Here is a 57,339-nt window from a genome sequence, read left to right as displayed (position 1 = left end):
ATATATTTTCGCCTCTCCAAGATGCTTGCTAAGGCGCTCCGCATAATACAGCGGGGTCTCCCGTCCGGAGTATTGTTTGAGCAGATAATCTACTTCCTTCTGAAAAGCCGGATCTGCGGAAAACCTGTTGTAGGCTTCCTCCAGCTCTATCAATGCATTCATCAACGTTTCAGGAACGAAGCGGCCTCCAAAAGAACCAAAACGTCCGTTCTTGTCCGGTACTTGTATCATGATTGCTTCACCCTTTCCACAAAAGCTGTTATTTTAACGATGTCCTTCATTCCATCGGTTTCTACTCCGCTTGAAACATCTACACCATATGGAGCATATCCATCCAGCAGTTCACGCACATTATCCGGATGCAGTCCGCCGGCTACTAATAAAGGCAAACCATATTCAGAAGCAGCCTGTTGATACGCAGGAATTCTATCCCACTCAAAAGTCCGCCCCAGCCCGCCGCTGCCGGCCGGGTCATATGTATCCAGCAGCAGGGCATCTATGGCACCGGCATATTGCTGCAAAGCCTGAGGACCGTTCCCGGGAGACTGAGCTTCATTAGCGGCTACTGAAAGAGCCTTCCATACCAGCACCTGCGGAAAAGCTGCCTTGACGGCCCGGCAATAGTCCGCACTCTCCTGGCCATGCAGCTGGATAACACTCAGCGGCACAATGGAGAGTACCGCGTCAAGCTCATCCAGCGAAGGATTTACAAACACTCCCGCCGTAAGCGGAGGCTTTCCGTTCTCCCATCCCGCAAGCTCAGAAGTAAGCTCTGCCGCCTGTTCAGGACTGACCTTGCGGCGGCTCTCGGCAAACACAAATCCTATATAATCCAGAGGTAATCGCTTCATAGATTTTAGCACTTCAACGTCCTGAAGTCCACAGATTTTTACTACCGTCTCAGCCATGTGTGGCACGTTCCTTCCCTTCCGGCAACGCACCAAGCAGTTCATTTACTGCCTGTTCCACATCCGGCTGGCGCATCAGATACTCTCCTACCAGAACGCCGATTGCACCCGTAGTCTTTAGATAATCGATATCTGCAGGACCGGCTATTCCGCTCTCGCTGATTACAGGCACTGAGGCTGGAAGAAGTGCAGCAAGTTCCGCTGTAGTAGTTAGTGCCGTTTCGAAAGTACGCAGATTACGGTTGTTGATGCCGAGCAGGACCCCCGGATGTCCAATCTTCTCAGTAGCTAGAACGATCTCCAGCTCATTCCGGTCATGCACCTCGATCAGAATATCAAGTCCCAGCTCAGCAGCTGTATCGATGTAGGAGATCAGCTGTTCGGAGGTTAGAATTGCTGCTATCAGCAATACAGCATCGGCCCCAAGGAGACGCGCTTCATAGATCTGACGTTCATCGATAATGAAATCCTTGCGCAGTAGCGGAAGATTTACCGCTTCTCTAACCTGCTGCAGATAAGCATCACTGCCCTGAAAATAGTCTTTATCCGTAAGCACAGATAAACAATCCGCACCCCCTGCTTCATAGCCCTTGGCTATGGCTACCGGATCGAAATCTGCCCGGATCAGTCCTTTAGATGGCGAGGCCTTCTTTACCTCGGCAATCAGACCCATTGATCTGTTTCGTGACTTCGTAAGCGCATTGCGGAACCCTTTTGTTGGTGGCATAGCCGCAATCAATTGTTTAGCCTCATCCACAGAGAATGACTTGCTTAAAGCTTCTACTTCATTGACTTTGGTGGCAACAATCCGTTCAAGATACATAATCAAGCTCCTTCGTCATCACTTTAAGCTGCTCCAGCTTGAGGAGTGCAGCACCGGAATCCACTACACTTCTTGCTTTGTCTACACCCTCTTTTAACGTATCGGCAAGTCCTGCCACATAAATACAGGCACCGGCATTGGCAAGAACAATATCACGGTATGGATTCAGTCCGCCCTGCAGTACTCCTCTTATTATAGCAGCATTCTCAGCTGCATCACCGCCAAGCACATCCTCGAGGGGATGTGTGCTTAATCCCAGTTCCTGTGGAGTGATCTCATAAGTGGTTACTATACCATTCTTCAGTTCCGACACCTGTGTAGGCGCCGAGATACTGATCTCATCCAGACCGTCCAGACTGCTCACAATCATCGCCCGTTTGGAACCCAGCTCCTTCAGGACATTCGCCACAATCTCTGTCTTATCCCTGTCGTAGATACCCATCAGCTGACGGTCTGCACCTGCCGGATTCGTGAGCGGTCCCAGCATATTGAACACCGTGCGGAACCCGAGCTCTTTGCGGGGGGCTGCCGCATGTTTCATCGAAGGGTGATAAATTTGGGCAAACAGGAAGCAGATGCCGATACTTTCCAGACATTGCACGGCTTGCTCTGCATTTAAATGAATATTAACTCCAAGTGCCTCAAGCACATCAGCGCTGCCCGCTCTGCCCGATGCGGAACGGTTGCCGTGTTTGGCTACTCTGACGGAAGCTGCGGAAGAGATAATCGCCGAGGCCGTGGAGATATTGAACTTATGGATGCCGGAGCCTCCGGTTCCGCATGTGTCAAGCAGCTGTGAGCGTTCAGTAACCACATGTGTGCTGAATCCGCGCATCGCTTCTGCGAATCCGGTGATCTCTTCCACTGTTTCCCCTTTGATCCGCAGCGCGGTCAGCAGTGAGCCTATCTGCGCCGGTGAAGCCAATCCTTCCATAATTGTACCCATAATTTCACGAGCCTGCTGGCGGTTCAGATCCTGCCCCTCGATCAGACCGGCTATTCCTGTTTGTATCAATTGGCTTGCATCCATTACGTTCTCCTCCTAATCATTATCTAATATGGACATCCCTGATCAAGGCGTATATTCATACATGTAATCCTGATTGATTACCTGCTTTTCTTTGACCTCTACCGGGAACATGGCTTCTGCCATCCGGATAGCCTTCAGCATCGCTTTAGCTTTATTAACCGTCTCTTCATATTCCTTCTCCGGCACCGAATCCCATACAATCCCCGCTCCGGCCTGTACATAAGCACGTCCTTTACGGAAAATAATAGTGCGAATCGTGATACAAGAGTCCATATTGCCGGAAAATCCAAGATACCCTATAGCTCCGGCATATGCGCCTCGCGCTTCCTGTTCAAGCTCAGCGATAATTTCCATAGCCCGCAGCTTGGGAGCACCGGATACCGTTCCTGCCGGCAGACAAGAGAGGAAAGCATCAAAGAAATCCTTCCCTTCATCAAGGGTGCCTGAGACATTGGAGACCATGTGCATCACATGCGAGTATTTCTCAATTTCCATGAAGGAATCACATTTGACCGTGCCGAATTTTGAAACCCTGCCGAGGTCATTGCGGCCCAGATCTACCAGCATCAGATGCTCCGCCCGCTCTTTCTCATCCTCCAGCAGTTCAGCGGCGAGAGCCCGGTCCTCTGCTTCGTTCTCCCCGCGCGGTCGTGTTCCGGCAATTGGACGGGTCTCGACACGGTTTCCATCAACCTTGACCAAAGCCTCAGGCGAAGTGCCTACGATAATTTCCTCGTCCATTTTCAGATAATACATATAAGGCGAAGGGTTCAGCATACGCAGCATCCGGTAGACATGCAGCGGTGATACTTCTGTTTCAATATGCATACGTTGGGACAGCACTACCTGAAAAATATCCCCGGCCCGAATGTATTCCTTCGCCTGCTCGACATTACTGATATATTGTTCTTTGGTGAGGTTGGAATGAATTTCACCAAGCTCAATGTCCTGGGGAATGCTGCGGCGATTGACGTTCTCTTTGGGACCTTCCTTCTGCAGCTCTTCCGCCATATCCTCTAATCGGTTACTCAGCTCCTCATACCCGGCACGGATATCTGAATCGGTATCGCCGTCCTTGATATGCAGATTTCCCACCAGCAGAATCTGCTGTTTCACATGATCGAATACAATGATACGGTCACAGAACATGAACCGGATGTCATCCATATTCAAATCGTCCACTGCATGAGGGGACAGCTTTTCATAATACTGCAGCAGATCATAACCAAAGAATCCAATGGCACCGCCCGTAAAAGGAGGCATCCCTTCCAGCTTGGGACTGCGGTAGGAGCGAAGCAGGGCTTTCAGCTCCTCAATGGGCTTGCCGAGCACCCGTCTCTTTTCCCCGCCGACCTCGACGTGAATCACGCCTTTTTTCCCGGAGATCATCAGGAAGGGGTTGCTGCCGATAAAAGAATACCGCGCCCACTGGATTCCGCCCTCTACACTCTCCAGTAAAAATGCCCGGTCCTGCTGTGCAAAACGCGAGAACAACCGGATGGGCGTCTCCATATCGGCGAGCAGCCTTTTCACTACAGGAATCAGATTATACTCCCGTGACAGAGACAACACTTCTTCTACTCTTGGATTCGTCATCTGGGATACCTCCTTGGGATGTTGGATTATATTGTCCGAAATACAGAAAAACCTCTACCGAAGTAGAGGTTTGTGTAAGTAAGTATATGAATAAGCGCAAAGGACCGGCATAGAACCATCTCACTGGATGCACTTCTCCCATTAATGAATACAGCTATAGTGCAAAAATCAGCACCAGCCGGTATCCAAAAAGAAAACTGCAAACAAACGATATGCCTGTACTCAACTAAAATCCTGCACTCTGCTCAACTATACTCATCTCATCTAAACTAAACTCTGCTTCACTCGGCTATCTACACTATACATGATGACTTTGGTTCATGGCAACCCCGTACAGTGAATTAGTTAGTTCTTCTAGGAGAGATCCGGACGCAATCTCTGGGCTTCATTCAGATAGACATGGCGGATATCCCGTTGTGACTTGTCCGTGTTCACCTGCACCATCAGCCGGATGCACATGGGCAGGCCTCCTTTGACGGGTATTTCTACGGAACACATCAAAGGTACCAGGTCCCAGCCTTCAATTTCGCGAATAGCCCTTGCTGGAAAGGTCGCATCCAGATCACCGGTTACGGTAATCCATACACTGCAGATATCTTCCGCAATGACATCATTACGCGCAACAATCTCGCGCAGCAGTACAACTGTTTCACGCAAAATCTCGGTTTCTTCATTAATCGTTACGGTCGTTGCACCGCGAATCCCCCGGTTCACCATGGGCTTCCCTCCTTCTTAAGTTGTGAGATAACCTCACGCACCGCACTCTGCTGAACATCATTTACGATGCTTACAGCACCGATGGAATCCGGCACGATAAAGGTCATCTTGCCTTCTTTGAACTTCTTGTCATGCATCATCGCATCCATTAATTCGTCTTCGCTGTACTCTGCCGGCAGTCTTACCGGCAGCCCAAGCGACGACAGCATTGAGATGGTATCTTCATAAATATCCTGATCCCGGCCAAGCTTCGCAGCCAGAAGTGCAGACCCGGCCATCCCGATCGCGATTGCTTCACCGTGCAGGAATACTCCATATCCACCCACCGCCTCTATGGCGTGACCAATCGTATGTCCGAGGTTCAGAATCGCTCTTTGCCCATGCTCGCGCTCGTCATTCCCAACAACTTGAGCCTTGATCGCACACCCGCGTTCCAGAGCGTAACCCAGCGCCTCTGCATCCAAAGCGAGCAGCTCGGAAGCATGCTCACGGCACCAGTAAGCAAACTCACGGTCCAGAATCAAACCATGTTTCACCACTTCGGCTAATCCGGAAGAGACCTGGCGCGGCGGAAGCGTGCGCAGGGTATCCAAATCATACACTACCATCGTCGGCTGATAAAAGGCACCAATCATATTCTTCGCCAGGGGATGATTAACAGCTACTTTCCCCCCCACACTGCTGTCGTGGGCCAATATAGTTGTTGGAATCTGAACGAATCCTATTCCACGCATATAGGATGCGGCTACAAAGCCTGCCAGATCTCCAACCACACCACCGCCCAATGCTAGAACCGCCGAACTGCGGTCCAGACCGGCCTGAATTGCCGTAGTAATGACTTCCTCATACACAGCCAGAGATTTGGACGCTTCACCGGCTTCAATAACGTGACTGACTACAGAATACCCATGTTCTTGCAGAGCAGCTTCCACGACAGGGAGGTAGCGTGGAGCCACTTCACTGTCGCTGACAACGAGCAGCGGGCTACGGACCGGAAATCCAGCCAGTACACATTGCTGACCGATGTCATGCAAGAGTCCACTGCCAATATAGATCGGATAGGAGCGTTCGCCTAAGTCTACCTTTATGCTGCGCACCATCAGTAGCTCTCCAGTTGTGCCAGGTAATTGTTATAGTTGGCTCTGATCTCCTCAATGGAATCGCCGCCAAACTTATCCAGAAACGCCTTGGCGATTTCCCAGGCCACCACATTCTCCAGAACTACACATGCAGCCGGTACCGCACATGCGTCCGAACGTTCTACCTGGGCAGTAAATGGCTCTTTCGTATCAATATCCACACTTTGCAGCGGTTTGTACAGCGTCGGAATAGGCTTCATTACTCCGCGTACCACAACCGGCATTCCGTTAGTCATTCCGCCTTCAAAGCCGCCCAGACGATTACTCGCCCGGTAGTATCCTCTGGAAGCTTCATACATGATCTCATCATGAACCTGGGAACCCCGCAGCTTGCCCGCTTCAAAGCCGATGCCGATTTCAACACCTTTGAAGGCGTTGATGGACATCACGGCTCCCGCAATGGCACTGTCGAGTTTACGGTCATACTGCACATAGCTGCCCAGACCGATAGGCAAACCCTCGACGATACATTCTACAATACCACCAATGGAGTCGCCTTCCTCCTTGATCTTATCTATGTAGGCTTCCATCTTCTGCTCGGTCTCTTTATCCACTACTCTCACCGAAGAAGCTTCGGTCTGCTCAATCAACTCATCGATCGGAAGATTATTCGCAGGTGCCTCAATTTCGCCGATACGGATGACCTGTCCTGCGATCTTCACTCCGAACGTTGCCAGCAATTGCCGGGCTACAGCCCCGACAGCCACTCTAGCTGCCGTTTCACGGGCACTGGAGCGCTCCAGAACATTCCGCAGGTCTGTCTGATTATACTTCAATCCGCCATTCAAGTCCGCATGTCCAGGACGCGGACGGTTGACGCGGCGCTTCTCTTCATCGCTGCCAGGTATAGGCTCGATATTCATAATATTCTTCCAGTGAGTCCAATCCTTATTCTCAACCACCAGAGCCACAGGGGCGCCTGTTGTATTGCCATGGCGAACACCGCCGACAATTTCTGCAGTATCTTTCTCAATCTGCATCCGGCGTCCACGTCCATACCCTTTTTGCCGCCGCTGCATTTGAAAATTGAGCTCTTCAAAATTAAGTGTCAAATTGCTGGGCAGTCCTTCAATAATGGCTGTTAGCTGGGGGCCGTGCGTTTCCCCCGCTGTTAAATAGCGTAAACTCATGCTGCGTTCCCCCTTCACACTTTTAAACTGTAAACCGCTAAAATGTTAAATGTCTTTGCTCATTATAGTATAGGGAATCCGCTTTGACAAGAAAGGGATATACCCGGCGCAACCTCCACCAGCACGAAAAAGAACAGCGCCGCCTCCACTCTTGCGAGTAAAGACGGCGCTGCATTGTACCCGGCCACCCGGCTTCAGCTGCCGATTTTCCGGCTGGAAGGCAGGCAGGCCGACTTGCTTTCTTCGAGCAAGAGCAGACTTTGCAGCTGCCGCTCTTCGACACCAAGAATTTGTCCGCATTCACGGACGGTCAGGAAGCCGCGTCTGTAGGCGTCAATGACCTTGCTTTTATCCATTGGAATGAACGACCTTTCGCTTGGCACACGTAATCATTTCTACTACCAAGTATCACTTAAAACATGCGAAAGTATACATTCACAATGAATGCTTGTCCTAGCTGCTACAGCGGCTTTATTTCTTGCGGTAAAAGAACGTCTCTGTCGACTCGAATCCGTATTGTGCCGGTGTAAAAATCTGTTCCGTACTGCCCACAAACAAATATCCGCCGGGTCGCAGGCTTGCTGAGAACTTGTGGTATAGCTTGCTTTTGGCTTCTTCTGTAAAATAAATCATAACATTGCGGCAGATAATCAGATCAAAGCCTTCATCAAACTTGTCCAGCAGGAGATTCTGCTTGCGGAAGTCAATATTTTTCTTAAGACCTTCACTGACCTTGAACACCGGACCTTCCGGTGTAAAATAGCGGCCGGCCACATCCTTCGGCACATCCTTCAGCGAACGTTCCAGATAAATGCCCTGCTTTGCTTTGGCCAAGGCACCGTCATCAATGTCCGTCGCCAGAATGCCTGTCTGGGCCAAAATGTTTTTGTCCGAGAGAATCATGGCCAGCGTGTACGGCTCTTCACCGGTCGAACAGGCAGCACTCCATAGCTTGAGTCTGCGGCCCGATCGCTGCAGCTCAGGCAGTATGGTATCCCGTAGAACCTCCCAGCGGTTCGGATTGCGCCAGAATTCCGAGACATTGATTGTCATACGGTCCAGAAATTCATAGAATAGAGCTTTATCCTTCATCATTGCTGCAAAGAAATCATTGAAGGATGAAAATCCGTTCTTTGTCCGGAGCGTAGTCAGACGCCGTTTCATCTGCGCTTCTTTATACTGCGCGAGATCAATTCCGGTGCTCTGTTTGACATTATGAATAAATCCGGTGTAATCCCGGTCTTCCGCAGTTGATGTTTCTTCTCGTTCAGCCATTCATTTCCCCTGCCTCCCGCCTGAAACTACATCCAGGCTGCGATGTCTTTAGTGTAATCTGCCAGTTCATCCGGAGCAAAGAAGTTGGCAATTTCCCGTTTTGCGCTATCCGGTGAATCCGAACCATGGATCAGGTTAAGGGGCGTATGACTGGCAAAATCCCCACGGATTGTGCCTGGCAAAGCTTCACCAACCTTGGTTTTACCAATCATCATACGGGATAGCGCTACTACATCATCGCCTTCCCATACCATGGCGAATACCGGCCCGGAGGTGATAAAGCGGACCAATTCGGGGAAAAAGTCTTTTCCATCATGTTCCGCATAATGCCTCTTCGCCTGCTCTTCTGTAACGGTGATCAGCTTGCCAGCCAGCAGTTTAAATCCTTTATCCTCGAATCGGGTAATAATTCGCCCAATCAGCCCGCGCTGTACACCATCCGGCTTAATCATCAGATACGTTTGCTCCATAGAGTCACTCTCCATTTTCTGTTATTCCGAATGAATAGCTGTTTTTTTGATAGTATCAGAAACCGCACCATCTGTGAATGTTAAAAATTTTTATTATTAGAATTAGTATGCTCTACCTGTTACAAAAAAAGCAATATCCTTCAAGTTGCGTTTTGTCCGGTTTCTTGGCAGCTGATCCAGTGCCGCCAGGGCCTTGGAAATATAGCGGGATGCCAGTTCTTCGGCTCTGGCTATACCATCGCCCGACAGAATCAGATCAATGGCGCGTCCCACGCCGCTGTGCCCTTCGCGGATAGAGGCCAGTTCCGTAAGCAGCTCACCACGCAGCCTTTGGTCTTCCAGACTGTAGATCACTGGCAGAGTAATATTGCCCTGCCGCATATCGCTGCCAGGCGGCTTACCGATTTGCTTTTCAGTACCGGAAAGATCGAGCAGATCGTCACGGATCTGGAACGCCATACCTACGTTATAACCGTAATCATAGAGCAGTTTGGCCGTATCCGGATCTGCATCAGCAGCCAAGGCTCCTAATTGGCAGCTGATCGCAATCAGCAAAGCTGTCTTCCGGCGGATGCGCCGGAGATAATGGCGTATGCTCTGCTCGCTGTTGAAGAAGTCACGGATCTGCTCCATCTCTCCGATAGACATTTCCACCATCGCTTTGGAAAGAATCTGGTGTATTCTCGGATTGCTCAACTCCGAAGTCATAGTCAGCGCTTTCGCATAAATATAGTCCCCGGTGTACATGGCGATTTTGTTGCCCCATTTAGCTTTGACTGTCAATTCCCCGCGCCGCAGTTCTGCATCATCAATTACATCATCATGAACGAGGGAAGCACTGTGGATTAGCTCCAGAGGAATGGCAACCCGCTTCAACTTCTCAAGATCATATTGCCCGAATTTGCCGCCCATTAGAACAAAGACAGGACGCAGGCGTTTACCGCCTGCCTTCAGCAGATGCAGGGACGTCTCTGTCAGCAGATCATCATCCCCCTGCACGCTGCGGTATAGTTCTTTTTCAATCTGATCCATATCTTTGTTCAGCAGTCCAAAAATTTGCATTCGTTTCATTCTTTCACCCGTGTCAGCAGATTATGGCTCCAAATCTCCATCTTCACTTCCTGCGGCAGCAAACCCAGCTCGTAAGCATAGCGGAAATAGAGGTTCAGACCGTCCTGTTGCCTTTCCCCAAAGTCATAACTCAAATTACGGAAGTACCCGTCCCAATAGGCTGCCGTCCCCCCGATAACTGTGCGAGCCTCGCGGATAATGGGTGCCAGGTTTCTCTGGCCGAGTTTCTTGCTCTCCACAAAAGCATCTGCGATTTCAGCAATCGCATCCGGTCTGTTTCTGGCTGCCTCCCGGTTTACTGCCCATACCGCAAAGGTCATACCGAGTCCGGTCCATTCCTTCCATAGCTCGCCAAGATCCGTAACGATATATCCCTGATCCTGCCAAGAAGCTCTGATTGCATTGTCGCCAATGAGCAGACAGGCATCTGCCTGTGTCATCATCTCGTCCAGGTCGGGAGCAGTACTTATATATTCCGGATTGCCACCCATCGCTTTCTGAAGCAGAATTTTTAGCAAATTGACTGATGTAGCGGAGGTATTGGTTACAGCAATTGTCCCATTAGCAATCTGTGCAATCGGCATCCGCGAAAATAACAGAATAGATTGTACCGGCCCCTCAGAACTAACTGACAGATCCGGCAGCAGCAGCAGACGTTCGCTTGCGGCAGCATAGGCAAAAGAAGAAAGTGCTCCCACCTGAATGCTTCCGCTAGTCATACCCTGATTAAGAATAGTCGGCACCTCGCTCACCATCTCAGCGGGAAAGCTTAAGGAAGACGGATCGAAATTGTGAAATACCGGCCATGAGTTAGTATAGCTGATTTTACCGATAACGGTAGGTTCCGGATGGATCATCCTTCCTCCCCCCATCTGCGAAATAAATTGTGCTCAATGTTCAAGCTGTCGAGCACCTTGCCCACCATAAAGTTAATCAGATCATCTAAGGTGGTTGGGCCAAAATAAAATGCGGGCATAGCCGGAATCATCTTTACCCCTAAACGGGAAAGTTTCAGCATATTCTCCAGATGTATCGCATGCAGAGGGGTTTCCCGAGGTACAAGCACCAGCGGGCGTCCTTCCTTCAGCATGACATCTGCAGCCCGGGTCATCAAATTATCAGAGCTACCCTGGGCTACAGCAGACAGCGTCCCCATAGAACATGGCATGATAATCATAGCTTCGGTACGGAAGGAGCCACTGGCAATGGAAGCACCGATATCAGCAATCGGGTGATAATGCAGAGAACCGGGACAGTCTCCGAACTGTTCGTTCAGAAACCCTTCCCGGTCTGAGGCGGTATAGCCGAGCTCTTCCTTAAATACACGCCAGCCTGCGTTACTAACCACCAGATGGACCGAGTGCCCCAGCGAGAGCAGGACTTCAGTCAGCCGGACACCATAAATAGCGCCGCTTGCTCCCGTTATGCCCACGACAAAATTTTTCGCTTGAAGGTCATTCATTTGTAGAACTGCACCACCAAGTCGATCAGAGTAAAGGAGAACACCACGATGCTCAGCACACCATTCATGGTAAAGAATGCTGTCTGCAACCGGCTAAGGTCGCTTGGAGACACAATATGATGCTCATAAAAAAGAATAATATAGGCAATCAGCATCCCTGCCACATACCACCAGCTTAGGTCGGTAATAAACAAAAGCGACACGAAACCGACGCCAGTTAAAATATGGAACACCTTGGCAATGGTCAATGCCTTGGCTACGCCAAAGCGAACAGGAATGGAGTACAGTCCTTCGTTCTTATCAAACTCAACATCCTGACAGGAGTAAATGATATCAAATCCTGCTGTCCAGAATACAATCGTGAAATAGAATACCATCGAAGTCCAATCCACCGTACCCGTAACGGCAACCCAGCCGCCAAGAGGAGCCAGAGCGATCGTCAGTCCGAGTATCAAATGGCAGGCCCAGGTGAAGCGTTTCGTGAATGAGTAAAACACCAAAAGAAACACAGCGATCGGCAGCAGCTTGGCTGACAACGGGTTCAGTTTGAATGCGGCCCAGAACAGTAAAAAGAATGAGAATGCGATAAAAAGAGTCACCTCGCCAACCTTGAGCAGTCCGGCAGGAATAGCTCTTCCTGCTGTGCGGGGATTTTTGGAATCACTGATCCGGTCAATCAGCCGGTTGAGCCCCATTGCTGCGCTGCGCGCACCGAACATGGCGATGACAATCCAGCCGATTTGGCCCCATGATGGCAAAGCCCCGAACATCACTACCGAACCAAGTAAAGCGCCCATGAAGGCGAAGGGTAAAGCAAAAACGGTATGTTCAAATTTGATCATTTGTAAAAAGATGCCGATTTTCTTAAGCATTACAATTCTCCTTGAGCCCAATATGTAGTGCAGCGATGCCTCCGGTCAAGGGGAAGGATTCCACATTGTGCAGTCCGGTATCACGGAAGATCACTTCCAGTTGCTTTCTGTCCGGGAACAAGGCGAGAGATTCAGGAAGCCATTTGTATTGTTCATATCGTTTAGCGAAAAGTTTGCCTAGCAGCGGAAGGACCCGCTGGAAATAAAAATAATAAATGCCTTTGAATGGCTGTTTCATCGGTTTGGATAATTCGAGGCATACGACCATGCCTCCCGGCTTCACTACGCGTTTCATTTCGTTCAATACCTGAACCGGGTCAGGGACATTGCGGAGTCCAAAGCCAATCGTTGCGTAATCGAACGAGTTATCGCCGAAGGGAAGCTCCATGGCATTGCCCTGTACCAGAGAAATCTGGTTCTGAAGATTTCTTGCTTCTACTTTGCGACGGCCCACTTCCAGCATTCCTGCACTGAAATCCAGCCCCATAACACTACCGTTCCCGCTGGCTTCCGCAAGCGCGATACTCCAGTCACAGGTACCGCAACACAGATCAACTGCAGAGTCTCCAGGCTTCATTCCCATCTTCCGCATGGTGAACTTACGCCAAGCTTTATGTCTGCGGAAACTCAAAATGTCGTTCATCAAATCATATTTACCAGCAATGCTCTCAAAAACGGAATGTACAAACTGCTCCTTGGGTTTGGTGCCTTGATCACTGAGTGTGGTCGTTTTCTCTATTGTCATTCCCTAACCCTCCACGGCAGCTTGTCCGGAAATTTTCATATGCAGGAGAAGGCGGTCAAGCGCAGTATTCAACTCACTGAACAAGCTTTCGTCCTTTACCCCCTGCAGTAGTCCCTGAATGGACTGAATGGACCCATGTAGCTTGTCCGTCAGCAACGAGTCGCATTTGTATTTCATCTTTAGCTTTTTCCAATCTTTAAGATCAATCTCTCTCTCCAAAAGCCGGCGCCGTTCATCCTCTGCAGCGGATTCTAATATCTTCCAGTAGGAATAGCCATCCATTGCATTTCCCGCATCATTTCCACGACGCAACTCCAGAAGAAGGGTCTCATACTGGCTGACTTCGGCAAGGAGCATCTCCCATAACTCTTTAAGCGGTTCCTCAATCATGGGTGTAAAAGAAAGGAACAGCCTCATATTGAGCTGTACCGTGTGCCGCAAATATTGTTCTGCTGAAAAAATCATGGATTTCATCTTGCAGTACAGATTAGCCTTCATTACATTAACATCCGCAATGGCGGTGCTTAAAATGCCCACCATTTCAATCTGTTCATGCTTAGCCAACAGGTGATAGAACCAGCTGCTAAAATAATCCCCGGCCAATACCTTAAGCTGCCGGGACCGCATGAGATCTCTGTCAGGCTCATCCTGCGTTCGGTCGATCGATTCATGGGTATCAAGCCCAAGCTGAACCAGCCCGGTTACTAATGTGAACAGCTCTATGCCTTTCAGATCGGCAGAGGAACCGTGACTCAAAAAAATATATAACAAATGACCACGCCCGTCTGAAAACGGCGGCAAATCCGTATGCCGCTGAATCATGTCGTAGTCTGTATAAGGTTTAGCCAGTTGGGGTATGCGGTACGGTTTCATTTCAGCCTCCGGAGCCATTGACGTTATGACAATCTTTGTTCACAATCTTGTCTATTATATCACATGTTTTTTGGTCACGCACTGTGAGCTCACCTAGTTTATTTTACCCAGACTGGGGATATATGAAATGCTTCTTCCAGAGCTCGCTCTCACTGATACGCAGTCCATTCTTAAGGGATTCCGGAAGTGGACGGCTTGCGGCGCTCTGGAGAGCTTCCTGCAGTACGGGGGACCATTCACCGCGCCGGATATCACCTGCTAGCAGCAGACGGCGGCTATCCAGCCAGTTGTCCTCAGCAACAATCCGGAGCAGCAGCTGATCTACATTTACGGTCTCCTGAAAGGCAAAAGAAATAGCTAAGGCCATATTCTGATAAATCACCTGCGGCTCAGGGCCATTGCCGGTCACCTTCAGATCCAGAGAGAGAACCTTCCCTTTCAACCCCACCCGGTCAATGGAGAGGGTTAAAGGAAGCTCCTCCAGCAGATCTACAAGGTTATTGTTCCCCAGAACAACACCTTCATCGCTGAAGACCTCTACTGCTCCATACTTACGATGCAAGGAAGGCTCAAACGTAGCTAACTGCGGAAGAAGAAGCACGGTAGCCGCAGATATAAGGACTGTGACTGCTGTTCCAATTAGCCAGCTCCTGTTCATGACAAGCCCCCTTATCATTCATGGTTGCCGCCTCTTGGAACGAATATTCGGAAATTGAGACATGGCTATCTTTAGATATATTTTGAAAAAAAGCAGGCTATGCCTGCTTTTCAGCTTTCACTTTCCAATTGTCCGTGTTTGCTCCATACTTCGGCCTTGCCGCGGATTTTCATGGCTGAGGTATGATCGGTAAATTGTGCGATGAGCACTTCACCCTTGTCCAGCTTTTCCGTATGATGAAAGCGTGTGTCCAGTCCTCGGGTGAGCCCAATAACCTGTACGCCGTTCTCTTTGGCTTTGATTACAATATAGTCGCTGCCTGCCGGGGCGGGATTAACGCCATTATTCTTCTCGGTCATGTAGAACCCTCCTATAAGTAATTTGCGGGCATATCATACCCTCTCAACAACAAATGCCGCCTTGGAGGGCGGCATCGTTATTACTCAGAAAGACTATGGGATAGATATGTAGAAATCTCTATTTGATTCCGTCTTTAAGAGCTTTACCCGGTTTGAATGCCGGTACCTTGCTCGAAGGAATTTCGATTTCTTCACCAGTCTGCGGGTTACGGCCTTTACGTGCGGAACGTTCGCGCACTTCAAAGTTTCCGAATCCAACCAGCTGTACTTTATCTCCGCTTTGCAGAGCTCCAGTGATAGCTTCGAAAACGGCGTCTACCGCTTTAGTAGCATCTTTCTTGGGAAGTTCAGTTGCTTCTGTAACTACGTTGATCAAATCTGATTTGTTCATGTATTCTCACCTCCCTGGGCAAATTTCCGGTATCATACACTGTTTCCGTTTCAACGCAAATTATACGTGATAATCCCGTTATTACTAGATATCAGCACTTCTATTCCTAGAAGCGCAACAAACTTATAGTAATACAGCCCACCCAGAATTTCAAGGCGTTAGTCAAAAAAGGAGAAGAAAGTAGCATTTTTGCCCTCTAAATAATGGGTTCAAGTAATCATTTGCACAAAAAACAGAGCAGGATCGCTCCCGCTCTGTTCTCTTGCACTCTATGATTTTTTTAGAGAATGATAGCGATGAGGCCGCCTGAACCCTCATTGATGATCCGTCCCAATGTTTCCTGCAACTTATAGCGGGCGTTATCCGGCATCATAGCGATTTTCCCTTGAATACCTTCACGCACGATGGAGTGCAGCGAGCGGCCAAAAATATCGGATTCCCATATCTTAATCGGATCATTCTCAAAATCCTGCATCAGATACCGTACCAGTTCTTCACTCTGCTTCTCCGTGCCAATAATTGGGGAGAATTCAGATTCAACATCCACCCGAATCATATGAATAGACGGGGCAGTAGCTTTCAGCCTTACTCCAAAGCGCGAGCCTTGACGGATCAACTCCGGCTCATCGAGCGCCATTTCGGCGAGTGATGGGGCAGCTATCCCGTAACCCGTCGTCTTCACCATTTCCAGTGCCTCTGAGAAGCGGTCATATTCCCGTTTGGCATGCGAGAAATCCTGCATCAGCTGCAGCAGATGGTCCTTACCGCGGATTTCTACACCCACTATCTCCATCAGAACCTGATCATAGAGCTCCTCAGGCGCGTATAAGTCGATCTCTGCCACACCTTGACCCATATTCATACCGCTGAGTCCGGCCCGGTCAATGAAGTCATATTCCGTGAATTGTGATACGAGCCGGTCGACATCACGCAACCGACGGATATCCTTCACCGTGTCACGGACGGAATTCTCGTAACTGCTGCGCAGCCAGTGATTCTCGCCAAGTACCATCACCCAGCTCGGAAGATTCACATTCACCTCGTGAACCGGGAATTCATAAAGAACTTCACGGAGGACGCCAGTTACGTCGTCTTCGGTCATATTCGCTGCACTGAGTGTCATGACCGGGATATCATATTTGGCAGCCAGCTCACTGCGGAGCTGCTGAGCCTCTTCACTGCGCGGTCGGGTCGAGTTGATCACAAGTACAAACGGTTTGCCGACCTCCTTCAGCTCAGCGATTACACGCTCTTCAGAATCCACATAGGAGTGGCGCGGAATTTCAGCTATAGTACCATCTGTAGTCACTACTACACCCAGCGTGGAATGCTCCTGAATGACTTTGCGTGTACCTATTTCCGCTGCTTCCTGAAAAGGAATCGGCTCCTCAAACCAAGGTGTGGATATCATTCGGGGACCGTTTTCATCCTCATATCCTTTGGCTCCTTCAACAGCATACCCTACACAATCTACCAGCCGGACATTGACCTCCAGCCCTTCCGCCACCTTAATCTGCACCGCATTGTTAGGCACAAATTTAGGCTCTGTTGTCATGATTGTTTTACCTGCCGCGCTTTGCGGAAGCTCATCCACCGCTCTAACCCGATCCGCCTCATTCGTAATGTTCGGCAAGACGATCGTTTCCATAAAACGTTTGATGAATGTTGATTTCCCCGTGCGAACCGCGCCGACGACGCCAAGATAAATGTCTCCGCCGGTACGCTCGGCAATGTCCTTGAAAATATCCACTTTTTCCAAAAGAGATCCCCTCCTCATATTACTCCGAAGAAAAAATGCCTGAAGAGCATCGACTTCGCGTTCCGCCGGCAATCTGACCTTTGCAGGACACCTACCGGACTGACATTGTCCGCCAGGGAGCCTAGCTGCTGACTAAAGGGCGGAACCTGCATTGCCCCACGCTTAACTCCGAATGCTCGGACATGCATTTGGACTAGTATCATCATATGTATCCAGAACGGATTTATGACCCGCTACCCGCGCAATTTTTATCGGAATTTCGTAAAATCAGCCACTGCGCCTGCAGAACGTCATGACGCCCGGAAGCCTTCTCAGCTAGCCTATGAGGTGAATCTGGGAGATAGAACCTTTCTTTTGTGAAGAAGCCTTGTTTGTAGCATTAAAGTAGAGGGGGCTGGGGAACAGGCTGGCCATTCACCCAGAAATAAGGCAGGGATTTGACAGGCACATAATAAGAGGCCTGCTCCAATTGGAGACGCAGATCTGTATTTTTTATAGGAGTGGTAGAATTTTTCTGTATCGCCGTCTGAATATCGATGCTGTAATCCACATAAACAGTGCCGCTTTTATCCATGATGAATGGCAACAGCCGGCCTGAATAAATGCTATTCAGTGTGATCGAATCCGTACCCGCTTTCCGGGCAGCAATCGTGAACAAACCCGGATATATCTCCTGATCTGCCGGGAGATTGCCGCTATGCGCAGACTTATACCGGTTTATCTGGCGCTGTACATCATTCACCTTTTGTACCGTTATCAGGTCCATCAGTTTTACCGCTGGATCGTGCTCTTCATCCAAAATAAGAAAATAAGAGCTGCCCCCTTTTTCAAAGGCTGCTGCTGGAATTTCATCCAGATATCCCGTTTGTTGCAGCTTGTCCAGATCAACTAAGAATTTCTCATATCTGGGTGTAGCCTCATCAGCATTTAGAATAGGCAGCAATCCTTCTTGCTGCTGGTAATCATCCACTGCTGCCTGTACCCGCTGTACGCTCTCACGGTAGCTTCCTCCCGCCTTTTCCTTCTCAGGATACATACAGCCGGCAATCGGGCCTGCCAAAAGGATGAATACCACCAATAGAACGCTTCTACTGTGTAATTTTTGCTTGTTGTTCCGCTTCATATAGCGCATCATACCCGCACCCCGCCTTTCTTAAAGTCGTCGCTAACAGGACTACCAGAGCTCATCCTCTTCCCCGCGGCGGGCTGCTTCGAGCTTACGCCTCACGGCAGCTTTGAGCGGGTCCTCAGGAGTAAGCACAGTAACATCACCCCATACGGCCGCCTGACAGGCCAGTCGGACCCCTTCATCCAGCAGACCGCCCAGTTTTCGCCGTTCGGCATCACCAGCTGGTCTCAACCCTGCGATATATTCTTCAGTTACCTTCACTTTGCACATCAGACAGCCGGCTTTTCCGCCGCAACGGGTAGTGATAGAAACTCCTGCTTTGCGTGATGCCTCCAGCAGAGAGGTTCCTTGCGTGACAACGGCTTTTCGCCCCTCCGGCTGAAACGTGACGGTCCATCCCTTTTGGCGTTTCATGCTGCAGCTTCCTTCCTTAACTTTATGGAATAGATTTGATTTCATTGGAACAGACAAGCAGCCCTGAAGCTTCAATTAAATGTAAATGCTTACATAATCGAAGCGGCTCCACCCAGCAAGCCAATAATCATAATGACGAAGGCAACTACAGACAAAACACCCCTTAACAGCCCTTTGGTCTTGCTGCGGGCAAAAGTAATCAAAAACACGGATAATCCCATAATTAGAACTGCGGCAAGTGACAACCACATCTTTGTCATCGGGTCCATATCAATTGCTACCCCCATTCTGCTAATTTGGATTGCGAATATTATAGCATGAAACACTGTCCATTTCTGAATGATATCCTCCTGATTTCATACAAAAAAAAGAGCAGAGATCCACAGAATCTGAGGGATTCCGGATCTTCTGCTCTTTTACATGAAGCCCAAGCTATTTTTTTAGCATCATTTTCATTAAAGACTCCATTGTGCCTGAATTCGCGCCGCCTTTTTTGACAGCATTGATAATCTCCTGCACAGTAGCTTCACTAACTGGCACCTTGGCCATTGATGACACCTGCTTGATCAACTGGCGGAGCTGGGCTTCATTCTGCGTAGTTCCCGGCTTGACCGTACTGGCCAGCTTCTTCACGGCGCCTTCCGTGATGTTCTTTCCCGCCTTTTTGTTAATGGCGTTCAAAGCATCCTTGGAAAAATCTCTGCTCATTCTTCATCCCTCCTCCGTCAATCCCCATTACAACATATGAGTATTTCCGGCAAAAGGTGAACGTCGAACATCTTCAGGAATGCCACTGTTCCCATGTTTCCTGTGAGATGGCTTCCATTTCCGTCTTGCGGTCCCTTCCCATCAAGGCTTCTACCGCGCTGCGTGGAGACTTCCCTTGGAACAATACGTGGTATATCTGATCCGTAATTGGCATTTGCACTTTTAGCTTAAGCGAAATCGCATAGGCTGCTTCCGTTGTGCGTATACCTTCGACCACCATACCCATGGATTCAAGCACTTCAGCCAAAGGTTTGCCCTGGCCGAGCATGGATCCCGCCCGCCAGTTGCGGCTATGCTTGCTGGTTGCTGTTACCACCAGATCACCGAGCCCTGCCAGGCCGGAGAAAGTCAGGGGATTAGCTCCAAGTTCTACGCCAACACGCGAGATTTCTGCCAGCCCACGGGTAAGCAGCGCGGCCTTGGCATTGTCTCCGAAGCCCAGACCGTCTGATAAACCAGCGCCGAGTGCGATAATATTCTTCAACGCTCCAGCCAATTCTACGCCAACCTGGTCCCTGTTCGTATACACCCTGAAATCATTATTGATGAAAAGCTCCTGCGCAGCAGCTGCGCGGTTCTCATCCGGCGAAGCCACAACTACTGTAGTCGGACACAGACGAACAACCTCTTCGGCGTGACTAGGTCCTGAGAGAACTACGATCTCCCCTTCATTACAGCTAAGCTCCTCAGAGATTACCGTGGACATCCGCTTCATAGTTTCCGTCTCGAAGCCCTTGGTAGCATGAATGCAGAGCATGTCTTCCTTCCAGAAAGGTCTCAGCGCACGGGCAACCTGTCGCATCCCCGAGGAAGGCGCAACAATAACAACCGCCTTGGAACCCTTAACGGCAGTTTCCATATCTGTAGTAGCAATAATGTTCGTAGGCAGTGAAATGTCGGGAAGATAATGCTGGTTCGTATGCGAATGATTGATCTCGTCAGCTTGTTCAGGTCTCCGTGTCCACAGATAAACTTCCGAGTGGTTAGCCGCCAGCACAGATGCCAGCGCAGTTCCCCAACTGCCCGCGACCAGCACGGTTACTTTATCAGACAACCCGGTTCCCCTCCTTGACCTTCGAGCCAATTTTATTCTCCCGCCCCTGGCTAATCTTCACGATATTACTCCGGTGCCGCCAGAAAGCAAAGAGGGCAATAATAAGACTACCCCACAACTCAGGTGTTGTAAAATCACTAAAAAGAAGGATCACCGGGGTCAGCGCTACGAATAGAAGCGAGCCAAGAGATACGTATTTGGTGATCACAATCGCTACAATGGCAACTATCCCGGCGATCACTGCTGGCCAAAAACAAAGCGTAGCCATAACGCCAATAGTAGTTGCAATGCCTTTGCCTCCGCGAAAATGAAAATAGAGGGGCCAGTTGTGACCGATTATGGCTGCGATCCCACAAGCCACAGCAACCCACGTCCCCCAGCCGCCAGCCCAGGTTCCGAGCCAGACAGCAGCAATTCCTTTCATTACATCCAGTACCAGCACAAGAATTGCCGGCCCTTTCCCCATCACACGCAGTGTATTGGTCGCACCTGCATTTCCGCTGCCGTATTGCCGGATATCCACACCTTTGAGCAGGCGGACCAATAACACACTGAAGCTGACGGAACCAAGCAAATAGCTTACTACGATAACCAGAAGTTCAAACGCCACTGTCTTCTCCCCTAACCTTCGTTCTCGGATTTGCGCCGTGTAAAGAGACGGATCGGTGTGCCCTCAAAATTGAATGCTGCGCGGATTTTATTCTCCAGATAACGTTCATAGGAGAAGTGCATCAGCGAAGGATCATTCACAAACACCACTATCGTTGGCGGCTTCACAGCCACCTGGGTCACATAGTTGATGCGCAGGCGGCGGCCTTTATCCGTTGGCGGAGGATTGATGGCGACTGCATCGGACACCACATCATTGACAAGATGTGTCGTAATCCGCAGCGCATGCTGCTGGGCTACGTGCTGAACCACCGGAAGCAGCTTCTGGAGGCGCTGTTTGGTAAGCGCAGACAAAAAGACAACAGGCGCATAGCTCATAAACAGGAAGTGATCCCGAATATTCGTCTCAAAGTTCTGCATCGTCTTATCGTCCTTCTCGACAGCATCCCACTTGTTGACTACAAAAATCGAAGCCTTGCCTGCATCATGAGCATAACCTGCAATATGCTTGTCCTGGTCGATAATACCTTCTTCACCGTTGATAACCACAAGCACAACGTCAGCGCGCTCAATAGCCTTCATGGCCCGCATAACACTGTATTTCTCCGTGTTTTCATAGACCTTGCCGCGTTTGCGCATGCCTGCAGTATCGATCAGCACATAACGCTGGCCGTCCCGCTCAAAAGGTGTATCAATGGCGTCGCGCGTGGTACCGGCAACATCACTGACAATTACCCGTTCTTCTCCTAAAATAGCGTTGACCAAGGAGGATTTGCCAACATTCGGACGCCCAATTAGTGCAACACGGATGACATCATCATCATATTCCTCATCGGTTTTCTCTGGCAGACGTTCAACAACCACATCGAGCAGATCGCCGATACCTGTACCATGGCTACCTGATATCCCGATGGGATCACCAATTCCAAGGCTGTAGAATTCATAAATATCCTCTGTACGTTTCATGTTGTCAACTTTATTAATGGCCAGGACAATCGGCTTACCGGATCGGAAAAGAATTTGCGCAACCTCTTCATCCGAATTGGTTAATCCGGTTTTTGCCTCGCACATAAAGACGATGACATCTGCTTCTTCGATCGCCAGCTCCGCCTGAACGCGGATGGACTTCAGAATGGCATCCTCACCGTCAATTTCAATACCTCCAGTATCAATTACGCTGAAGGATTTGCCGTTCCAATCAGAAACGCCATAGATCCGGTCACGTGTGATTCCCGGTTTATCTTCTACAATGGCCAGTCTATCACCAATTAGCCTGTTAAATATCGTCGATTTACCGACGTTAGGCCTCCCAACAATGGCCACAACGGGTCTTGCCATATTCATTCCTCCTGTCATCCTTACGCTACTCATCATAGCAAAAAACGCTCTAATTGGCTAACATAGTTACCACTAATCTTTCCATTTGAGCGGTCTGTAAAACATAATCGGCGAACCCCCGTATCGAGGGTTCGCCGATTACTTTACCCATATATGTGTAAATACGAAGGGATTAGTTATTGCCCTTGAATTTATCCAGCTTGTCACCGAAACGTTCAGCCAATGTGAAGCTGAGGCCTTCATTGCTGAGCGACACGTTAGGGTTGTTCAGCACTTCTTTAGGCGCTCTGTCTCTGTTGTTGCTGCGTTCTGGTCTAGCCACCTGTGCTGGGGCTTCTTCGGTTTCCTTGATGCTGAGGCTTACACGCTTCTCAGAAGGGTTGAAGTCCAGAACTTTAACCTGTACTTCCTGTCCTTCTTTTAGCACTTCATGCGGAGTACCGATGTGCTTGTGGGAAATCTGAGAGATGTGTACAAGACCTTCTACACCTGGAAGAAGTTCAACAAATGCACCGAAGTTCACAAGGCGCTTAACTTCACCTGTTACTACGTCGCCAATGTTGATTTTGCCTGCTGCAGAATCCCAAGGACCTGGAGCAGCTGCTTTGATGCTGAGGCTAATTTTTCCTTTTTCAGGATCAACCTTAAGTACTTTAACTTTAACTTTTTCGCCTTCGGATACAACATCAGAAGGTTTCTCAACGTGGTTCCAAGCAATCTCGGATACGTGAACCAGACCATCAACGCCGCCCACATCAACAAACGCGCCGAATTGAGTCAGACGTTGCACGGTACCTTCGATAATTTGTCCTTCAGACAGCTCGGACATAATCTTCTGTTTGTTGGCTTCGAATTCTTCTTCAAGAACTTCTTTGGCAGAAAGAATAACTTTGCTGTTCTCACGGTCCAGTTCTTTCACTTTCACACGCAGTGTGCGGCCTTTGTAGTCACTGAAATCTTCTACAAAGTGACGTTCAACCATGGAAGCTGGAATAAATCCGCGTGCGCCAACATCAGCCACGAGACCACCCTTTACAACGTCAGCAACAGTTACTTCGAACGATTCTTGGGAAGCAAAATACTTTTCGAGATCTTCCCATGATTTTTCGCTGTCTACTGCACGTTTGGAAAGCACCAGGCTCTCCTTGTTGTCGTTGATGCTGACTACCTTGCATTCCACTTCTTGTCCAACTTCAACCGCTGCTGCAGCGTTGTCCAGTTGTACGGAAGACAATTCGCGAATAGGAATAACGCCGTCGTATTTATATCCAATGCTTACATAAGCTTGGTTATCTTCGATTTTGACGATTGTTCCTTTCACGGTATCGCCTTTTTTCAAAGAAATGATCTCCAAACCTTCTTGGCTAGTCACTTCTTCTTCATTGCTGGCAACTTCTTCTGTAGCACCGTTGTTCTCTGCTGCTGCGGTTTCCACAGTTTCAGTTGCTTCTACGGCTCCATTGTTTTCTACATTAGCCGCAGTTTCCTGATTTTTAGTTTCTTCAGACATGTGATTACCCTCCTCGATTCAAAACCCCATTTATTTAAACCCGCGTATAGCAGAGTTCAAAACAAGCATTGCATGATATCACTTACACTTTCACGTTAGTATGTTCCAAAAATTAGCGGTTATGCCGATATTATAATCAGTGGAACATCCATACGCCTGCCATACATTAATTCACAGTAGGCTGGCCGGTCTTTGACATCTCATGTATCCGTCCCATAATGACATCAGTGACTTCTTCAAGAGATTCACTGCCTGCTCCGGCGAATGAACTGAGATCTATGGGAGCCCCATAAATGACAGTGATCCGGCGAAAAGGCTTGTAAGAACCGACAATAGCGGCAGGAACAACTGCTGCACCGCTGCGAAGCGCAAAACTCGCTGCGCCTTTTTTGGCCACACCGGAGTCAGAGTTTCGTGTCCCTTCCGGAAAGATACCCATAACATTACCGCTGCGAAGCGTATTAAGGGCCGTTTTGATGGATTCTTTGCTCACGCCGCCACGTTTGACAGGAAAAGCGCCCAATTTATTGATGAGCCAGCCTAATACAGGAACCTTAAATAGCTCCGCTTTGGCCATATACTTAACCTGACGATTCAGCTTGATCCCAATAGTCATCGGATCCAGTAAGCTGATATGATTGGCGCACAGCAGAACTCCGCCTTCCTCCGGCACATTCTCTTTTCCTATTATCCTAAGCGGAAAGAAAACGGCATAAATCAAGCGAAGCAATCCACGGCAAATGACATAAATCATAAATGATTTCTCTCCCCGTCCACATATGATCTGCAGTGGGATACAATGGCTTCCACAACTTGTTGGATATCCATATGCGTCGTATCCAGAAGAATTGCATCCTCTGCACGGCGCAGCGGTGAAATCTCCCGTCCTTCATCCAGACGGTCCCGCGCGGCAATATCGTGTTCAAGCTGCTGGAGCGTCACTGTTTCCGCATCTTTCAGTTCCTTGTAGCGGCGGAGAGCCCGCTCTTCCACACTTGCCGTCATGAAAATCTTCACTTCGGCATCCGGTAGTACAGTCGTACCGATATCTCGGCCGTCCATCACAACTCCCTTGCGGAGCGCCATCTGGCGCTGCAAATGGCTCAGTCTGGATCTTACACCCTCGATTTTCGAATACTGCGATACTTGGCCGCTAACCTGAAGACTGCGAATATGCGGAGTCACGTTTTCCCCATTAATCAGCACCTTCTGCACGTCCTGTTCCGGGATCAATTCGATCACCATATCGCGGACCTTTTGGTCCACTAGATGATCATCTTCAGCCGGAATGCCTTCACGGATCATATACCAGGTAATCGCACGGTACATTGCTCCAGTATCGACATAAATGTAAGACAGCTTCTGGGCTACCAAACGGGCAACAGTGCTCTTGCCTGCCCCGGCAGGTCCGTCGATGGCGACGTTAATTCTGTCGTAAGTATGTGTACCCTGCCTATCCAACGGGGCATTCCTCCTCAAACACTCTTTCAGTCAAGAAAATACAAGCTTGCTGATTTTATCAAGAAAAAAGCAGGCATTGCCTGCGACTTATAAAATTATACCACAGGTTAACCCTCAGTGCAAAATGACACAGAGGTATTTGTATAGAAAAAAGCGTTATTTTATGCCTTTTTTTGCTCTGCTCACCGGTTGCGGAAATCAAACTGGCGTTCAAAACAGAAACGTATAATTTTTTGCCGTTCCGAATCGGTAATCGCTGCGAACTTCACCATCACGAGCTTTCGCCCCGTATCCAAAGTCTTAACCCGGACAATCTCACCTTCAAAGTTCACATGCTCTGTGCTGCCGTTCCGGTATGGAACCAATAGCCAGCAGAATAGCTTGCCCCCCACTTCAGGCTGCACCTTGGAATCGCTAAGAAAGGACGTTCCTCCCCCGCCGATATCTTCAGTACGCACCAGGTAACGGCTGCCCAGTGAGTCTTTCACCGCAAGCTCAAGCTCTGCGTTCACGCGGAAGAAGCTTCGGCGCTGGACCTTGAAGATAGAGTCTTTATCCGGCTTCTGTATTCGTACCATGCGGATCACATCTTCCTTGAAGCCTACCACATGGGTATTAAAGTAATTTTTGATACCGCCTTCCGTCAGAAAATGCACGGACAGCTCATCCCCTATAAACAGTTTTTTCAACTTACCGTTACTTTCCTGCATCGGGATTTCGATCAAAAAAGCCTCATCTTCAAGCTCTGCAATTCTCGATCTATATTCCACTTCTGCTTCTGCAGCATCACTTGAAGCAACCTGTATGTATAGATATTCGTTAATTTTGGGATACAAACCTGTCACCGCCACATGATTAGTATTTATTCTAAAATAGATTATAGCATGGAGATTTAATGCTCGGTGAGAAATATTATTCTGATTTTGAAATAACAAAAAGGTGCGTTCCACACGGGAACTGCACCTTTCAGTTTGGTTATTGCTTTTAAGCGTAAATATGTTATTTATCCTGTGCGCCTGAAGATGTCCTGGCCTCTTCGACTGCCTCCTCGTGACCGTCTTCAGCGTTTAAGTAAATCCGGTACTGTGAGCCGTTGATTCTGCCTCCAAACTCATAGGTGAGCACCTCTTCGGCATCCTCATTCTCTATCCAGGCTAACCTGCTATATAGAACCTTATATTCCGGATTCAGCATTTTTTGGGCAGCAGCCAAAGTCAGAGTCGGTTTGGGTATCACTCTCTTCTTCTGACGCTCACGGACGTAATCACTCGCCTGAAATCCTGTGGGTTCTCCAGTATCTAATCCAACGCGAAGCGTCATCTTTTCAGGATAGAGCAGAACGCCGTTACGGCTGGTGACGAAGGTCAAATTACCCAGATTATCGTATCGGTCCGCGCTAACAGCGGTCATATCCGGATATCCTTTTTTCTTCAGGAATTCTCCCGCTTTGGCAACAGACTGATTCATCGAAACCTTAGCCGGACCTACGTTCCGATTGTCATTGTAGGAGATGAGCAACCCGCCATTTACGGTAAAATCCATACTGATCGGCTCTTTATGATCTTTGCTGGTTACTACTGCGGTATACGACGCCCATTCGGTTCCTTTGCCGTTTTCCTTGATCTCAACACTCGGATTCCCGGTGATATCCGCAAATTTGATCGCTTTGCGCTTCACATCTTCTACGGTAACCGGCTTACCGCTTAGCTTCTTCACAGAGCGTTTATTATAAATACTGGCCACAGAAGGACCGTAATCCAGCTCAGGATAAGCGGCTACCCGTTTGTCCACGGTTTTGAACCCATCGATAATCGTGTTGTCTTCCGCTTTCTCCTCTGTTGCCAGCGCAGATTCCACATCCATCCAGCGCAGCCTGTTTGTGATTACCTTATTTTGAACCTCCTGAAGATCCTTGGAGATTTCACCCGAGTTCTTATAGAGTGCCTTTAGATTACCCATTTCATTGTCTGTAAGAGGCTTTTTGGTAAAATCACGCACGGCCGCTTTATAAGAGAAGTTGGAGATTTTGGACAAGAACTCCTCCGTCTCACTGAACGGCAGCAGGGTAAGAGGCAGCTGATTGATCTCATTCTGCGCTTCACTGGTCAGCCTCCAGACATTCACAAGCCCCTTGCGGTGCATACCACTCGACGTATTGTTGACTGCCAGTGTATTCCCAAGCTCACCATGAAGCTGCTCCATGTGATAAGAAAGGTCATGAAAAGCGCGCTGATATTGGTTCTCCGCTTTGATGAGAATCGAGTTCTTCTCCTGGTTCTCCTGGTACCCCCACACTAACGCACCAATCAGCAGCAGCGTGGTAATCGGGAACATTAAGGCACTTAATCTTTTGTACATAGGACCGCAAGACTCCCTTCAATAGCTTATTGCCGTTAGTTTGACAATAACTGAGAAGTCTTATGCACCCAAATGATCTGCAAATCAAAAAAGGGAACCCTACCAAAAAACATGTTAAGCCCGCTCTTCAATTTCAAAGCCGCTGCTGCTGTTGCACAGACACTGTTTGAATCCGGTCTGAATCACCCCATGCTCTTTGTTCCCTCTTAAAATGTAGCTTTCACCGCAATGTTTGCAAACAATCCTAACCTTTACACGCAAAAAAGACACCTCGCTCCTTCCTGGAATTCCTTGCTTACGGAACTACCTTTCAGGTATAAGTGTGTCCATCTCTACTAGAGGTTAATCTCTTCTTCACGCTTCAGGAACCGGAACGGAGAACGGTTGTTGGCCCGTGCCACCTTTCCCATGCCCCCATACCATAATACAGCCATCAACGGGACGATAAACCAGATCCAGGTATTGGTCATGGTCGTAAGGATAAAGTCATAAATACCGTGCCACAGCCAAGGCAGCAGCAGGGACATGATCAATATCCCCTTTGTTTTGACGCCCCCCGAGAACTTGGCCCTGCCCATATGGTAGCCCATAATAACCCCGAACATGGCATGACCCGATACCGGAAGCAGCGCCCGCATAAACATAGATCCGATTGAAGCGTGGCTGTACCAGGCATACATTACATTCTCCAAAGTTGCGAAACCGAGCGAAATCGCTACGGCATATAGTATTCCATCATAAGGCTCGTCAAATTCGGTATGATTGTAGATCATATGGTACAGCACAAACCACTTCAGGCCTTCTTCCACACCGGAGGAGATCAGAAAGGAATCAACGTATGGCCCGCCATCCAGTCCAAGCACAAGGCCTCTTTGGATAATCATAATAGGAAAAACAATCAACAGTCCTAGCAAAAACACCTTCAGGACTATAAGAAGCGGCTCCTGATCATACTTGTCCTTAAGATAGAAAAAAGTCAGCAGCGCAAGTCCCGGTGCTACTGCTGACGAAATGACCGATAACAAAAGCACCGATTACCCTCCCTGCGCTCTCAGACTTCATGTCCCTCATATTCAGAATTCCATAAGTAATAGCAAGAAAGGGATCAAAGATAACTTTGTTCCCCTTCTATCGTCATTGCTGGCGTTTAAAATGAGTGCAGATTAATTCTATTGCATTTTCTTGCATAACCGTCTTCCCGTATTCAGACAAAACGGCTTCAGTTACAGGCGATGAGTCCCCGAACTCGGAGAGTACACCCACTAGACCAGATAATGCAGTTTCTTCAAATTCCTTCGGATCAAAGTAGAGATACCATATATCATTATAAGAATACAGTTTTCCTTGAGAAGTAATATTGCCGAGGAGCACATGAGCCGCTTCAACCAAAGCCTCAAAATCGCGGAATGCATATACAATGGAGTCGCTTTGTTCTAGAGTAACTTCCATTTCATAAATCTCTTCGGGTAATTCTTCTTCACCGGATACACCGTACTGATGGTGATCATATTTCCCCCTAGTCACTATAACGACCATACCTTGTGCGGGCAATGCGAATACTTCCACGGCAAGCGGACCGGTAGCGTCAAAACCAAGTTCACTGTACGCTTGATCCATCATTTCCGTAAACAAGTCATGCACCTTGGGAACTTCCTGCCACATATCTTCCTTCTGGATGCCCCGCTCGCTCAGGTCGTCAAAAGTGAGGAAAATCCGTATCTTATCTTGACTTAATCGCTCTATTCTCATGACAGGATCCTCCTTTTGCAAGCTCATTTATTATAATGTATGATGAGTCCCGAGTAATGAGCCAAAAATGGTTACTATGTATGTATGTTATCATTTTGACACAGCAAATGCACGTAAATAAAAAATTATTTCTTCCCAAATCTAAAGAGATATTCTTGAAAAAAAGAATCATTTTGCGGACGCTAGTCCCCAAAATGATTCTGCAGTAATATTTTGCGTTTACAATCCCGGTATGGCGGTATGTGTATCCTTGAGAATCTGCTCTACTTCATGCTTCACATCAGGGTTGCTGCGGATGAAATCCTTCAGCATTTTAAGATTGGCTTCTCTGGATTTAACCGTCGACTCCACCTTGTGTTCGTTATTGCCAGCGGAGGCATGCGTGCTGGTATCCTTATTGCCGCCAGCAGCAGCATTTCCAGCTGCCGTACTGCCAAAACCAGTCATAGCCATGTTCATGATTTTGTCCTTTGCCTTTTCGCCAGCCCCGTTCATCAGACCGTCCGGCTGAAGCAAATTGGACATCATGGCTCCGCGTTTTTTGGACATCATCATACTTATTGTAGCACCCAGCAGCACTCCGCTAAAAAATGACGAAGTATTCATATCTCTAACCTCCTTGTATGGTAAAATCATGCTTAGTGTTCGCGGAAAGAATCCGGCTCATACAACTTAACAACAAGAAAGCGAGATGAAATAAGTGGGTAAAGCAACCTCAGCGCTACTGCTGTCCGTTCTTCTGCTGTCCGCATGCAGTAGCGGAGCTAATGAAAATGCAGGGCCAGTTACGACAGAGCAGCCTCCAGCGGCTACATTACAGGCAGCACCGGAATCATCGCCACAGGCAAGCACCAGCCCTGAATCAAGCGCGACTCCTGAAGCGATACCTTCAGAGGCTCCAGCAGCAAGCTCCACTCCGCTATCACAAGCGGATAATGAAACTGGAACCAGTAAAGAACCCGTTAACAATGCCGCTGCAGAGATTCCGCTGCTCTATCATATGAACAAAAATTATGACATTATCCCCAATGCGGAAGGCACTGCCAAAAAAGTAATCCTGCTCACCTTCGATGATGGCCCAAAGGACGCAAAAATGATTAACCCTTTGATGGATACACTCGACAAGCACCATGCCAAAGCCATCTTCTTTGTGAATGGTTACCGGGTGAAAGAACATCCTGAACTCCTCAAGCTCATTCATAGCCGGGGCGGTATTATCGGCAATCACAGCTGGGATCATATCGTATTGAAGGATAAATCCTACACTGAAGTCAAGAAGCAAATTGAGGACGTACAGGCCATTGTTAAAGAAGTTACTGGCGATACCCCGGCGTTTTTCCGTCCCCCGCATGGAGCGGGCGGTGATGTTGGCAAGAAAATTGCTGCCGAGAACGGCATGCTCTATATGACCTGGTCTGTAGGTTCACTGGATTGGGAGATGAAAGAGAAAGATAGCGGCAAAACAGCGAAGCTGATCTCGAACGTTACAGGCCAGCTCCACTCCGGCAGTAATATTCTAATGCATGAACTTCCTTGGACGGTAGAAGCACTGGACACTCTATTGACAACACTTGAAGGCAAGGGTTACAGCTTCGTAGATCCGAGCAGCATTGAACTAAAAATGCGTTAAGCTGTATTAATTAATAACATCAGAAGTATTTGGCCGCATTTAAAAAGGTATCCCTTGCTGAATTCGCAGGAGATACCTTTTTTCTATTCTTTAGCCGCTGACACCCTGATCATTTCCTCTAAGAAGTGTGATCACATGCATTTCAGATGGACTCCCCCAGCGAAGTGGCAGATGTGCAGTTCCAAATCCCCGGCTGATCAAGATTTTGACCTTGGTTTTAGAGCCTTCTTTTCTCGGAAGCACATAATGCCCAGCGTTATATTGCCTGTAAAAGGGGTCAACATGGCGGTGGCCCATAAAAGGTAAAACCACCTGTCCCCCGTGCGTGTGACCGGCCAGCACCAGATCCGCTGGAATCTCCGATTGCACCGAGAGCCACAGTGGATCATGTACTAGGATAATTCGGCAGAGTGAAGACTCTGGTCCTTGAGGTGGTGGTAAAGGCTGATACGCTTTTTTACCCCCCTTCTGCGGATAATCAACACCAGTCAGAAGCAGTCTGCTCCCATCATTCTCCATGATGACATTCTCATCCTGCAGCAAAACAGCCCCGCTCCCACGTATGATGTTGTCTACAAGAGAAATATTCGCCCTGTAATCATGATTACCGTGCACCGCATATACCGGTGCCAGTCCCGTCACCAGCTTCATATTATCGTAGAGACGGTTAATGGACCCGCTCTTTTCCGTCAGGTCCCCTCCAAGGAAGACCGCATCCACTCTCCCTCTCAAAGGACTTAGGAGTTTTAACGGCAGGCGCCTCCGGTGAATATCCGAAATAAAAAGAATGCGGAAGCCTTCAAAAGCCTCAGGTAATGCTTCAAGAAATATTTCCTCGGCAATAATCCGGCTTCTGAATGCTTCCACAAACATCATAGCCAGTACCACTGCAGACAGCAGCACAAAGCCCGACAAAATACCCAGTAACCAGGAGGTTACCATAGTGTATTCAAATCTGGAGCCCCAATAAGACCCCAATACAAAAGGAAAATAAGCAAAAGTAAAAAAATTACAATCAATGAGTTTATGAACATCTTACTTAACCGGAGACGTTCTGAAGGGTAGCTCTCTGCACGTGAAGGCGTTGAATTTTCTTCATCCACCAGACTTTCTTCCCGTTTCACCTGTTTTATAGGCTGTACCGAGGAATGGCGTTTTTTTCTCGACAAGGTTCCGGCTGCTGCTACAGGAGAATCAGCAACCAATGGTGCGGTTGATGGGTGCTGCGATTTTGTTCTTTTTCTCACTGAAACAGATTGTTCGTCTCTATTCGTTTTTTTGCGGGACTTCACCCGGCTAAGTTCTTCACTCATGACTCCCTCCGGTAACGGATCACAAGACCCGAGAACACATCGATGATAAAGTGGCATAGAATGGGTGCCCAAAGTGTGCCTGTATGAATGTATATATATCCCAGACCATAGCTGCTGAGGAACACCCATCCTGTTGGGATCCAATGCCGCAAATAACGCACATGAATCACGGCAAATAAAATGCTGGTCCAATAAAGCCCAAAAGAATGCTGAACCGCTCCGCGGAATAGCAGCTCCTCACAAACCGATACAATAGCTGCGATGACAATAATATGCCACAAGGGTCTTTTTCCAAAGAGCAGTTCGTTAATTCCGCCATCATCCATGCTGTCTGCGGGAACAATATGGGTAAGCAGAAAGTCCACCACCAGCATAATTATGGCAAGTCCAAGTCCCCAAAACACAAATTGTGCGTTTTCCGGAAAATTTAATATGTGAATAGGGCTTCTTTTCTGTAATAATATCCATATCAGACCGATAATTAAAGTAAGGCCCTGCGTGATATATAAGTTCAGTAAAAGAAGCTTATCGGTTAACTGCTGAGGATCGGCTTTTTTAATCTTGATGTCACCAAATTTGAATTTTTTCATTGTAACCTGCCTGTTCTCTATTGTTTTTACATAAGATAATTCCCCTAGACGAAGGAGCATAATTATGAAAAGCCGTACCTCCCGCACTCAAATGTTATACACACTGGGTTTTCTATTTTTTCTGATTTCCGCATTCGCCGCTTTTTTTACGGGAGTGAAGGTCGGGGCAGACAAAACAGAAGCCAAATACGAACAACCCGATACTAAAAATTCCGCAGAGGAATATTCCGGCTCCTACCAGCAGCAGGATCTTGTTACGTTCTATCATAACGTATTTTTGCCCTATCGGGAATTCAAGCGCAATTGGAACAGCGAACTGGACAGCCTGGCCCGCAGCACAGATGCCCGCGAGAATGCGGCAACCCTTAAGAATCTCAGTATTCTGGCAGACAAGCAGTATGACAAGGTTACGCAGGATTCAATCTTCACCGGGTCGCCTATGCTCTACGAATCCCAGTTGAATATACTGAAGAGCCTCACCTTGTTCTCACAGGCTGCCAGCAAAGTCAATGCAGGCGCATCAGGGACTGAAACAGCCAAAGTGCTGAAGAGTGACAATTTCACGGCAAGTGCTGTCAAATTCGGATTGCTGGCACAAAAGAACTTCTATGACTCCATGCTTAAGTGGGGCTCCAAAGATAACAGCAAAATCCCATCGGAAGCCGGTGAGCTGAAGACTCTTTCTTTTATCCAATGGAAAAAAATGCCTCTCTTGCTTAAGAACGCTTCGATCGCTGACATTATGCTTAATCGATCCATCTATGCGGGATTCGATCCACAGGATATTACAGCCAAAATAGACGATATGATCTATTCAGGGACGGCCAGCTCGCTAAATCTCAAGAATGTTCAATCTGCCGTCACCCTGTTGATTTCCACAGGAGCCGTGCAGGAGCAGGATTTCATGAAGTGGCGTGAACAATATTATGGCAAGGAAACCATGCCGCAGCTTCCGTTTTTTTATGAGTAGAACCAGCTATTGCATCATAACGAAAAATGAGAGTCACTTCAAGGCGGCTCTTCCTCAATAGACTATTGACACATTTGGCATCACCATGTTACATTATGAAAAATTAATCTAGAAAAACCGATGATGGAACAAAGATTCTGCAAGTCTTCAGAGAGCCGGTGGATGGTGCAAACCGGTGACAAACAGAATTCTTTAGCACTCCTGAGATATTGTGTCGAACCTATACAGTAGGCACAATCGGATCATCTCCGTTACCAGTGTGGCCTTTGCGGGCCAATGAGGCTGCTTCTTCAAACGTTGCAGTGAATTAGGGTGGTACCACGACAACTCTCGTCCCTTACTACGGCAGTAGTATGGGGTTGGGAGTTTTTTTGTTATTTATTTTCCAGTTCAGGGGTTAACAAAGCCCAGATTCCGGATTCTCCGGTCTGCTGCACTCTCTTTCTTTTGTGCGACAGCGCGTTCCTCCGTTATTCCGACATATTTTTCACTAGTTGTTTTTGGCTTCTGGTACTGTGGACTGCCTCTTCAGGGCATCCTTGGGCATATATAGCTTTCCAAATTTAAGGAGGACAAGAAACCATGTTTAAAGTACTAGTATCGGATCCGATCAGCGATTTGGGCATTCAGCAATTAATGGACGCAAGTGATGTGACTGTTGACAAAAAGACGGGTCTTAGCGAAGACGAGCTTATCGCCATCATTGGCGAGTATGACGGCCTGCTCGTACGCAGCCAAACAACTGTAACAGAGAAGATTATTGCAGCGGGTACCAACTTGAAAGTCATTGGCCGTGCCGGTGTTGGTGTTGATAATATCAAGCTCGAGGCAGCTACACAGCGCGGTGTCGTTGTTATCAACGCTCCTGACGGCAATACAATCACAACTTGTGAGCATGCTTTTGCCATGATGATGGCACTGGCCCGCCACATTCCTCAGGCATACGCCAAGACCATTTCCGGTGTATGGGACAAGAAAACTTTCCTGGGTGTAGAACTACGCGGCAAAACCCTTGGTGTACTTGGTATGGGCCGGATCGGCAGTGAAGTGGCTAAACGTGCCAAAGCCTTCGGTATGAATATCCTTGCCTATGACCCGTTCCTGACCGCTGACCGCGCGGAAAAGCTGGAAGTGAAGCTGGCTTCGGTAGATGATATCGTACGCGGTGCGGATTTCATCACTGTTCATACTCCGCTTACCCCGGAGACCCGCCACATGATCTCCGGTCCGCAATTCGAAGTTATGAAAAAAGGCATGCGCATCATCAACTGTGCCCGCGGTGGTGTTATTGATGAAGTGGCGCTGGTTGAAGCCATTGACAGCGGCATTGTAGCTGGTGCAGCCTTTGACGTATTCGAGAAGGAGCCGCCGCAGGCTGATCATCCGTTCCTTTCCCATCCCAAAATCATCGTAACACCTCACCTCGGTGCTTCCACCGTAGAAGCCCAGGAGAACGTTGCTATCGACGTATCAGAGCAGGTGCTGCATATTCTGCGCAATGAGCCATTCATCAACGCTGTGAACATCCCTCCGGTCGCTCCTAGCGTGATGAACAAACTTCAGCCTTACTTCACACTTGGTGAAAAGCTGGGCAGCTTCGCCACTCAGCTTACCGATGGCGCGATCCGCGAAATCCAAGTGGAGTATGCCGGTGATTTGTCTGATGTAGATACACAGCCCCTAACCCGCTATATAGTCAAAGGGGTACTTTCCCGTCACTTTGGAACGGATGTGAACATCGTTAATTCGATGCATCTGGCTAAAACCCATGACGTGAATGTTGTTGCAACACAGGCATCCAAGACGAAGGGTTTCACCAACCTCATCACCGTTACACTGAAAGCCGATCCTGATGAAGAGCGTCTGGTGGCAGGAACACTGTTACAGGGTTATGGGGAACGAATTGTACAGGTTAACAAGTTCCCGGTCGATATCGCTCCAGAAGGCCATCAGATTGTGATTTCACATAACGATAAACCGGGTATCATCGGTGCTGTCGGTACATTGCTTGGGGAAAATGACGTCAATATCGCCTCCATGCAGGTAGGACGTAAAATCGTTGGTGGTGCAGCGATCATGCTGCTTACCGTCGATAAGGCTGTTCCTCAGGCCGTTCTGGTGAAGCTGGCAGGACTGCCAGAAATCAATACTGCGGAAGAAATCATTTTACTGTAAAAAGTCTCTGAATAGGCGCTCTTTGGAACGCTTGCATACGCCTGCTGTTCCAAGGAGCGTTTTTCTATTTCGGTCGTTGCCTGTGAGCCGGAAGAACCAGTGATAACAAACTTGTCTATTTGTAAAAACGATTACATTATATGAAGCAACGCTTTCAATATTAATGCCCGAAAGACCTATAAGAGCATTTTTATGTCAGTTCTTACAATAGACCTCCCCCATGAAAACGCCTATAATATTACAATAACCAACATTATTTTAGGGGGAACTTTTTATGATGGAATGGATGAACAAGCTTCCGTTAAAACAGAGAATTATTGCCGGTTGTTACCTGGTTGCCGCTTTATTCGCTGTCCCTGTATTAATCATGTTTATAGCAATGGGCAAGATGCTTATCGGCATTATCATGGTAGTGGTCTTGGCTGGACTGACTCTCCCTCTCGCACGCTTTATTGAGAGAACGCTTACATCCTCTTTCGACGACATTTCCAACGTAACTCATACGATTGCCAAAGGGGATTTTACAACCCGGGCAGATGAGAACGGTTCCATGGGTGAGGTCAGCCGTTCCTTTAATACAATGATCGACAAGCTAAAAAAAATCCTTACCGAAGCCTCGCAGATTACCCGTCAGGTTATGGATGCCAGCCGCGGGATTGAAGACAAGAATCAAAATCTGAAGATTGTAATGGCCCAGGTCTCCTCCTCTTCCAACGAGCTGGCTCTTGGCGCCAATGAAATCTCCGTAGACATTGCCGAAATGACTGAATCTATCAAGGACATCGAAACCAAGGTTTCGAATTATACTAGCTCTACTAAAGAAATGAATAGACGTTCCGTACATACGCTGGAATTAGTGGAGAAAGGCCGCCTATCTGTTGATACTCAAGCAGAAGGCATGCGTAAAAATATACAAGCTACCCAGAAAGTCGCCGACACGATCGAAGCCCTATCACATAATGCCCAGGGGATCACGATGATCACCAAAACCATTACAGAAATCGCCGAGCAGACCAACCTGCTTTCACTCAATGCATCGATCGAAGCTGCACGCGCCGGTGAACATGGCCGAGGCTTCGCTGTGGTGGCCCAAGAAGTACGAAAGCTTGCCGAAGAATCCACAGCCTCTACCAAAGAAGTATTCAGTCTGGTACGCAGCATTGAGAGCGATATCAAACAAGCGATCGAGAATATTGCTATCAATGAGGAAGTCGTACAAGTGCAAAATGAAATGATCCTTGAAACGGCTAATATTTTTGCCCAGATTGTCCAAAGCGTCCAGTACATAACCGAACAAATAGCTTCTTTTTCCTCCGAGAGCGACCTGATGCTGGAAAGTGCCCTGAAAATTTCCGGAGCAATCGAAAATATTTCTGCGATTACTGAAGAAACTGCGGCAGGAACCCAGGAGGTGTCGGCAGCAATGAACGAACAAATTAATGCGCTGCAATCCGTTGCCGAAGAAACCGAAAAAATGACCCAAGCTGTATTCCAACTCCAGAAAACGATCCATATTTTCAAATTCTAATTCCTTTCCACTTGTGCCGCTTCTAATGAAGCGGTATTTTTTTGTTCACAAAATGCTCGATGTTGATTTCATAAAAATCAGTTTTTTGACAGCAGTTCGAACCGGTAATGGTTTTGCACTTCCTTACACAGGTTTTAGTGAAAGCTTCAAATCTATAAAGAGTTGGATCCAAACGACATCTCGTTCTTAAGTCTTATTAAACTATTAACAATGAGACTCCACCTAATCATTTCAGTCCATAAAGCCTTATCCCGATAATTAATTAGTTCTATAAACCTACACTCATTTAATTCTGATTTTCCTTCACAATTTGTATTTTTAAGATTTTCTTAAATTTTATTTTAGGATAATTTCCGATTACCTGCTCTCTCTTGCACCACATTTTACAATTCACATGGATTGTAAATTTCGTCAAAAACTGAGTTTTTCGGGACAAATATATTGACAAAAGAGGAGTCAGAAATATATTGTAAAGTAAAATTATACATTTTTTATTACCACATATCGGCAAAATTCTCCGAAAGGGAATGACGCAAAGCCATGGATCTACAGTCTCATTTTTATGGGACCATGACAGCCAGGTTGCTGAACAACCGAACGTTTGGGAAACCTCGTTCTTAATGGTTATTCAATGCAGCCGGCCTGTACTCTCTTGAGTACAGGTTTTCTATTTTACTAAATATAAAACATTGGGTGGGTGGATTCTCTGAAAACAGTCGCAGATTATATGGCTGAGGCACTAAAAAACCTTGGTGTAACACATTCTTTTGGCATAATCGGCAAGTCTATTTGTCCTGTAGTTCTGAAAATGGTTGACTATGGGATTGAATTTATTCCCGGCAGGCATGAAGCGAGCTCCGGGTTCGAAGCAGCAGGCTATGCTCTTAAAACTGGCAGATTAGGTGTGGCTTTTGGGACCTCAGGTCCAGGAGGAACTAATCTTCTTACAGCAGCAGCACATGCTAAGGCGAATAATCTGCCAGTGCTGTTCATTACAGGACATCAATCTATCAAGGAACTGGGAATCCCCCAGTGCCAGGATTCTTCTTCCTATCTGGCCGATCTGGCGGACATGTTCAGACCCGCTACACTCTTCAGTAAGCTGGTGGAACGCGGCGATCATTTCGGCACCCTTTTTAATCACGCCGTTTCCATTGCCTTGGGCGGACAGCGCGGACCGGTCCATTTGTGCATCCCGTTTGATGTTCAAACAGAAATGTTGGAAGAATGCCGGATAGTGATCCCTGAGCGCGAACATCTTGTTAATACCGCTAATTTTGAACGTGTAATTTCAGCAATCAATGCTTCCAGTCATCCGCTGATTATTGCAGGCAAAGGGGTTAACCGTTCTCTTGCACACCAAGAGCTCATTCAGCTGGCAGAAACCTTTAACATCCCTGTCGTTACTTCACCAGGTGGCAAAGGCGCAATTCCTTGGGACCACCCGTTGTATCATGGACCGATTGGTGTTGGCGGATGCAAGCATGGTGATGATCTATTGAACCGCAGTGATCTGTATATTGTGCTTGGTTCACGACTGAGTGATATGACCATATGCAATCTAAAGGCTGAAAACCACCCGAAAACACTGATCCAATTTGATGTAGATCCTACCTTTGTAGGGAAAATCCTAACTTCAGAGACCCTCTCAATCGGCGGAGATTTGCGGGACAATTTAGCTTATTATCTTCAAATTTTAGATACTGCTGCTATAAAAAAACACGTAACAGAAGCCGATGTTCATTATGTGGAAGAGCTGCCTGTTCTCTCCAAACTGTCTCTCGCCTCAGTTATGAGCACCTTAAGCGATTTGATACCTTACAACAACACTGTGTTTGTGGATGACGGCAGCCATGGCTTTAACGCCGTGAAATGGTACAACGTGAAAAAACCAGGCAGCTTTGTCTTTGATGCTTATTTTGCCTGCATGGGCAACTCTATTGGCATGGCGATTGGTGCTAAGGTGGCAGCCCCTGAAGAAACGATCGTATGCATTACCGGGGATGGCTGCTTCATGATGCTCGGTACGGAAATCAACACCGCAGTGTGCAAGAATATTCCGGTAATCTTCATCGTGGTGAACAACATGCAGCTGGATATGGCGCTTAAAGGTATGCAAAAGACAACAGGCAGAATCGATGGTACGATCTTCGAAGTACCTATGGATGCCGTGAAATTCGCTGAATCCCTTGGAGCCACAGGCTACAAATGCGAGACTGCAGAACAATTCAACGATGCAATCCAAGCCGCAGTCGCATCGAACCGTGTAGCGGTCATTGAATTGCTGACCGACCGTGATGAAGTGCCTCCAACAGCTCATCGTGTGTTGAATCTCAATTAAAATTACAGCGACGTCAAGAATCATTTCTCTCATGATAGATCCTTGACGCTCATCAGAATGCAGGAGGCTTGTCCGTGGAAAACAACATTAACAGTGGACTTAAACATTTTTCCAACCTATCCGGGGACTATGGTGCCAAGGCGCTTGCGCCTATTAAGGAGCATTTTCCCGAACTGGCCGAGTACATCATGGGCAACGCCTACGGCGACATTTTTCAACGCACAACGATTGGTTCTGACTGGAAGGAAATCGCCGTCATATCGTCTTTGATTACTATGGGCCAATTCGAGCAGCTTGGAGTCCATTATGTGATGGCGCTCAGCGTCGGAATGACTGTGGATCAGATCAAAGGCATCTTACTGCATTTGGTGCCGGTAATCGGTGCTCCAAGAGTCATTTCAGCTTTTAATGTGCTGCTTGCAACCCTTGAAGAAATCCAATAATTGCTTTGTAAACAATTTTATACAAAGTTCGACTTTTTTCTTGCAAATATGTTAAAAATATGATTCTATTAGAGGGAAAATGTCCCAAAATTAAGTATTCATGTCGAAATAAGGCGTGGGATTATAGGTTTCGGGATTTATTCTGTTATACACATTTATTTTTTGGGAGAGATGAGCAAATGGGTAAATTTATTTTGAAAACCGATTCTGTAAACAAAGTCATTAATATTGAATTAGAAGGAACCTTCTCCAATGAGGACGGTCTCAAATCGATTCAAGCTTACCAGCAGACCATTAACCCTATTACGCCTTCAGAATACGCGCTGCAAATTGACTGCAGAAAGCTGAATGTTACTTCTCCTGATGTTGTGCCTTTGCTTGAAGGCTGCTTCATTATGTTCAAATCGGATGGTTTTGAAAAAGTAAACCTGACTCTTGAAAACAACCCCATTCTAAAAATGCAGCTCGCGCGTCTGGGCCGCAAGGCTGGACTTGAAAACTTGGAGATCACTTCAACTGTTTAATCATAAATATTGTTCATCGCCAGCAACTCGAACGAGGGCTGACAAGCAAGTCTAGTACGAAGTTGGAGACGGGAAGAAGCGCTCATAAACTTTTAGGAGGATTACCATGGCCGGGATACGAATTAAGGATATTGATATCTATCATCCAAGCAAAAAGATTGGCAACGACTTTTTCATACAGCATTTTGACGAAAAAGGTATTGATATCCGTGGACTCCTGACAGCACTTGGCCGTGAAAACCGCTATAGCATCGACAGCAATGAAGAGAATTCTCTGACCATGGCTTTCGAAGCAGCAAGCAACGTTCTGGACAAGACCGGGCTTACCGGGGCTGACATCGACCTGATTGCATATGCCAGTCAGACTCCTGAATACATCTTCCCGACGAACTCACTCATGATTCACCGTTTAATCGGTGGCGCATCCCACGCGATCTGCATCGATAGCAATGCCAACTGTGCGGGTATGACCGCCTCGGTAGAACAGGTAAGCCGTCAAATGATGGCCAACCCAAGAATCCGACGTGCACTGGTAATCGGTTCAGACCACGTTGCTCCGCATGCGGATAAAAACGATCCTGTCTACTATGCCAACTTTGGTGATGCTGCTGCTGCCGTTATACTGGAGCGGGATGAGAACTCCGTAGGCTTCATCGATTCTATTTACCAGACTGACACTTGTGTCTATGGCAACTCGATGTTTCCTGCAGAAGGTTTAGCTAACCTCGGACGTGGTGGTGTAGGTGCCGGAGAGTTCAATGTGAAGTTCATACCTTTCGACGACTCCATTTGTGTGGATGCTGCCTCTGAATCAATCAATACATTGCTAAGCAATAATGAGATTGCTCCCGAGTCCATCAAAGCTGCCTGCTTCTCACAGCTGTCCCTCCCTAATATTCGCGCCGTATCCGACAAAACAGGCATCGACAACGATGTAGCGGTCTACATTGGCGATGAATTCGGCTATACTTCGACAAGCAGTCCTTTTGTAGCTCTGCACAAAGCAGTGACTACTGGAATGATAGAACGCGGTGACAAAGTCCTCTTCTGGACCGTTGGCGCAGGCTGGCAGAACGTAGCTTTTGTAATGGAATACTAAGCCCTCATTCGTGTGGATACCAAAAATGGCCCGTAAGCAGATTCTCTGCTTGCGGGCCATTTGCTATAAGTTCACATATAAATTCAGTACCTCAGCTCAGTGAGCTTTCCTATCTGCATTAACGGTGCCCTTCGTGCTTCTCCCAGCCCATCGTTCGCGATACAGCATCCTGCCAGGCATGGTAGCGGAGTTCTCGTTCTGCTGACTCCATGGAAGGGGAGAATACCTTCTCAGCCTTATTGAAGCTCTCAAGCTGTTCCCTGCTCCAAATTCCTGAAGTCAGACCGGCCAGCAGTGCTGCTCCAAGTGCTGTAGTCTCTGCATACATGGTACGTGTAACCTCACTACCGAGAATGTCCGCTTGAAATTGCATGAGCAGATCATTGCGCACTGCGCCGCCATCAACCATAAGTCCTGTGAGCGGCATACCTGCATCCTTTTCCATTGCACCGATTACATCTCTTGTCTGAAATGCAAGAGACTCCAGGGTGGCCCGGACCAGATGGCCTGCCGTAGTGCCCCGCGTCAGACCGAAGACCGCCCCGCGGGCATACATGTCCCAGTAAGGTGCTCCAAGTCCTGTAAAGGCAGGAACTACTACAACGCCTTCACTATCCTCTACTTCACCGGCTTTTCCCTCTGAGTCAGCAGGACCTTCAATCAGTCCCAGCCCTTCATGCAGCCATTGTACCGCCGCTCCGGCTACGAACACACTACCTTCTAGTGCATAATACAATTCATCTCCCATGCCCCAGGCCACTGTTGTCAGCAGTCCATGGCTGGAGACTACAGCCTCGGTCCCGGTATTCATGAGGATAAAACAGCCGGTACCATAAGTATTCTTGGCACTGCCTGCTTCAAGACAGGTATGCCCGAATAAAGCAGCCTGCTGATCCCCAAGCACAGAACGTATCGGAATCTGAGCTCCAAACCATTTACTGCTGGCTGCTCCGAATTCCCCCCCAGACATTCTGACTTCAGGCAGTATCGAACGCGGTATCCTAAGCTCCGTAATCAATTGTTCATCCCATGTCCGCTCATGCAGGTTATAGAGCATGGTGCGGGAGGCATTCGTCACATCTGTTGCATGCACAGCTCCTCCTGTAAGCTTCCAGATCAGCCAGGAATCAATTGTTCCTCCCAGCAGTTCACCTCTCTCCGCACGCTCACGCGCCCCAGGAACATGATCCAGAATCCAGGCCAGCTTGGTTGCTGAGAAGTACGCGTCCACTACAAGACCGGTCTTGGCAGCAATCACATCTGTAAGTCCGCGCCGCTTCAATTCCTCGCACTGCTCGGCTGTACGGCGGTCTTGCCAGACGATAGCCGGATAAATAGGCTTCCCACTGGCTTTCTCCCAGATCAGAGCGGTCTCCCTCTGGTTGGTAATCCCAATAGCCGATATTTCATCAGCGGGCCTCCCACTGCCTCTTATAGCCTCTTTGGCTGCCGCCAGCTGTGTTTCCCAGATTTGATTCGGATCATGCTCCACCCAGCCGGGCCGGGGAAAAGACTGGCTTATCTCATACTGCCCCTGTGAGATCATTCCTGCTTCGTAATCAAAGAGGATCGCACGTGAGCTTGTAGTTCCTTGGTCTAAGGATAAAATCATCAATATATGCCTCCTAAAACTGGCTTCGTAAGCATAGTGGTATGTTCCACGATGAACAAGATTAATGTGGTGATTTCAACAAAAAGCACCTCTGCGGTCAGAGGCGCTGTCATACATTGTCTTGGGTTTACAGTTTTTCGACAGGGAGCCTGAGAATGAACTCAGTTCCTTCTCCCAGCTTGCTAGAAGCTGTGATGGTCCCGTGATGCGACTCGACAATATTCTTGACAATCGCGAGTCCAAGCCCGGTTCCCCCAGATTCTCCCCGCACGCGGGCTTTGTCCGCTTTGTAGAAACGCTCAAAAATATATGGAAGGTCCTCCGGAGCAATACCAGCCCCTTCATCGCGTATAACAATTTCCAGATAACGGCGGCCTTCAAGAACAATAGAGCCGGTCAGAATCTTGATGTGCTTGTCTGCAGGCGTATGCCGAAACGCATTGTCAAGCAGATTGGTCAGCACCTGCTCCAGCTTGTCTTCGTCCGCCGCTTTGAGCAGGGGCATATCGCTCCCGAAGTTCAATTCGAGTTGAATTCCCCGCTCCTTGGCCCGGACAGAAAATTTGCGATAGACCCGTTCCAGAAGCACCTCCATATTCACAGGCACCTTCATCATATCCGTGTGTCCTGCTTCCATACGGGCAAGATCCAGCAGATCCTTCACCAGTCGACCCATCCGCAGTGATTCATCATGAATAACTTGAACCAGCTCGCTGCTCTCTTCAGGTGAAGAAGCCATGCCATCCAGCAAAGCTTCGCTGTAACCCTGCATCATGGACAAGGGTGTTCTGATCTCGTGCGAGACATTCGCTACAAAGTCCCGGCGCATCTTCTCAAGCTTCACCTCTTCGGTCACATCCCGCAATACAGCCACTGCACCGCGAATGGTATCATCCGAGTATAGCGGAGCCATATGAACAGACCACACTCCATGACGTACATGCACCTGGGAGCGTTGATCCCCTCCCTGGCTGAGTGTACTAAAGAATAAGGGCCGCAAGGGAGGTGGCACCTCGCTGTCAGCCACATCCTGGGGATAGAGCTCAGAGTCACTCTCCAATTCCCAGCTAAGGTCGCTCCACGTCTCCAGCAGCGCCTGACCATGAGGATTAGTTAAAATGATCTTCCCTTCAACATCAAAGGTTAGGACCGCATCGCTCATGCTGCGCAGAACACTGGACAGATGACCCTTCTCATGATTCAGACTGCGAATATTTTCTTCCAGCTCTTCTGCCATATGATTGAAGGAGGTGGCCAACTGGCCGATTTCATCACTGGTCACCAGTGTGAGTCTCGTCCCATATTCACCCCGGCGGATGTTATTCGCCGCTTCAATGACCTGCTGCATCGGCTGTGTGATCTTGGTGAACAGGAACAAAGCAAAAAAAGTCGTTAAGGAAAATCCTATCATACAGACATAAGTGAATAAGCGTTTGATCGCCCCGGAATTGGCGAAGTTGCTGTCGATATAGGGCAGCAGAAACAACCCCAGTGTGATAAGCACGACAGCAACCAGACAGATAATCGTGATCCACAGCTTCCCGACAAGACTTCTCCAGAATTTCACTTATTTTGGTACCTCTAACTTGTAGCCTACTCCCCATACTGTGGTAATCATCGCTGCCGATTCCGGTGATACTTTATTGAGCTTCTCACGAAGTCTTTTGACATGTGTATCCACTGTACGTAAATCCCCGAAGAATTCGTAATTCCACACATCCTTCAGCAACTCTTCACGCGAGAACACCTTGTCCGGTGAAATAGCCAAATAATGAAGCAGCTCATACTCTTTCGGAGTAAGGCTTACTTCCTGGCCCCCGGCGGTTACACGGTGTGCATCATGTTCAATGATGAGATGGGGAAATACAATATTGTTGCTGGAATTACTCTCTTTGGACAAAAAGGCTGTCGCAGAAGAGCGGCGCATAATCGCTTTTACCCGGTAGATCACTTCACGGGGACTAAACGGTTTGACGACATAATCGTCCGCGCCCATCTCGAAGCCCTGCACCCGGTTGATCTCCTCACCTTTGGCTGTTAGCATCAAAACGGGGGTCGATTTGACCCCTCTTAGCCTAGTCAGTACTTCAATGCCATCGATTCCCGGCAGCATCACGTCCAGCAGAATCAGGCCATAATCATTAGCCGTTGCTTTGCGAAGTGCGATCTCTCCGTCTTCAGCTTCATCAATCTCGTAACCTTCTTTTTCAAGATACATCTTGAGCAGGCGGCGAATGCGCTCTTCGTCATCCACCACCAGTATTCTGTTCAAATGCTCTGCCATTTCACAACAACCCCTTCATCAATTACAGTACAACGTTACCCTTAGGTATAAGTGCCTCTTCGGCAGATTGTAGATTCAGTCTGTTCCGGCATAGGAATGAAGTCCGGCAATCACCAGATTCACTCCAACCAGGGTAAACATTACGACCAAAAAGCCGAGTACGGCGAGCCATGCAGATTTGCGTCCCTGCCATCCGCGGGCGAGCCGCAAATGCAGGTAGGCGCTGTAGAACAGCCAAGTGACCAGTGCCCAGACTTCCTTGGGGTCCCATCCCCAAAACCGGCCCCAGGCCACTTGTGCCCATATCATTGCAAAAATCAAAGCCCCCAGTGTAAAGATCGGGAAGCCGATGGCAATTGCCCTGTACGTAATTTCATCGAGGTCATTCTCATCAATTCCATCCAGAACCGGATGAATCGCTCTGCCCAGCGGTTTGCGGGCAGCCAGACGCAGAATTCCATATACAATCAAACCGGAAATCAGCGACCAGAGAACTGTGTTGAATTTACGTCCGGCATTGACACCATTCATCCAAGATGGCGCTTCAAAAAGCGGCTCTTTCATTCCAAGAAAGGGCTGGAAGCTCTCAATTTCGCTATGGTAAGGTGCCACGATGGGTGGCATTTTATAACTCACTTTCTCTATTGTACTATCTCCCTGCCCGGGGCTGTCAATCGTAACGTTAGAACGAACGAAAACCGTTTCGTATCCTGCACCCCGAAAAGCAAAAACCGATCCAAGAAACCCAATTATAACAATGATTGAGAACAGAGTAAATTCGACCAGACGCTGCTGCTTGCGGTCAGCCTTCTCCTTGCCGGCAAAATTAACAGTACGAAGAAGATACATCAGCCCGGCGGCAAAACCTACGGCAAAAAAGGATTCGCCCAATGCGGCCAGCGTGACATGAATATTGAGATAAATCGATTTAAGCGAAGGGATGAGCGGCTGAACCTCTTGGGGAAATACTGCCGCATATGCCATAACTATGATCGAGATCGGTACCGCGAAGACTCCGAGAATAATTTTGCGGTAAATAGAGAAAATTACAGTAAAAGCTATCATGACCATCATGGATAAGAATGTCATGAATTCGTACATGTTGCTGACCGGAATATGCCCAGACCCGGCCCAGCGGGTGAAGAAATAGGCAAGATGACAAACCAGGCCCAAAGAGGATACGATAAAAGCAATCCTTCCCCAACGGGCAGTGTGCTCCTCCGGTTTCCTGCCGGACCATTTCCGGCCCATAATCGCAATAGTGTATAACATGAATGACCCGCTGTATAGAAAAAATGCGGCAATAAAGACGTCACTGCTGAAGTCGAGCAAGCTCATGTCATGCCTCCCCCGTTATCCAGAGATTTTTCATCCACGATCAGATCCGCTTTCGCCAGAATCGACACGATCTCGCGGCGGAAGCCGAACCAGTTCTTGTTCGTATGACCTCCGAGTACCAGCTCACCATGATCGATAGCCAGCCATATTCGCCGATGCTGCCAGTAGAAGCCAAGCACCAATCCAAGCATAACAATGCCCGCACCAATCCAGACAAAAGGCATAGCCCGGTCTACGCGCAGGTTCAGGTAAGCTGTTGATTCCGAGAAATCCACATCTCCCATGCTCCCTACTTCAAGCTCAAGGAACCGCCCGTTGCCGCCAAGCTTGTCATTAATGGCATTCATCTGGAACTTTTCCTTGTCCACCTGTTTTGGAAAATAGAAATACTGCTGCCCTCCGGCCGGCAGATCCGGTCCTGTAATCAGGAACAGGAAGGCTGGAGCATTCGGATTGGGGGATTTGGACACTGGCTGTCCTTCATCATTCAAACCGAAGTCCATATATTTCTCTTTAAGTTCCAGCGTATAGGGGCCAAGCTGAAATGTCCGCTGCGGATTTTTCATGTCCAGCTTGAACTTGCCATAGACCTCACCATTCTTAGAATTTATAAGTTCCGGCTGCACCGAACGCAGTACCGGGGTTAGATCATAGTCAAACTGATACGCTTTCAATCCTTTGTAGCTAAGCGGAGAATTCACCCGGATATCATGTCTGGCCACCTCGGTCAGATTAGGCTCCTTGGAGGGGTCTGTACAGTCTGCAGTGCATTCGTAGAGAATAGCCTTAGTCTCGTAAAGTTTCGGGAGAACTTTGGTCCCGCGGAATTCCTTGGGCATTTCTTCCTCTGTATAGAACTCTACAGTAAACTTCTCGTTCTTGAGATAATAGGTAGTGTCTGGAATTCTTACTGCATCACCTTGCTGAAATGCCAAATGCTGATCCATATTCAGCCCCGGGAGACCTCTGGCCAATACAGCCAGTAAAAAAATAATCAGGCCAATATGTATGACATAAGGCCCCCAGCGGCTAAAACGGTGTTTCTCGGCGAGCAGTGCGCCTCCCTCTGTCCGGACACGGTAGCCCTTCTTCTGGAGCGGCTTCACCAGACTTCCGACCCAGACTTCAGGCTCTTCCTGCAGCTCAGTCACAAGCACCACCTTTTGACGGGTAAGAAACTGCCGGTGCTTGCGGATCTTTTGCCGCGTTAATGCCTTGTATAGAGGAAGCACACGGTCGAGGCTGCAGATAACCAGTGAGGCGCCAATGAGCACTAGCAGAGACACGAACCACCAGGATTCATAGGTGTGCGAAAGGCCGAGTTTATAGTAAATCTCCCCGGCTGTTCCGTACGTTTCTTGATAATAGGTTGATGCATCAATATTGAGAAAAGTGCTCTCCTGGGGAAATATCGTTCCCAGCATAGAACCCAGCAAAGTCAGAACTATCAGATAAATGGCGATCTTGACCGAGGAGAAAAAATTCCACACCAGGTCGATCACTCCGGGATTCACCCGCTGTGAACGCCGGGCCACACCGTCATACCGCATTTCCAGATTGCCTGCGGAGAGCTGTTCCTCTCCGTCGACCGGCTTGCCACAGGCCTCGCAAAGGACCGTACCTACCGGATTCTGATGGCCGCATTCACATTTGGTGTTGGTGATCAGTGGGGTTCGCTGTTCCTTCACGGCTCCACCAGCTTCCTGATCTGATCGTCAAGTGTGCCAAGATCCAGCTGTCCGATGTGAATGCTGTCCACCCTGCCCTTGGTATTAATGAAGAAGGTGGTTGGAAGCGGTGACACACCATAGCTGCGGACAGCATCGCGGCTGCTGTCCATGACCACGGGAAAATTGATATTGACAAGCTTTACAAAATTCTCGACTGTCATCTGATCCTCACCGACATTTACGCCTACAACCACTACGCCCTGATCCTTCCACTTCTGCCATTGCGCCTGCAGTGCAGGCATCTCTTTGACACATGGGGCACACCAGGAACCCCAGAAATTAAGCACCACGGACTTGCCCTTGTATTCGCTAAGCGTATGAGTCAGGCCATCAAGCCCCAGCAGTTCAAAAGACGGAGCTTTTCCGCCTTCCTTGGGCTTGCCGTCTCCTCCAAATACCGAGGAACCGATTGCATAACCTCCAAGCAGGATGATTACAAACAGAATGATAATTTGAACCGGCTTTCTCGCTTTGCCCACACGCCAAGCCCCTTTCTGTGACGCAACTCATTATTTTAGTTGTTAGGTGTGAACATCCTATGAACATTATAACGAATATTGTCACAGTTTTAGGAGGGGCAATTGTGAACTTTATGTGTCTTTGCGGGTTGGGTTCGCTTTTAGCATCCCTGCTTTGGCAATTTGCTGAAGATGATTGATCTCATCCTTGGTCAAATGGCGGTATGAGCCTCGCTTGAGATTCTGCAGCAGGATATCCCCGAAGGAGATCCGCTTCAGCCGGATGACAGGATGGGACACCGCTTCGAACATGCGGCGCACCTGACGGTTGCGGCCTTCATGAATCGTAATGCTGATGACGGTTTCTTTGTTCGCTTCATCGATATCCTTGTATTCTACCTCTGCCGGTGCAGTCATACCATCTTCCAGCTTGATGCCGGCTTTCAGCTTGTCCAGCGCGCTTCCATGCGGCACCCCTTTGACCGTGGCCAGATAAGTTTTGGGTACATGGTGCTTCGGATGGGTGAGCAGGTTGGCAAACTCTCCGTCATTCGTCAGCAGCAGCAGCCCTTCTGTATCATAATCCAGACGGCCTACAGGGTATACACGCTCTTTGATGCCTTTCAGGTAATCCGTTACCACTTTGCGTCCCTTGTCGTCGGAAGCGCTTGTAATCACACCTTTAGGCTTGTTGAACATAATATAGATTTTGTTCTCGCCCCGGATCAGTCTACCTGCGACCTTAATTATATCTGTTGCGGGGTCCACCTTCGTGCCAAGCGTAGTTACGAGTTCCCCGTTGACTTCCACTTTTCCGGCCAAAATCATTTCTTCACACTTGCGTCTCGACGCTACACCTGCCTGCGCCAATATTTTCTGTAATCTTTCCATTTTCGACTAGTCACCTCAGGTTAATGATAACCATCAGCGGGATAAATCACAAGTTCATTCCAAGGAAAAAATGCTCCCGGACAGGTTTTTGTGTGGGTTTCCACCATCAGCGGGTCAATTTGATAACGCGAAGCTAACTCCAAGATGAGCTTGCCGGCCGCAAACAGCTGAACTTCACGCTTAAGCACAGGCGGCAGCATGTTCTCCTCACCGTAGTTACCCTCAAGGCAAACATGAATATACTCCGGGTCGGTGAGCAGCGGTGCGGCATAAATCGAACCATCTGCTCCTACCCAAAAGTCAAAGCCCTTGCCATTAATCGACGGACAGCGGGAATGATGCAGAATAAAGCCTTTGTACTCCATCTTTTTCTGTCAGCTCCCTCCTGTATTGGTGCATTAGCATATGACACAAGGGGGAGCGGGGTGAGGCTGTGGACTAAAAACTTTGACCAGTTGACTAATTGTAACTCCAAGGTACGTTTGGACTTCCGGCCGCTGACGCTCCTAAAGTTCCAAACTTCCTCTCCGTTACTCCGTCGAAGCAGCTAGACACATTCAAAGATAAAAGCCAAACAGCCCTCACCTGCACTTAAGGGGGAGGGTAGTGCGCAAATAAGAGCATTCCGGTGCGTAGCAAGCTGTATCCTCTACCGTTCGCAAGATAATGCTGCTCATGGAGCATGGCATGATGTCCGCCAGCGATCCTCCACGGATATCCAGCAGCGGATATCACCCAAACACCAGCAGACACACGGCAATTGCGGCAACAAAGCCGACGATATCGGAAAAAAGCCCAACCTTGAGGGCGTAACGCCCGTTGCGGATGCCTACGGCGCCGAAGTACACGGTCAGCACATACAGAGTAGTATCAGTGCTTCCCTGTATCGTAGAGGCAATCATACCGATTAGAGAATCGGGACCGTGAACACTAATAAGATCCGTGGTATACGCAAGTGAGCCGGTACCCGTAAGCGGACGCAATAAGCCGAGCGGCAATACTTCCGCAGGCACACCCAGACCGTCAAGAGCAGGAGCGATGAAGCTCATGAGGAAGTCCAAGGCACCCGATGCACGAAAAACACTAATGGCAACAAGCATGCCGACAAGATGCGGAATGATTGCAATAGCGGTGCCGAAGCCGTCTTTAGCCCCTTCGACAAAGGATTCATAGACTGGAACCTTACGTGTGAATGCGTATAGTGGAATAAAGGTAATCATGACCGGAATCGCCCAGGCCGAGATAAGGCTGATTAGCTGGAACAAGGCAGGCTCACCCTTTCAGGGAAGTATGCGGCAGCGCTGAATGAACTGGCCCTACGGTAGGCGGCGGCCCGGGTGGCCTGCGGAGGAGTGCCAGACGGCGGCACAACCTGTCTGCAGCAATAGCCGCCAACGTCGCTACCGCAGTTGCCGCCAGTGTGGTGCCGACGATAGCCGCAGGATCTGCCGATCCATAGTTCAGCCGGATGGCAATCAGCGTTGCCGGGATCAGGGTAATGCTGGCGGTGTTCAGCGCGAGCAGTGTACACATCGCCGGAGTCGCAGTCTCCTTGTCCGGATTCAGGGTCTGCAGCTCCTGCATCGCCTTGATCCCCATAGGTGTCGCTGCATTGCCGAGACCGAGCAGATTGGCACTCATATTAGATAGGATGTAGCCGATGGCGGGGTGACCCTTCGGCACATCAGGGAACAGATAAGAAACAAGCGGGCCCAGTACTCTGGCAATTTTTTTGAGCAGGCCCGCATCTTCGGCAACCCGCATGATCCCCATCCAGAACACAAGGACACTGATTAGGCCAAAACTGACAGTGACCCCGTTTTTTGCTCCGTCAAAGACAGCAGCCGTGAAAGCGTCCATGCGGCCGTTCACAGCCGCAAATACAAAGCCGATGAGGATCATCCCCAGCCAAATTCCATTAATCATGTGATTCCCTCCCCATTCTATGCCGCCTTCGGTTCACTTCCCTGTCTCACCCATTTGAAAAAGAGCCCGCAGTGCGCTGCCGAATGCCTGCAGCCAATGATGCACCGGATACGCTGCTGCTCCTGCCGATCCGTATTTTTTATAATAGGGGGATTGCTCTGGCGGCAGCTGATCCGGCGGATAGACTGGAACACGGCCTATCTCCTTGCCGCCAAGCTGCAGTACCAGAATTCCTTTGAGTCCAAAGCCAGTGTTGCTTCGCGTCTCTTTCGGCTCAGACGCCTTCATCTCCGGATTAAGTACAAGCCGGGTAACAAGCCGCGCTTCCTCGCCCTGGCCTAGAGGGTACGAAAATGACCGGCCTGTCACGTAACCATACCCGCTAATTCCTTCCCCCCGTTCAACGAGCCGCTTGAGCGGATAATGGTTGAACCCGAAATCCAGCAGCGCCGCATGATCATTCCAATCATCCCCGTCATTCAGCGTAACAGCGACCAGTTGCTGGCCCCCCCGGGTAGCGGAGCTAACGAGGCAGCGGAGTGCTTTTTTGGTATATCCCGTCTTCACCCCGTCTGCCCCCTCATACAAGCGCAGCATTTTATTCTTGTTATGCCATTTGTAGTCCCATTTCTCATACGGATTATCAGCCGTTTTCTCCTGGGTTTTGACAATCTTCTTAAATACCGGATTATGCATCGCATAGGCTGTGAGTACAGCCAGATCATTCGCGCTGGAATAATGGCCTTCCGCATCCAGTCCATGGGGATTGGCAAAATGGGTATTCCGAAGCCCCAGCTCTTCCGCTTTGGCATTCATCAGATAGACGAAGCCCTCTTCCGTTCCTCCAACATGCTCCGCGATTGCTGTTGCCGCATCATTTCCCGAGCGCAGCATCAGCCCGTACAGCATATCCTCCAAAGTCATTTCTTCTCCTTGTTTCAAATACAGAGAGGAGCCCTCTTTGGCGAAGGCATTCCTGCCCACCTTGACCTTGGAGAGCAGATCCCCATGTTCTATGGCCACAAGAGCAGTCATGATCTTGGTCAGGCTTGCAATCAGCATAGGCTCGTCCCCACGGCTGCTGTACAGCATCCTGCCCGATTCTACATCAATCAGCGCTGCAGCTCTGGCATGGGTGGAGATGGTGCTATTCTCGGCTTGAATGATAGGCTGTGGAGCTATACAGAGCAGCAGAGCACATATTAAAATGATCAGCGGCGATTTAAGATTTGGTGTATTCATGTTCATCCTCCGACTTCTTATCAGTTCGCTTGTATAGTACAAGTGTATGCAGGGCAAGGGACAGGTATGTCCTTCTTTATCATCAACAAAAAGGGACACCGCCGTCTAAGCGATATCCCCTTGGCTGCTATTCCGTTGTCATAATGAACCTGTACAACTAGTGTGTCGAAGGATCCGAAGTGACCGTCTCGTGCTTGATCACTTCTTTTTTGACCACCGGGTTTCCTACCACTTCTGCACCTACAGGAGTACCATTTTGTGAGCCATTCTGGAACATGGTTTGAATTTTGTCAATGAGCCCCGGGGTGGCATCGATAATTTTTTCAAACAAATGGGTTTGATTATCCAGTGGCACAATGTGCACACCTTCCCTGCCGACTACGAGAAAAGCAATCGGGCGAATCGATACCCCGCCGCCGCTACCGCCGCCGAACGGAAGCATTTTGACACCGGACCCTGTACCATTCACACTCGGAGCATCATCTTCCACGCGGAAATCACTGCCGCCTGCTGCAAAGCCGAAGGCTACTTTACTAATAGGCAGAATCACGCTGCCATCAGGTGTTTCTACCGGATCGCCAACAATCGTATTGACATCCACCATGCCTTTAATATTTTCCATAGCGGTCTGCATGAGACCTTGAATCGGGTGATCTGACATCTAAGTACTCCTCCTCTGCGTTCTGAAAAGATAAGGGAAATGCCTACTCTTGTAACAGTTTGCTCATATACCGGGCATGATATGTACAGCAGGTGATAATTAAAATACGGCGGCAATCAAAAAGCTTCTGGTGATCTGTCCAGATCTAGCCTTCGCCAATTCGCCTCACATAAAATCCGCCGCAGAGGCCAAAATGATGCCTAAGCAGAAAAATCTGTCCATGGAGGCTGAGTGATGATTTTCACAAAAATTTGGCAAGCGGATATGGAAGGCAGCGGCGTGATGCCTCTGGTAAAAGGCTTAAGTGATGGGCAAAAGGATCCGCACAAGGGGTATGTGGTCGTAGATATGAATCCTATGCCGGAGCAGTATGCGGATAAAGGAAAGGAGTGGAGTGACGGAGATCAGATCAAAATCTTCAAGGAGGTCGTCATTCCAAGCGGCAAACGGTTGTCCTACGATCTGTTCATGCAGCTTCATAATAGTTATGAACAGAATGTTAAGCAAAGTGATTCGGCCTCATCCGGAAACATGAGAGAAATCAATGAGTTCCTTGAATATGCAGCCGTTACGGCACCTATGCGCCTTGCCCGCAAATACGCTGAGGATTATCATCATATCCGCGCCGGCTGTTCCAAGGAAGAATGGATTGATACGCTCCGCTCGATCTGGTTCAAAGCAGACAAACCGAACCGCCCTACCTACTTTGAGCAGGTTTTTATCGGAGAAAGGGCAAGCAGCCGCGAAATATGGGGAGAACATCATTTTTGGTACCATTATTCTATAAACAAAGGTCCTGCTCTGTCCCTGGAGAATGCGAATTCCAAAGTCTTTGTTAAGCATATTGAAGTTGGCCGGACCGGAAAAAGCAATCTGGCAGAGATCATTACGCTAACCTGTACTCTGGAAGAGAAGATGAATAACGGCAGCCACAAGGAACAAGTCAGAGAACTAGGCGGACTGTTAGTAGGGACAAGTGCAGAAGGCCTAATGGCCCTGGGAACCGTTGCCTATCTGGACGGACGGGAACAAATTCCCATGGAGCTTAACGGGGAAGCTTTTGAATTAATGATGTACAGAACAGAGGATGCTGCTAACAATCCACAGGTCTTCTTCCTCAAGTCCAAGTCCCCGGCGCTTATATAAACCGCAATATAACATTAAAAGACAGGACGCAAGTAACTACAGCGCCACTGTCTTTTTTATTGTCCGCTATTCGGATTTCCCCATGGGACTTTGAGTTTTGCGGCTTAACAGTTCCCTCCAGCGGTGCAGACCGCCTTCCACTTTGGATATGCGCCGCAAAAGCACTATCCCTGCAAAAAAAGCATAGCCTGCAGACAGCTTTCCGACACATACTGCTTCGGTGGAGAAGCACAGCTCATCCCGGAAAACCGGAGCAACAAACAGCTTTGGGGCCTTTTTCAGCCGGACCTGACTGGACAACCAGCCTGCAATCGTCCACTTCAGCCCCCAAAGTGCACCCACTGCCGTCGCCGTCCCAGCCGCATCCCCCAGTGAGAAATCAGTGGACCAGTCAAACTTCGTGATCTGGAGATGGGACATCGTATGTCTCAGCCATTTCTTCAGACCATGTGTCGCCTTAAGCGCCTTACGGATATTCTGCAGCCATTCGGTAACCAGTTCTTTGTCAATTTGCTCTTCTTCGTCTTTATCTGTACGGACCGGTGCGATGCCGCTCTCTTCCAGCTTGACTTTGATACCCTTCTCCATCCCCTGAAACACTAGCGCAGGCAATTCATAGTGAAATTTGACCAAGCCAAAGACGGCTTTAATGTCCAACTCTATCCGGTCATCTGTTCCCAGCCTGCACAGCCGGAAATGAAAATGTATGTATGAAGTCAATATTAGAAGCAGCAGTACAATCACAAGCAGCAGCAGCGCGAGGGATATTGCCAGCCATAACGTCACGAAAGTAACCTCCATGCAACCCTATATTAGGAGCCTTTGGTTTAGTATGGCTATTTGACCTGGAATAAATTCCATACTCCGACAAAAAAGCCCCATAACCTCCTTCATGCGGTGATTCCGCATTATATCGGGGGATATTAGGGCTATGCTAATTCATAAAAGTATTGTTGCATTATGCCTGTTCCGTATCCTCAAAACTCATCTGGCTATCCAGCTTGCTGAACAGGAGCTGCGTCTCCTCTTCCAGATCGTCGGAGGAACCATCGAAACTTGAAGGCTCCGGCAGTTCCTTCAGGTCCGCGAGGCCAAAGCTCTCGAGGAACGATTTGGTTGTTCCGTAAAGAATGGGACGGCCCACTGCCTCTGCACGACCCACCTCATGGATCAAATCCTTGTTGTTCAGCGTATGGATGGCCCGCTCTGACTTCACACCACGGATCTCTTCAATCTCTACGCGGGTAATCGGCTGACGGTAGGCGACAATGGCCAGCGTCTCAAGCGCTGCCTGTGACAGCGATGAACGTGAGGGCGAATAGGCAAGCCGCTCAAAATACGGAGCATGGTCAGGCAGTGTTGCCAGCCGGTAATTGCCGGCAATCTGCACCACCTGCAGACCACGTTCCTGTGAAATATAATCCTCTTTCAATTCCTCCAGCGCTTTGCCGGCAACATCCGGCCGCTGCTCGGTGATCTCAGCGATCTGACGCACAGACAGCCCTTCATCGCCGGACAAGAACAGCAGGCCTTCAATAATCGATTTCAGCGTTTTGTATTCCACTAAATGCTTCTCCTCCTCTCCACTCCATTACGATGTCATCAAATAATTTCTCCTGATAGCAGAATATCGCCTTCATCTTCATCAGCTCCAGAATAGCGAGAAAGGTGACCACGATCTCATGCCTGGCCATTTCATCATGCAGCAATGCAGAAAACCGCATTCTGCCGCCTGCCCCCTTGCGCTGGAGGGCTTCAGACACATCCCGT

The 57,339-nt window shown here is 48.6% G+C and carries 63 protein-coding genes, 1 riboswitch and 1 other annotated feature (2 of these 65 running past the window's edge); of the genes, 9 read left to right on the top strand and 54 right to left on the bottom strand.

What is annotated here, in order from left to right:
* From trpB to ACAN54_RS25715, 36 genes are all read right to left on the bottom strand, one after another.
* Positions 1-231: the 5' end (the start) of a tryptophan synthase subunit beta gene (trpB, locus tag ACAN54_RS25890; RefSeq protein ID WP_379162371.1), read on the bottom strand. The gene continues 966 nt to the left of window position 1, outside the view; 231 of the gene's 1,197 nt are visible here — the first part of the coding sequence; it begins with the start codon at positions 229-231; the stop codon falls past the left edge of the window.
* A complete protein-coding gene (locus ACAN54_RS25885; protein WP_379162368.1) occupies positions 228-908 on the bottom strand; it encodes a phosphoribosylanthranilate isomerase in 681 nt (226 codons plus the stop codon). The genes trpB and ACAN54_RS25885 overlap by 4 nt, the downstream gene beginning before the upstream one ends.
* Positions 901-1,731, bottom strand: coding sequence for an indole-3-glycerol phosphate synthase TrpC (gene trpC / locus ACAN54_RS25880; RefSeq protein WP_379162365.1), 831 nt, complete (start codon positions 1,729-1,731; stop codon positions 901-903). Before trpC ends, ACAN54_RS25885 begins: the two co-directional genes overlap by 8 nt.
* Positions 1,721-2,761: an anthranilate phosphoribosyltransferase gene (gene trpD / locus ACAN54_RS25875; protein ID WP_379162362.1), complete on the bottom strand. Its 1,041-nt coding sequence runs from the start codon at positions 2,759-2,761 to the stop codon at positions 1,721-1,723. The genes trpC and trpD overlap by 11 nt, the downstream gene beginning before the upstream one ends.
* Positions 2,762-2,803: 42 nt before the next feature.
* Positions 2,804-4,357: an anthranilate synthase component I gene (gene trpE / locus ACAN54_RS25870; protein WP_379162359.1), complete on the bottom strand. Its 1,554-nt coding sequence runs from the start codon at positions 4,355-4,357 to the stop codon at positions 2,804-2,806.
* Positions 4,358-4,711: 354 nt separating this feature from the next.
* Complete coding sequence (gene aroH / locus ACAN54_RS25865; RefSeq protein ID WP_379162356.1) at positions 4,712-5,074, bottom strand: chorismate mutase; 363 nt, start codon at positions 5,072-5,074, stop codon at positions 4,712-4,714.
* Positions 5,068-6,174, bottom strand: a complete 1,107-nt coding sequence (gene aroB, locus ACAN54_RS25860; RefSeq protein WP_379162353.1) for a 3-dehydroquinate synthase — start codon at positions 6,172-6,174, stop codon at positions 5,068-5,070. The genes aroH and aroB overlap by 7 nt, the downstream gene beginning before the upstream one ends.
* A complete protein-coding gene (aroC, locus tag ACAN54_RS25855; RefSeq protein WP_379162350.1) occupies positions 6,174-7,343 on the bottom strand; it encodes a chorismate synthase in 1,170 nt (389 codons plus the stop codon). Before aroC ends, aroB begins: the two co-directional genes overlap by 1 nt.
* A gap of 194 nt (positions 7,344-7,537) precedes the next feature.
* Positions 7,538-7,699 (bottom strand): hypothetical protein, encoded by a 162-nt coding sequence (locus tag ACAN54_RS25850; protein WP_379162347.1) that lies wholly within the window; start codon positions 7,697-7,699, stop codon positions 7,538-7,540.
* Positions 7,700-7,814: 115 nt separating this feature from the next.
* Positions 7,815-8,618 (bottom strand): CheR family methyltransferase, encoded by an 804-nt coding sequence (locus ACAN54_RS25845; RefSeq protein WP_379162344.1) that lies wholly within the window; start codon positions 8,616-8,618, stop codon positions 7,815-7,817.
* A gap of 26 nt (positions 8,619-8,644) precedes the next feature.
* Complete coding sequence (gene ndk / locus ACAN54_RS25840; protein ID WP_379162341.1) at positions 8,645-9,088, bottom strand: nucleoside-diphosphate kinase; 444 nt, start codon at positions 9,086-9,088, stop codon at positions 8,645-8,647.
* A 102-nt stretch (positions 9,089-9,190) separates the two neighbouring features.
* Positions 9,191-10,159 (bottom strand): polyprenyl synthetase family protein, encoded by a 969-nt coding sequence (locus tag ACAN54_RS25835; protein WP_379162338.1) that lies wholly within the window; start codon positions 10,157-10,159, stop codon positions 9,191-9,193.
* Entirely contained in the window at positions 10,156-11,016 is an 861-nt protein-coding gene (locus ACAN54_RS25830) for a menaquinone biosynthetic enzyme MqnA/MqnD family protein (RefSeq protein WP_379162335.1), read from the bottom strand. Before ACAN54_RS25830 ends, ACAN54_RS25835 begins: the two co-directional genes overlap by 4 nt.
* Positions 11,013-11,621 carry a UbiX family flavin prenyltransferase gene (locus tag ACAN54_RS25825; RefSeq protein WP_379162332.1) on the bottom strand — a complete coding sequence of 203 codons (609 nt, stop codon included), beginning with the start codon at positions 11,619-11,621 and terminating at the stop codon, positions 11,013-11,015. The genes ACAN54_RS25830 and ACAN54_RS25825 overlap by 4 nt, the downstream gene beginning before the upstream one ends.
* A complete protein-coding gene (locus tag ACAN54_RS25820) occupies positions 11,618-12,493 on the bottom strand; it encodes a UbiA-like polyprenyltransferase (protein ID WP_379162329.1) in 876 nt (291 codons plus the stop codon). The genes ACAN54_RS25825 and ACAN54_RS25820 overlap by 4 nt, the downstream gene beginning before the upstream one ends.
* Positions 12,486-13,238, bottom strand: a complete 753-nt coding sequence (locus tag ACAN54_RS25815; protein ID WP_379162326.1) for a demethylmenaquinone methyltransferase — start codon at positions 13,236-13,238, stop codon at positions 12,486-12,488. The genes ACAN54_RS25820 and ACAN54_RS25815 overlap by 8 nt, the downstream gene beginning before the upstream one ends.
* Positions 13,239-13,241: 3 nt before the next feature.
* A complete protein-coding gene (locus ACAN54_RS25810) occupies positions 13,242-14,111 on the bottom strand; it encodes a heptaprenyl diphosphate synthase component 1 (protein ID WP_379162323.1) in 870 nt (289 codons plus the stop codon).
* Positions 14,112-14,214: 103 nt separating this feature from the next.
* Entirely contained in the window at positions 14,215-14,769 is a 555-nt protein-coding gene (locus ACAN54_RS25805; protein ID WP_379162320.1) for a hypothetical protein, read from the bottom strand.
* A 110-nt stretch (positions 14,770-14,879) separates the two neighbouring features.
* Positions 14,880-15,128 carry a trp RNA-binding attenuation protein MtrB gene (gene mtrB, locus ACAN54_RS25800; protein ID WP_379162317.1) on the bottom strand — a complete coding sequence of 83 codons (249 nt, stop codon included), beginning with the start codon at positions 15,126-15,128 and terminating at the stop codon, positions 14,880-14,882.
* Positions 15,129-15,246: 118 nt separating this feature from the next.
* The gene (locus tag ACAN54_RS25795) at positions 15,247-15,519 is read right to left on the bottom strand and encodes an HU family DNA-binding protein (protein WP_019909963.1); all 273 of its coding nucleotides are present in this window, start codon (positions 15,517-15,519) and stop codon (positions 15,247-15,249) included.
* Between the two features lie 280 nt (positions 15,520-15,799).
* Positions 15,800-17,278 carry a stage IV sporulation protein A gene (gene spoIVA / locus ACAN54_RS25790; RefSeq protein WP_379162314.1) on the bottom strand — a complete coding sequence of 493 codons (1,479 nt, stop codon included), beginning with the start codon at positions 17,276-17,278 and terminating at the stop codon, positions 15,800-15,802.
* 379 nt (positions 17,279-17,657) lie between these two features.
* Positions 17,658-18,353, bottom strand: coding sequence for a DUF3939 domain-containing protein (locus ACAN54_RS25785; RefSeq protein ID WP_379162561.1), 696 nt, complete (start codon positions 18,351-18,353; stop codon positions 17,658-17,660).
* 99 nt (positions 18,354-18,452) lie between these two features.
* Positions 18,453-18,821: a 2Fe-2S iron-sulfur cluster-binding protein gene (locus ACAN54_RS25780; protein WP_379162311.1), complete on the bottom strand. Its 369-nt coding sequence runs from the start codon at positions 18,819-18,821 to the stop codon at positions 18,453-18,455.
* A gap of 89 nt (positions 18,822-18,910) precedes the next feature.
* The gene (locus ACAN54_RS25775) at positions 18,911-19,090 is read right to left on the bottom strand and encodes a DUF2768 family protein (RefSeq protein WP_379162558.1); all 180 of its coding nucleotides are present in this window, start codon (positions 19,088-19,090) and stop codon (positions 18,911-18,913) included.
* Between the two features lie 163 nt (positions 19,091-19,253).
* Positions 19,254-19,529: a stage VI sporulation protein F gene (locus ACAN54_RS25770; RefSeq protein ID WP_379162308.1), complete on the bottom strand. Its 276-nt coding sequence runs from the start codon at positions 19,527-19,529 to the stop codon at positions 19,254-19,256.
* A gap of 73 nt (positions 19,530-19,602) precedes the next feature.
* Positions 19,603-20,643, bottom strand: a complete 1,041-nt coding sequence (locus ACAN54_RS25765; RefSeq protein ID WP_379162305.1) for an NAD(P)H-dependent glycerol-3-phosphate dehydrogenase — start codon at positions 20,641-20,643, stop codon at positions 19,603-19,605.
* Positions 20,636-21,253: a glycerol-3-phosphate 1-O-acyltransferase PlsY gene (gene plsY / locus ACAN54_RS25760; protein WP_379162302.1), complete on the bottom strand. Its 618-nt coding sequence runs from the start codon at positions 21,251-21,253 to the stop codon at positions 20,636-20,638. Before plsY ends, ACAN54_RS25765 begins: the two co-directional genes overlap by 8 nt.
* Before the next feature lie 11 nt (positions 21,254-21,264).
* Positions 21,265-22,590 (bottom strand): ribosome biogenesis GTPase Der, encoded by a 1,326-nt coding sequence (gene der, locus ACAN54_RS25755; RefSeq protein ID WP_379162299.1) that lies wholly within the window; start codon positions 22,588-22,590, stop codon positions 21,265-21,267.
* A 172-nt stretch (positions 22,591-22,762) separates the two neighbouring features.
* Positions 22,763-24,100, bottom strand: a complete 1,338-nt coding sequence (gene rpsA / locus ACAN54_RS25750) for a 30S ribosomal protein S1 (RefSeq protein WP_379162296.1) — start codon at positions 24,098-24,100, stop codon at positions 22,763-22,765.
* A 166-nt stretch (positions 24,101-24,266) separates the two neighbouring features.
* A complete protein-coding gene (locus ACAN54_RS25745; protein WP_379162293.1) occupies positions 24,267-24,854 on the bottom strand; it encodes a lysophospholipid acyltransferase family protein in 588 nt (195 codons plus the stop codon).
* Positions 24,851-25,561: a (d)CMP kinase gene (gene cmk / locus ACAN54_RS25740; RefSeq protein WP_379162290.1), complete on the bottom strand. Its 711-nt coding sequence runs from the start codon at positions 25,559-25,561 to the stop codon at positions 24,851-24,853. The genes ACAN54_RS25745 and cmk overlap by 4 nt, the downstream gene beginning before the upstream one ends.
* 182 nt (positions 25,562-25,743) lie before the next feature.
* Positions 25,744-26,397, bottom strand: coding sequence for a flagellar brake protein (locus tag ACAN54_RS25735; protein WP_379162287.1), 654 nt, complete (start codon positions 26,395-26,397; stop codon positions 25,744-25,746).
* A 163-nt stretch (positions 26,398-26,560) separates the two neighbouring features.
* Positions 26,561-27,919, bottom strand: coding sequence for a germination protein YpeB (ypeB, locus tag ACAN54_RS25730; protein ID WP_379162284.1), 1,359 nt, complete (start codon positions 27,917-27,919; stop codon positions 26,561-26,563).
* A gap of 335 nt (positions 27,920-28,254) precedes the next feature.
* A complete protein-coding gene (gene prsW / locus ACAN54_RS25725) occupies positions 28,255-28,950 on the bottom strand; it encodes a glutamic-type intramembrane protease PrsW (protein WP_379162281.1) in 696 nt (231 codons plus the stop codon).
* A 103-nt stretch (positions 28,951-29,053) separates the two neighbouring features.
* Entirely contained in the window at positions 29,054-29,668 is a 615-nt protein-coding gene (locus ACAN54_RS25720; protein ID WP_379162278.1) for a genetic competence negative regulator, read from the bottom strand.
* Positions 29,669-29,887: 219 nt separating this feature from the next.
* Positions 29,888-30,274, bottom strand: coding sequence for a hypothetical protein (locus ACAN54_RS25715; RefSeq protein ID WP_379162275.1), 387 nt, complete (start codon positions 30,272-30,274; stop codon positions 29,888-29,890).
* 94 nt (positions 30,275-30,368) lie between these two features.
* Here ACAN54_RS25715 and ACAN54_RS25710 point away from each other — a divergent pair, with 94 nt between their 5' ends.
* A complete protein-coding gene (locus ACAN54_RS25710; protein WP_379162273.1) occupies positions 30,369-31,298 on the top strand; it encodes a polysaccharide deacetylase family protein in 930 nt (309 codons plus the stop codon).
* Positions 31,299-31,388: 90 nt separating this feature from the next.
* On the opposite strand, the gene ACAN54_RS25705 is transcribed toward ACAN54_RS25710, so the two are convergent.
* Genes ACAN54_RS25705 through ACAN54_RS25695 form a run of 3 tightly spaced genes read right to left on the bottom strand, consistent with a single transcriptional unit; the run spans position 31,389 to position 33,201 of the window.
* Positions 31,389-32,240: a metallophosphoesterase gene (locus ACAN54_RS25705; RefSeq protein WP_379162270.1), complete on the bottom strand. Its 852-nt coding sequence runs from the start codon at positions 32,238-32,240 to the stop codon at positions 31,389-31,391.
* Entirely contained in the window at positions 32,234-32,611 is a 378-nt protein-coding gene (locus ACAN54_RS25700) for a hypothetical protein (RefSeq protein ID WP_379162267.1), read from the bottom strand. Before ACAN54_RS25700 ends, ACAN54_RS25705 begins: the two co-directional genes overlap by 7 nt.
* A complete protein-coding gene (locus tag ACAN54_RS25695; RefSeq protein ID WP_379162264.1) occupies positions 32,608-33,201 on the bottom strand; it encodes a CPBP family intramembrane glutamic endopeptidase in 594 nt (197 codons plus the stop codon). The genes ACAN54_RS25700 and ACAN54_RS25695 overlap by 4 nt, the downstream gene beginning before the upstream one ends.
* Positions 33,202-33,265: 64 nt before the next feature.
* Here ACAN54_RS25695 and ACAN54_RS25690 point away from each other — a divergent pair, with 64 nt between their 5' ends.
* The 7 genes from ACAN54_RS25690 (at position 33,266) to ACAN54_RS25660 (ending at position 42,281) form a co-directional block, all read left to right on the top strand.
* Positions 33,266-34,171 carry a hypothetical protein gene (locus tag ACAN54_RS25690; protein WP_379162261.1) on the top strand — a complete coding sequence of 302 codons (906 nt, stop codon included), beginning with the start codon at positions 33,266-33,268 and terminating at the stop codon, positions 34,169-34,171.
* A 111-nt stretch (positions 34,172-34,282) separates the two neighbouring features.
* Positions 34,283-34,512, top strand: a binding site (T-box leader).
* Between the two features lie 241 nt (positions 34,513-34,753).
* Entirely contained in the window at positions 34,754-36,346 is a 1,593-nt protein-coding gene (gene serA, locus ACAN54_RS25685) for a phosphoglycerate dehydrogenase (RefSeq protein WP_379162258.1), read from the top strand.
* Positions 36,347-36,623: 277 nt separating this feature from the next.
* Entirely contained in the window at positions 36,624-37,874 is a 1,251-nt protein-coding gene (locus ACAN54_RS25680) for a methyl-accepting chemotaxis protein (protein WP_379162555.1), read from the top strand.
* Positions 37,875-38,370: 496 nt separating this feature from the next.
* Positions 38,371-38,464: riboswitch (cyclic di-GMP riboswitch) on the top strand.
* A gap of 107 nt (positions 38,465-38,571) precedes the next feature.
* Positions 38,572-40,215 carry a thiamine pyrophosphate-binding protein gene (locus tag ACAN54_RS25675; protein ID WP_379162255.1) on the top strand — a complete coding sequence of 548 codons (1,644 nt, stop codon included), beginning with the start codon at positions 38,572-38,574 and terminating at the stop codon, positions 40,213-40,215.
* Positions 40,216-40,289: 74 nt separating this feature from the next.
* Positions 40,290-40,658 (top strand): carboxymuconolactone decarboxylase family protein, encoded by a 369-nt coding sequence (locus ACAN54_RS25670; RefSeq protein ID WP_379162252.1) that lies wholly within the window; start codon positions 40,290-40,292, stop codon positions 40,656-40,658.
* A 179-nt stretch (positions 40,659-40,837) separates the two neighbouring features.
* Complete coding sequence (locus ACAN54_RS25665; protein WP_379162249.1) at positions 40,838-41,182, top strand: hypothetical protein; 345 nt, start codon at positions 40,838-40,840, stop codon at positions 41,180-41,182.
* Between the two features lie 106 nt (positions 41,183-41,288).
* On the top strand, positions 41,289-42,281 hold the full coding sequence (locus tag ACAN54_RS25660; protein WP_379162246.1) for a 3-oxoacyl-[acyl-carrier-protein] synthase III C-terminal domain-containing protein: 993 nt from the start codon (positions 41,289-41,291) through the stop codon (positions 42,279-42,281).
* A gap of 118 nt (positions 42,282-42,399) precedes the next feature.
* On the opposite strand, the gene glpK is transcribed toward ACAN54_RS25660, so the two are convergent.
* From glpK to ytfJ, 12 genes are all read right to left on the bottom strand, one after another.
* Positions 42,400-43,893, bottom strand: a complete 1,494-nt coding sequence (gene glpK / locus ACAN54_RS25655; protein WP_379162244.1) for a glycerol kinase GlpK — start codon at positions 43,891-43,893, stop codon at positions 42,400-42,402.
* A 127-nt stretch (positions 43,894-44,020) separates the two neighbouring features.
* On the bottom strand, positions 44,021-45,460 hold the full coding sequence (locus ACAN54_RS25650) for a HAMP domain-containing sensor histidine kinase (protein WP_379162241.1): 1,440 nt from the start codon (positions 45,458-45,460) through the stop codon (positions 44,021-44,023).
* Positions 45,461-46,177: a response regulator transcription factor gene (locus ACAN54_RS25645; RefSeq protein WP_020427515.1), complete on the bottom strand. Its 717-nt coding sequence runs from the start codon at positions 46,175-46,177 to the stop codon at positions 45,461-45,463.
* A gap of 75 nt (positions 46,178-46,252) precedes the next feature.
* Positions 46,253-47,515, bottom strand: coding sequence for a cytochrome c biogenesis protein CcsA (ccsA, locus tag ACAN54_RS25640; protein ID WP_379162237.1), 1,263 nt, complete (start codon positions 47,513-47,515; stop codon positions 46,253-46,255).
* Positions 47,512-49,203, bottom strand: coding sequence for a cytochrome c biogenesis protein ResB (gene resB, locus ACAN54_RS25635; RefSeq protein WP_379162234.1), 1,692 nt, complete (start codon positions 49,201-49,203; stop codon positions 47,512-47,514). Before resB ends, ccsA begins: the two co-directional genes overlap by 4 nt.
* A complete protein-coding gene (locus ACAN54_RS25630) occupies positions 49,200-49,724 on the bottom strand; it encodes a redoxin domain-containing protein (RefSeq protein WP_379162231.1) in 525 nt (174 codons plus the stop codon). The genes resB and ACAN54_RS25630 overlap by 4 nt, the downstream gene beginning before the upstream one ends.
* Before the next feature lie 111 nt (positions 49,725-49,835).
* Entirely contained in the window at positions 49,836-50,594 is a 759-nt protein-coding gene (locus ACAN54_RS25625; protein ID WP_379162228.1) for a pseudouridine synthase, read from the bottom strand.
* 20 nt (positions 50,595-50,614) lie between these two features.
* Entirely contained in the window at positions 50,615-50,959 is a 345-nt protein-coding gene (locus tag ACAN54_RS25620) for a peptidoglycan recognition protein family protein (RefSeq protein WP_379162225.1), read from the bottom strand.
* Between the two features lie 366 nt (positions 50,960-51,325).
* A complete protein-coding gene (locus ACAN54_RS25615) occupies positions 51,326-51,814 on the bottom strand; it encodes a spore maturation protein (protein ID WP_379162552.1) in 489 nt (162 codons plus the stop codon).
* 52 nt (positions 51,815-51,866) lie between these two features.
* Complete coding sequence (locus ACAN54_RS25610) at positions 51,867-52,520, bottom strand: nucleoside recognition domain-containing protein (RefSeq protein ID WP_379162223.1); 654 nt, start codon at positions 52,518-52,520, stop codon at positions 51,867-51,869.
* A gap of 33 nt (positions 52,521-52,553) precedes the next feature.
* A complete protein-coding gene (locus ACAN54_RS25605) occupies positions 52,554-53,768 on the bottom strand; it encodes a D-alanyl-D-alanine carboxypeptidase family protein (protein ID WP_379162220.1) in 1,215 nt (404 codons plus the stop codon).
* A 151-nt stretch (positions 53,769-53,919) separates the two neighbouring features.
* Complete coding sequence (gene ytfJ / locus ACAN54_RS25600; RefSeq protein ID WP_379162217.1) at positions 53,920-54,423, bottom strand: GerW family sporulation protein; 504 nt, start codon at positions 54,421-54,423, stop codon at positions 53,920-53,922.
* Between the two features lie 234 nt (positions 54,424-54,657).
* On the opposite strand from ytfJ, the gene ACAN54_RS25595 reads away from it, so the two are divergent.
* A complete protein-coding gene (locus ACAN54_RS25595) occupies positions 54,658-55,569 on the top strand; it encodes a hypothetical protein (protein ID WP_379162214.1) in 912 nt (303 codons plus the stop codon).
* 66 nt (positions 55,570-55,635) lie between these two features.
* Here the strand turns inward: ACAN54_RS25595 and ACAN54_RS25590 are convergent, their stop codons facing one another.
* From ACAN54_RS25590 to ACAN54_RS25580, 3 genes are all read right to left on the bottom strand, one after another.
* Positions 55,636-56,355, bottom strand: a complete 720-nt coding sequence (locus ACAN54_RS25590; RefSeq protein WP_379162211.1) for a DUF2953 domain-containing protein — start codon at positions 56,353-56,355, stop codon at positions 55,636-55,638.
* 172 nt (positions 56,356-56,527) lie between these two features.
* Entirely contained in the window at positions 56,528-57,133 is a 606-nt protein-coding gene (gene scpB / locus ACAN54_RS25585; RefSeq protein ID WP_379162208.1) for an SMC-Scp complex subunit ScpB, read from the bottom strand.
* Positions 57,102-57,339, bottom strand: the 3' portion of a protein-coding gene (locus tag ACAN54_RS25580) for a segregation and condensation protein A (RefSeq protein ID WP_379162205.1). It continues 554 nt past the right edge of the window; only the last 238 of its 792 coding nucleotides appear in the window; its start codon lies off the right edge, out of view; its stop codon occupies positions 57,102-57,104. The genes scpB and ACAN54_RS25580 overlap by 32 nt, the downstream gene beginning before the upstream one ends.

Source organism: Paenibacillus diazotrophicus (assembly GCF_042610465.1).
The sequence above is the reverse complement of the archived record's forward strand: the minus strand, read 5'-3'. Positions and strand labels throughout refer to the sequence as shown.

What these genes read in the sequence shown, in the direction of transcription:
- ACAN54_RS25805 (WP_379162320.1), bottom strand. Translation starts at nt 14,769, where the DNA reads ATGAACAGGAGCTGGCTAATTGGAACAGCAGTCACAGTCCTTATATCT.
- ACAN54_RS25885 (WP_379162368.1), bottom strand. Translation starts at nt 908, where the DNA reads ATGGCTGAGACGGTAGTAAAAATCTGTGGACTTCAGGACGTTGAAGTG.
- aroB (WP_379162353.1), bottom strand. Translation starts at nt 6,174, where the DNA reads ATGGTGCGCAGCATAAAGGTAGACTTAGGCGAACGCTCCTATCCGATC.
- ACAN54_RS25795 (WP_019909963.1), bottom strand. Translation starts at nt 15,519, where the DNA reads ATGAACAAATCAGATTTGATCAACGTAGTTACAGAAGCAACTGAACTT.
- trpE (WP_379162359.1), bottom strand. Translation starts at nt 4,357, where the DNA reads ATGACGAATCCAAGAGTAGAAGAAGTGTTGTCTCTGTCACGGGAGTAT.
- ACAN54_RS25625 (WP_379162228.1), bottom strand. Translation starts at nt 50,594, where the DNA reads ATGGAAAGATTACAGAAAATATTGGCGCAGGCAGGTGTAGCGTCGAGA.
- ACAN54_RS25645 (WP_020427515.1), bottom strand. Translation starts at nt 46,177, where the DNA reads ATGGCAGAGCATTTGAACAGAATACTGGTGGTGGATGACGAAGAGCGC.
- ccsA (WP_379162237.1), bottom strand. Translation starts at nt 47,515, where the DNA reads ATGAGCTTGCTCGACTTCAGCAGTGACGTCTTTATTGCCGCATTTTTT.
- ACAN54_RS25715 (WP_379162275.1), bottom strand. Translation starts at nt 30,274, where the DNA reads ATGAATACTTCGTCATTTTTTAGCGGAGTGCTGCTGGGTGCTACAATA.
- ACAN54_RS25700 (WP_379162267.1), bottom strand. Translation starts at nt 32,611, where the DNA reads ATGAGTGAAGAACTTAGCCGGGTGAAGTCCCGCAAAAAAACGAATAGA.
- aroC (WP_379162350.1), bottom strand. Translation starts at nt 7,343, where the DNA reads ATGAGTTTACGCTATTTAACAGCGGGGGAAACGCACGGCCCCCAGCTA.
- ACAN54_RS25810 (WP_379162323.1), bottom strand. Translation starts at nt 14,111, where the DNA reads ATGAAACCGTACCGCATACCCCAACTGGCTAAACCTTATACAGACTAC.
- ACAN54_RS25845 (WP_379162344.1), bottom strand. Translation starts at nt 8,618, where the DNA reads ATGGCTGAACGAGAAGAAACATCAACTGCGGAAGACCGGGATTACACC.
- ACAN54_RS25745 (WP_379162293.1), bottom strand. Translation starts at nt 24,854, where the DNA reads ATGATTTATGTCATTTGCCGTGGATTGCTTCGCTTGATTTATGCCGTT.
- trpC (WP_379162365.1), bottom strand. Translation starts at nt 1,731, where the DNA reads ATGTATCTTGAACGGATTGTTGCCACCAAAGTCAATGAAGTAGAAGCT.
- rpsA (WP_379162296.1), bottom strand. Translation starts at nt 24,100, where the DNA reads ATGTCTGAAGAAACTAAAAATCAGGAAACTGCGGCTAATGTAGAAAAC.
- ACAN54_RS25595 (WP_379162214.1), top strand. Translation starts at nt 54,658, where the DNA reads ATGATTTTCACAAAAATTTGGCAAGCGGATATGGAAGGCAGCGGCGTG.
- der (WP_379162299.1), bottom strand. Translation starts at nt 22,590, where the DNA reads ATGGCAAGACCCGTTGTGGCCATTGTTGGGAGGCCTAACGTCGGTAAA.
- glpK (WP_379162244.1), bottom strand. Translation starts at nt 43,893, where the DNA reads ATGATTTTATCCTTAGACCAAGGAACTACAAGCTCACGTGCGATCCTC.
- ACAN54_RS25705 (WP_379162270.1), bottom strand. Translation starts at nt 32,240, where the DNA reads ATGGTAACCTCCTGGTTACTGGGTATTTTGTCGGGCTTTGTGCTGCTG.
- ACAN54_RS25830 (WP_379162335.1), bottom strand. Translation starts at nt 11,016, where the DNA reads ATGATCCATCCGGAACCTACCGTTATCGGTAAAATCAGCTATACTAAC.
- ACAN54_RS25680 (WP_379162555.1), top strand. Translation starts at nt 36,624, where the DNA reads ATGGAATGGATGAACAAGCTTCCGTTAAAACAGAGAATTATTGCCGGT.
- ACAN54_RS25835 (WP_379162338.1), bottom strand. Translation starts at nt 10,159, where the DNA reads ATGAAACGAATGCAAATTTTTGGACTGCTGAACAAAGATATGGATCAG.
- ACAN54_RS25825 (WP_379162332.1), bottom strand. Translation starts at nt 11,621, where the DNA reads ATGAATGACCTTCAAGCGAAAAATTTTGTCGTGGGCATAACGGGAGCA.
- aroH (WP_379162356.1), bottom strand. Translation starts at nt 5,074, where the DNA reads ATGGTGAACCGGGGGATTCGCGGTGCAACGACCGTAACGATTAATGAA.
- ACAN54_RS25820 (WP_379162329.1), bottom strand. Translation starts at nt 12,493, where the DNA reads ATGCTTAAGAAAATCGGCATCTTTTTACAAATGATCAAATTTGAACAT.
- ACAN54_RS25665 (WP_379162249.1), top strand. Translation starts at nt 40,838, where the DNA reads ATGGGTAAATTTATTTTGAAAACCGATTCTGTAAACAAAGTCATTAAT.
- serA (WP_379162258.1), top strand. Translation starts at nt 34,754, where the DNA reads ATGTTTAAAGTACTAGTATCGGATCCGATCAGCGATTTGGGCATTCAG.
- ACAN54_RS25850 (WP_379162347.1), bottom strand. Translation starts at nt 7,699, where the DNA reads ATGGATAAAAGCAAGGTCATTGACGCCTACAGACGCGGCTTCCTGACC.
- ACAN54_RS25770 (WP_379162308.1), bottom strand. Translation starts at nt 19,529, where the DNA reads ATGAGCAGAGATTTTTCCAAGGATGCTTTGAACGCCATTAACAAAAAG.
- ACAN54_RS25815 (WP_379162326.1), bottom strand. Translation starts at nt 13,238, where the DNA reads ATGACAATAGAGAAAACGACCACACTCAGTGATCAAGGCACCAAACCC.
- ACAN54_RS25695 (WP_379162264.1), bottom strand. Translation starts at nt 33,201, where the DNA reads ATGAAAAAATTCAAATTTGGTGACATCAAGATTAAAAAAGCCGATCCT.
- ypeB (WP_379162284.1), bottom strand. Translation starts at nt 27,919, where the DNA reads ATGTACAAAAGATTAAGTGCCTTAATGTTCCCGATTACCACGCTGCTG.
- ACAN54_RS25610 (WP_379162223.1), bottom strand. Translation starts at nt 52,520, where the DNA reads ATGATTAATGGAATTTGGCTGGGGATGATCCTCATCGGCTTTGTATTT.
- ACAN54_RS25605 (WP_379162220.1), bottom strand. Translation starts at nt 53,768, where the DNA reads ATGAACATGAATACACCAAATCTTAAATCGCCGCTGATCATTTTAATA.
- ACAN54_RS25780 (WP_379162311.1), bottom strand. Translation starts at nt 18,821, where the DNA reads ATGAAACGCCAAAAGGGATGGACCGTCACGTTTCAGCCGGAGGGGCGA.
- ACAN54_RS25615 (WP_379162552.1), bottom strand. Translation starts at nt 51,814, where the DNA reads ATGATTACCTTTATTCCACTATACGCATTCACACGTAAGGTTCCAGTC.
- ACAN54_RS25660 (WP_379162246.1), top strand. Translation starts at nt 41,289, where the DNA reads ATGGCCGGGATACGAATTAAGGATATTGATATCTATCATCCAAGCAAA.
- ACAN54_RS25775 (WP_379162558.1), bottom strand. Translation starts at nt 19,090, where the DNA reads ATGGACCCGATGACAAAGATGTGGTTGTCACTTGCCGCAGTTCTAATT.
- trpD (WP_379162362.1), bottom strand. Translation starts at nt 2,761, where the DNA reads ATGGATGCAAGCCAATTGATACAAACAGGAATAGCCGGTCTGATCGAG.
- ACAN54_RS25690 (WP_379162261.1), top strand. Translation starts at nt 33,266, where the DNA reads ATGAAAAGCCGTACCTCCCGCACTCAAATGTTATACACACTGGGTTTT.
- ACAN54_RS25620 (WP_379162225.1), bottom strand. Translation starts at nt 50,959, where the DNA reads ATGGAGTACAAAGGCTTTATTCTGCATCATTCCCGCTGTCCGTCGATT.
- ACAN54_RS25720 (WP_379162278.1), bottom strand. Translation starts at nt 29,668, where the DNA reads ATGAGAATAGAGCGATTAAGTCAAGATAAGATACGGATTTTCCTCACT.
- ndk (WP_379162341.1), bottom strand. Translation starts at nt 9,088, where the DNA reads ATGGAGCAAACGTATCTGATGATTAAGCCGGATGGTGTACAGCGCGGG.
- mtrB (WP_379162317.1), bottom strand. Translation starts at nt 15,128, where the DNA reads ATGACCGAGAAGAATAATGGCGTTAATCCCGCCCCGGCAGGCAGCGAC.
- ytfJ (WP_379162217.1), bottom strand. Translation starts at nt 54,423, where the DNA reads ATGTCAGATCACCCGATTCAAGGTCTCATGCAGACCGCTATGGAAAAT.